Annotated in this window: 51 protein-coding genes and 1 pseudogene (1 of these 52 running past the window's edge); 35 read left to right on the top strand and 17 right to left on the bottom strand. The window is 42.7% G+C overall.

Going from position 1 to position 57,671, the window contains the following annotated elements; translation table 11 throughout:
* The 4 genes from IEX80_RS25525 to metK form a co-directional block, all read right to left on the bottom strand.
* A protein-coding gene (locus IEX80_RS25525) for a hypothetical protein (protein ID WP_188834575.1) crosses the window boundary here: on the bottom strand, positions 1-513 show its start. Its footprint begins 1,182 nt before the window's first position; the window shows 513 of its 1,695 coding nt (coding positions 1-513); its start codon is at positions 511-513; its stop codon lies beyond the left edge, outside the window.
* Positions 514-733: 220 nt separating this feature from the next.
* A complete protein-coding gene (locus IEX80_RS25520; RefSeq protein WP_229701767.1) occupies positions 734-1,774 on the bottom strand; it encodes an AAA family ATPase in 1,041 nt (346 codons plus the stop codon).
* Between the two features lie 761 nt (positions 1,775-2,535).
* A complete protein-coding gene (locus IEX80_RS25515; RefSeq protein WP_188834573.1) occupies positions 2,536-3,054 on the bottom strand; it encodes a hypothetical protein in 519 nt (172 codons plus the stop codon).
* Between the two features lie 454 nt (positions 3,055-3,508).
* Complete coding sequence (gene metK / locus IEX80_RS25510) at positions 3,509-4,759, bottom strand: methionine adenosyltransferase (protein WP_188834572.1); 1,251 nt, start codon at positions 4,757-4,759, stop codon at positions 3,509-3,511.
* Between the two features lie 217 nt (positions 4,760-4,976).
* On the opposite strand from metK, the gene IEX80_RS25505 reads away from it, so the two are divergent.
* The 31 genes from IEX80_RS25505 to IEX80_RS25355 all read left to right on the top strand — a co-directional run bounded on the left by IEX80_RS25505 (position 4,977) and on the right by IEX80_RS25355 (position 35,830).
* Positions 4,977-5,864, top strand: a complete 888-nt coding sequence (locus tag IEX80_RS25505; RefSeq protein ID WP_188834571.1) for a diacylglycerol/lipid kinase family protein — start codon at positions 4,977-4,979, stop codon at positions 5,862-5,864.
* A 5-nt stretch (positions 5,865-5,869) separates the two neighbouring features.
* Complete coding sequence (locus tag IEX80_RS25500) at positions 5,870-6,205, top strand: translation initiation factor (RefSeq protein ID WP_188834570.1); 336 nt, start codon at positions 5,870-5,872, stop codon at positions 6,203-6,205.
* Between the two features lie 432 nt (positions 6,206-6,637).
* Positions 6,638-7,471, top strand: a complete 834-nt coding sequence (locus IEX80_RS25495) for a MotA/TolQ/ExbB proton channel family protein (RefSeq protein WP_090533930.1) — start codon at positions 6,638-6,640, stop codon at positions 7,469-7,471.
* An 87-nt stretch (positions 7,472-7,558) separates the two neighbouring features.
* Positions 7,559-8,182 carry an ExbD/TolR family protein gene (locus tag IEX80_RS25490; RefSeq protein WP_112654858.1) on the top strand — a complete coding sequence of 208 codons (624 nt, stop codon included), beginning with the start codon at positions 7,559-7,561 and terminating at the stop codon, positions 8,180-8,182.
* A gap of 6 nt (positions 8,183-8,188) precedes the next feature.
* Positions 8,189-8,734 carry an ExbD/TolR family protein gene (locus IEX80_RS25485; RefSeq protein WP_188834569.1) on the top strand — a complete coding sequence of 182 codons (546 nt, stop codon included), beginning with the start codon at positions 8,189-8,191 and terminating at the stop codon, positions 8,732-8,734.
* Positions 8,735-8,774: 40 nt separating this feature from the next.
* Positions 8,775-9,605, top strand: coding sequence for an energy transducer TonB (locus IEX80_RS25480; RefSeq protein ID WP_091175774.1), 831 nt, complete (start codon positions 8,775-8,777; stop codon positions 9,603-9,605).
* A gap of 223 nt (positions 9,606-9,828) precedes the next feature.
* The gene (locus tag IEX80_RS25475; protein WP_188834568.1) at positions 9,829-10,749 is read left to right on the top strand and encodes a PstS family phosphate ABC transporter substrate-binding protein; all 921 of its coding nucleotides are present in this window, start codon (positions 9,829-9,831) and stop codon (positions 10,747-10,749) included.
* A gap of 17 nt (positions 10,750-10,766) precedes the next feature.
* Positions 10,767-12,464: a tetratricopeptide repeat protein gene (locus IEX80_RS25470; RefSeq protein ID WP_090533922.1), complete on the top strand. Its 1,698-nt coding sequence runs from the start codon at positions 10,767-10,769 to the stop codon at positions 12,462-12,464.
* A 176-nt stretch (positions 12,465-12,640) separates the two neighbouring features.
* Positions 12,641-13,012, top strand: coding sequence for an NADH-quinone oxidoreductase subunit A (locus IEX80_RS25465; RefSeq protein WP_090533920.1), 372 nt, complete (start codon positions 12,641-12,643; stop codon positions 13,010-13,012).
* 123 nt (positions 13,013-13,135) lie between these two features.
* Positions 13,136-13,678, top strand: coding sequence for an NADH-quinone oxidoreductase subunit B (locus tag IEX80_RS25460; protein WP_090533918.1), 543 nt, complete (start codon positions 13,136-13,138; stop codon positions 13,676-13,678).
* The gene (locus tag IEX80_RS25455; RefSeq protein WP_188834567.1) at positions 13,678-14,181 is read left to right on the top strand and encodes an NADH-quinone oxidoreductase subunit C; all 504 of its coding nucleotides are present in this window, start codon (positions 13,678-13,680) and stop codon (positions 14,179-14,181) included. Before IEX80_RS25460 ends, IEX80_RS25455 begins: the two co-directional genes overlap by 1 nt.
* A gap of 138 nt (positions 14,182-14,319) precedes the next feature.
* Entirely contained in the window at positions 14,320-15,531 is a 1,212-nt protein-coding gene (locus tag IEX80_RS25450; protein ID WP_175490103.1) for an NADH-quinone oxidoreductase subunit D, read from the top strand.
* Positions 15,524-16,048 carry an NADH-quinone oxidoreductase subunit NuoE family protein gene (locus IEX80_RS25445; protein ID WP_090533912.1) on the top strand — a complete coding sequence of 175 codons (525 nt, stop codon included), beginning with the start codon at positions 15,524-15,526 and terminating at the stop codon, positions 16,046-16,048. The genes IEX80_RS25450 and IEX80_RS25445 overlap by 8 nt, the downstream gene beginning before the upstream one ends.
* 3 nt (positions 16,049-16,051) lie before the next feature.
* Positions 16,052-17,410, top strand: a complete 1,359-nt coding sequence (gene nuoF / locus IEX80_RS25440; RefSeq protein ID WP_090533910.1) for an NADH-quinone oxidoreductase subunit NuoF — start codon at positions 16,052-16,054, stop codon at positions 17,408-17,410.
* A gap of 115 nt (positions 17,411-17,525) precedes the next feature.
* Positions 17,526-18,515, top strand: coding sequence for an NADH-quinone oxidoreductase subunit G (locus IEX80_RS25435; protein WP_371328329.1), 990 nt, complete (start codon positions 17,526-17,528; stop codon positions 18,513-18,515).
* Positions 18,515-19,558, top strand: coding sequence for an NADH-quinone oxidoreductase subunit NuoH (gene nuoH, locus IEX80_RS25430; RefSeq protein WP_090533907.1), 1,044 nt, complete (start codon positions 18,515-18,517; stop codon positions 19,556-19,558). Before IEX80_RS25435 ends, nuoH begins: the two co-directional genes overlap by 1 nt.
* Before the next feature lie 4 nt (positions 19,559-19,562).
* Positions 19,563-20,060: a NuoI/complex I 23 kDa subunit family protein gene (locus tag IEX80_RS25425; protein WP_090533905.1), complete on the top strand. Its 498-nt coding sequence runs from the start codon at positions 19,563-19,565 to the stop codon at positions 20,058-20,060.
* Positions 20,061-20,117: 57 nt separating this feature from the next.
* Complete coding sequence (locus IEX80_RS25420; RefSeq protein ID WP_090533903.1) at positions 20,118-20,621, top strand: NADH-quinone oxidoreductase subunit J family protein; 504 nt, start codon at positions 20,118-20,120, stop codon at positions 20,619-20,621.
* Complete coding sequence (gene nuoK, locus IEX80_RS25415) at positions 20,621-20,950, top strand: NADH-quinone oxidoreductase subunit NuoK (protein WP_090533902.1); 330 nt, start codon at positions 20,621-20,623, stop codon at positions 20,948-20,950. Before IEX80_RS25420 ends, nuoK begins: the two co-directional genes overlap by 1 nt.
* Positions 20,951-21,093: 143 nt before the next feature.
* Positions 21,094-23,007 carry an NADH-quinone oxidoreductase subunit L gene (gene nuoL / locus IEX80_RS25410; protein WP_090533900.1) on the top strand — a complete coding sequence of 638 codons (1,914 nt, stop codon included), beginning with the start codon at positions 21,094-21,096 and terminating at the stop codon, positions 23,005-23,007.
* A 25-nt stretch (positions 23,008-23,032) separates the two neighbouring features.
* Positions 23,033-24,508, top strand: a complete 1,476-nt coding sequence (locus IEX80_RS25405) for a complex I subunit 4 family protein (protein WP_188834566.1) — start codon at positions 23,033-23,035, stop codon at positions 24,506-24,508.
* A gap of 22 nt (positions 24,509-24,530) precedes the next feature.
* Positions 24,531-25,913 carry an NADH-quinone oxidoreductase subunit N gene (locus tag IEX80_RS25400; protein ID WP_188834565.1) on the top strand — a complete coding sequence of 461 codons (1,383 nt, stop codon included), beginning with the start codon at positions 24,531-24,533 and terminating at the stop codon, positions 25,911-25,913.
* A gap of 55 nt (positions 25,914-25,968) precedes the next feature.
* The gene (locus tag IEX80_RS25395) at positions 25,969-26,613 is read left to right on the top strand and encodes a DedA family protein (protein ID WP_090533894.1); all 645 of its coding nucleotides are present in this window, start codon (positions 25,969-25,971) and stop codon (positions 26,611-26,613) included.
* 33 nt (positions 26,614-26,646) lie between these two features.
* Positions 26,647-27,195, top strand: coding sequence for an inorganic diphosphatase (locus IEX80_RS25390; RefSeq protein WP_090533892.1), 549 nt, complete (start codon positions 26,647-26,649; stop codon positions 27,193-27,195).
* Between the two features lie 4 nt (positions 27,196-27,199).
* A complete protein-coding gene (locus tag IEX80_RS25385; RefSeq protein WP_090533890.1) occupies positions 27,200-28,540 on the top strand; it encodes a hemolysin family protein in 1,341 nt (446 codons plus the stop codon).
* A gap of 14 nt (positions 28,541-28,554) precedes the next feature.
* Positions 28,555-29,265 (top strand): 16S rRNA (uracil(1498)-N(3))-methyltransferase, encoded by a 711-nt coding sequence (locus IEX80_RS25380; protein ID WP_188834564.1) that lies wholly within the window; start codon positions 28,555-28,557, stop codon positions 29,263-29,265.
* Positions 29,262-29,924, top strand: coding sequence for a DUF4159 domain-containing protein (locus tag IEX80_RS25375; RefSeq protein WP_188834563.1), 663 nt, complete (start codon positions 29,262-29,264; stop codon positions 29,922-29,924). The genes IEX80_RS25380 and IEX80_RS25375 overlap by 4 nt, the downstream gene beginning before the upstream one ends.
* A gap of 242 nt (positions 29,925-30,166) precedes the next feature.
* Positions 30,167-30,667, top strand: a complete 501-nt coding sequence (locus IEX80_RS25370; protein ID WP_188834562.1) for an acyl-CoA carboxylase biotin carboxyl carrier protein subunit — start codon at positions 30,167-30,169, stop codon at positions 30,665-30,667.
* A 152-nt stretch (positions 30,668-30,819) separates the two neighbouring features.
* Positions 30,820-33,888, top strand: coding sequence for a SusC/RagA family TonB-linked outer membrane protein (locus tag IEX80_RS25365; RefSeq protein WP_229701762.1), 3,069 nt, complete (start codon positions 30,820-30,822; stop codon positions 33,886-33,888).
* 18 nt (positions 33,889-33,906) lie between these two features.
* Complete coding sequence (locus IEX80_RS25360) at positions 33,907-35,271, top strand: RagB/SusD family nutrient uptake outer membrane protein (protein WP_188834560.1); 1,365 nt, start codon at positions 33,907-33,909, stop codon at positions 35,269-35,271.
* A 172-nt stretch (positions 35,272-35,443) separates the two neighbouring features.
* Positions 35,444-35,830, top strand: coding sequence for a nuclear transport factor 2-like protein (locus tag IEX80_RS25355; protein WP_188834559.1), 387 nt, complete (start codon positions 35,444-35,446; stop codon positions 35,828-35,830).
* 112 nt (positions 35,831-35,942) lie between these two features.
* Here the strand turns inward: IEX80_RS25355 and IEX80_RS25350 are convergent, their stop codons facing one another.
* Positions 35,943-37,601 (bottom strand): SUMF1/EgtB/PvdO family nonheme iron enzyme, encoded by a 1,659-nt coding sequence (locus tag IEX80_RS25350; protein ID WP_188834558.1) that lies wholly within the window; start codon positions 37,599-37,601, stop codon positions 35,943-35,945.
* A 242-nt stretch (positions 37,602-37,843) separates the two neighbouring features.
* Between IEX80_RS25350 and porV the strand changes: the two genes are divergently transcribed.
* Together porV and ispF are read left to right on the top strand one after the other, a co-directional pair.
* Positions 37,844-39,013, top strand: coding sequence for a type IX secretion system outer membrane channel protein PorV (gene porV / locus IEX80_RS25345; RefSeq protein WP_188834557.1), 1,170 nt, complete (start codon positions 37,844-37,846; stop codon positions 39,011-39,013).
* Positions 39,013-39,495 carry a 2-C-methyl-D-erythritol 2,4-cyclodiphosphate synthase gene (ispF, locus tag IEX80_RS25340; protein WP_188834556.1) on the top strand — a complete coding sequence of 161 codons (483 nt, stop codon included), beginning with the start codon at positions 39,013-39,015 and terminating at the stop codon, positions 39,493-39,495. Before porV ends, ispF begins: the two co-directional genes overlap by 1 nt.
* A 139-nt stretch (positions 39,496-39,634) precedes the next feature.
* On the opposite strand, the gene IEX80_RS25335 is transcribed toward ispF, so the two are convergent.
* The 7 genes from IEX80_RS25335 to IEX80_RS25305 all read right to left on the bottom strand — a co-directional run bounded on the left by IEX80_RS25335 (position 39,635) and on the right by IEX80_RS25305 (position 49,119).
* Positions 39,635-43,090 (bottom strand): trifunctional glycoside hydrolase family 18/polysaccharide deacetylase/glycosyltransferase family 2 protein, encoded by a 3,456-nt coding sequence (locus IEX80_RS25335; protein WP_188834555.1) that lies wholly within the window; start codon positions 43,088-43,090, stop codon positions 39,635-39,637.
* A 66-nt stretch (positions 43,091-43,156) separates the two neighbouring features.
* Positions 43,157-43,336 (bottom strand): FeoB-associated Cys-rich membrane protein, encoded by a 180-nt coding sequence (locus tag IEX80_RS25330; RefSeq protein WP_229701761.1) that lies wholly within the window; start codon positions 43,334-43,336, stop codon positions 43,157-43,159.
* A 41-nt stretch (positions 43,337-43,377) separates the two neighbouring features.
* On the bottom strand, positions 43,378-44,571 hold the full coding sequence (locus tag IEX80_RS25325) for a hypothetical protein (RefSeq protein WP_188834554.1): 1,194 nt from the start codon (positions 44,569-44,571) through the stop codon (positions 43,378-43,380).
* 292 nt (positions 44,572-44,863) lie between these two features.
* A complete protein-coding gene (locus tag IEX80_RS25320) occupies positions 44,864-45,691 on the bottom strand; it encodes a type 1 glutamine amidotransferase (RefSeq protein ID WP_188834553.1) in 828 nt (275 codons plus the stop codon).
* 132 nt (positions 45,692-45,823) lie between these two features.
* Positions 45,824-46,921: a carboxylate-amine ligase gene (locus IEX80_RS25315; RefSeq protein WP_090533867.1), complete on the bottom strand. Its 1,098-nt coding sequence runs from the start codon at positions 46,919-46,921 to the stop codon at positions 45,824-45,826.
* Between the two features lie 125 nt (positions 46,922-47,046).
* A complete protein-coding gene (locus IEX80_RS25310; protein WP_188834552.1) occupies positions 47,047-48,273 on the bottom strand; it encodes an ATP-grasp domain-containing protein in 1,227 nt (408 codons plus the stop codon).
* A gap of 138 nt (positions 48,274-48,411) precedes the next feature.
* The gene (locus tag IEX80_RS25305) at positions 48,412-49,119 is read right to left on the bottom strand and encodes an esterase family protein (RefSeq protein ID WP_090533863.1); all 708 of its coding nucleotides are present in this window, start codon (positions 49,117-49,119) and stop codon (positions 48,412-48,414) included.
* Positions 49,120-49,283: 164 nt separating this feature from the next.
* Between IEX80_RS25305 and IEX80_RS25300 the strand changes: the two genes are divergently transcribed.
* Entirely contained in the window at positions 49,284-50,072 is a 789-nt protein-coding gene (locus IEX80_RS25300) for an alpha/beta hydrolase (protein WP_229701760.1), read from the top strand.
* 115 nt (positions 50,073-50,187) lie between these two features.
* The gene (gene typA, locus IEX80_RS25295; RefSeq protein ID WP_176622498.1) at positions 50,188-51,999 is read left to right on the top strand and encodes a translational GTPase TypA; all 1,812 of its coding nucleotides are present in this window, start codon (positions 50,188-50,190) and stop codon (positions 51,997-51,999) included.
* 32 nt (positions 52,000-52,031) lie between these two features.
* Here the strand turns inward: typA and IEX80_RS25290 are convergent, their stop codons facing one another.
* The 5 genes and pseudogenes from IEX80_RS25290 to IEX80_RS25270 all read right to left on the bottom strand — a co-directional run.
* Complete coding sequence (locus IEX80_RS25290) at positions 52,032-54,842, bottom strand: S8 family peptidase (RefSeq protein WP_188834550.1); 2,811 nt, start codon at positions 54,840-54,842, stop codon at positions 52,032-52,034.
* Between the two features lie 97 nt (positions 54,843-54,939).
* Positions 54,940-55,770: a M57 family metalloprotease gene (locus IEX80_RS25285; RefSeq protein ID WP_090533853.1), complete on the bottom strand. Its 831-nt coding sequence runs from the start codon at positions 55,768-55,770 to the stop codon at positions 54,940-54,942.
* A gap of 259 nt (positions 55,771-56,029) precedes the next feature.
* Positions 56,030-56,503: an aspartyl protease family protein gene (locus IEX80_RS25280; protein ID WP_229701759.1), complete on the bottom strand. Its 474-nt coding sequence runs from the start codon at positions 56,501-56,503 to the stop codon at positions 56,030-56,032.
* 249 nt (positions 56,504-56,752) lie between these two features.
* Positions 56,753-57,382 (bottom strand): response regulator, encoded by a 630-nt coding sequence (locus tag IEX80_RS25275; protein ID WP_176622502.1) that lies wholly within the window; start codon positions 57,380-57,382, stop codon positions 56,753-56,755.
* Between the two features lie 73 nt (positions 57,383-57,455).
* Positions 57,456-57,671: pseudogene (locus IEX80_RS25270) on the bottom strand (hypothetical protein); the annotation flags it as partial.

Here is a 57,671-nt window from a genome sequence, read left to right as displayed (position 1 = left end):
AAAGGCGCTGTCCCGCTTGTTGTATTTGTTGCGATCAAGTTTCCTGAGATCACCTTTGAGATATGACGGGTCGCCGATAATAGTCATAATGTAGGCTTGATAGACGCCAAGCGACTTTATCAAGAGGAATGAGCTTTTACTGTTCGCTGCTTTGTATTCCGTCCCGGTGGTTTGTTCTTTTATGCCAAGGGCAAGCTTTCCCGAGGTCACTGCGTCTATCGGCATTTCGAGCACCTCGTCATCGAAGCGTGTATATGTTGTACCGTTGTTCCAATCAGGCTTTACACCTTGGCTCCAATCTTGGCCGACTGATGCTGCCTGCACAGAGAGTTTGGTGCTGGCAGGATACGATTTTTCGTACCAACTTTTTGCTTCGTTGACAGCGGCAGGATTTGCAGCAGGCGGCGTAGTCACATGGTTATCTTTTTTACAACTGCCGATGATTACGGCGATGAGCGTGATAGGCGCACATAGAAGTAGTAGCTTTTTAAAAGCCGGTTTAGGTTGTTTCATTATTTTAGTAGATTGTCTTTAGGCAAGATAATAACTAAATAATAAATTAAAGAATATTTAATATTTTTATTTATGCACATGGAGCCTATTAGGGAAAGGCATTAAAATGGTATTACCTATGCGCTACCATGATTTTGCTAAAATATTGTAGTTTTATAGTAAGTATTTGCTAATGATATCGATTAACGTGAATACCTTTGCTGCAATATCCCAAACCACTTTATCCCCCCGCCACCCCCAACACCCTGTTTACCGCCGATAAGCTCATTTCCAACCTGCCGGCAATCTGCCTTTGGCTCAAACCCTGCTTATGAAGCGCGAGTACATCTGCGGCCCGGCGTTGCCGTTCTACCTGGCTGTAGCGGCGCAGGTGTTTTACCTCGTTATCGGTATGGGAGAATACAAACTGCAAAAAGCCATTTTGCCTTTCCAGCCGGCCAAGGCATACGTTATGGCTGCCGTACATTTCGGCGGTGCTGCGTTGTTTTACCTGTTTTAGGTAGCGGTAGCCGGGCAGGGTTTGGCTTTCGGCCATGGCGAAAGCGCTGTCGGCAAAGTTGATGAGCATTTTGCTGCCCTGCAGGTCGTTGCGGGTAATGAGCAGTGAAGGGTTGCGCTTGGGGGTGTGGGCCAGCACCAGGATACTGAGGCCATGGCGGGTTTTAAGCAGCTTGAGTTGTTTCATGAGCGAGAGGGCCTGGCTGCTGCGTTCGGTGCCGTTGCGCAGGCAGGTGATATTATCAATAATGAGCACCCTGGCATCGGTACGTTTAATAGCTCGACTAAGCGCGTGGGTTATAAACTCATCAAAAGTTTTAAAATCTTGCGGCAGGCCGGTCATCTGGTCAAACTCGCCGCGGTAAAAATTTTCGTGAAAGGTGTGGGTGGTGCTGCCATCGGTATAGCGCTGTTTAAATTGTTTGCCGGTTAGTTCAAAATCAATGTAGAGGACCGGGCAGGGTTCGGCATCCATTTTAAAAGGCGTAATGGCCTGTCCGCGGGTAATGCTGTCGCCCAGTTGTACGGCCAGCAAACTTTTGCCCATGTTGGTATCGGCAAACAGAATGCACAGCTCACCCTCAAGCCAAAACTCGCCGAACAGCATCCGGGGCGTTTGGCGTTCGCGTTCCATCTCCATCCATGTACTGGCCTGGTGAATAATAAAAGCATCGGGAGGGATAGCGTCAGGGTCATAAACCCTCGGGCGGATCCCTCTTTTAGCGTCTCTTCGCGCCGCCTCGCGCACATCGGCGCGGATCATTTCCACAACCAGTGGTCGTCCATTTTTTTCAACATAGTGTTATGTCGTTGATAAATTAATGCTTGGTGTTTAGGGCAAAGTCGTAAGTCCCGGGTAAAGCGGCATAAGGGTTCAGAAGAAATAAAAAAAGCGAAGGATTGCGCGATTCCCCTCTTGAGAGGGGTGGAGGGGTGTGTTACTCTACGCGCGACTTATCGCTTGTATAACACACCCCTGCTCCCGCTTTTTCCAACGCGCCCCCCCCTCTCGAGAGGGGAGTTTGATGTGTTTAAGCTGAATTAACCTCATAAGGTAACGGCTATGCTCCCAGCGGAGGGAATTAAAAACCTTCCGAACACTTACGGCATAACCCCGACTTATGGCTTCCGGCTCAGAACTATTGACTTAATGCGCCCGGGGAAATTTTCATAACCCCTCTCCAAAGGAGAGGGGTGTGTGAGGGGCAAATTTAGCTGTAGGTTTTTGCAATATTGGTGGCGCTGTTTTGTCAGTACCTTTCGATAAAATGGAGGGTTCAAATAAAAAACTCAAAAAAACAGCAAAAAATACATGAAAAATACAAGGCAAAAAACGCGTTGAACCGCTGCTTTAATGAGCGGTTAAATTTACTGGTGAAAAGCTTTAATTGTTGATAATCAAATATTTAACTATGTTTCACCAAAAATGCTAAATAGTTGATTTTTAAGATGTTTCATTAAACGCTTGTTTCGCGTTTCGGCTCTCAAAAAATGGAACACTTGTGATTTTTAAAAAAAGCAGGATCAGGAAATTTCACTTTTTTTTCGGGAATCAAAAAAATGGGACACCTCATTTGTTACAATTCCGGGGTGCAGGCTAAACACCACTTTAACTTGCAGTACCATACTTATAACAAGGCAAACCAACCATGCCGCAAACCATTTAAGTGATAGCCTGGTGTTTATAACGGCCTTAAAAAAGAATACGGTCATTACCAGCAAGGCTAAAGCTATAGCATACGTAAACTGCTCCCAACTGCTCACCGGTATATACCTGAACACATACACAGAAAACATGGCGCAGCTGCCCGCCAGGCTGGCAAAGCTCACACGCCTGATGAAGACCCATTTATTGGTTTCGAGCAGGATGATAGCCGCTATAACCATGACTACCCATTTACTGCATGCAACAACGTTGGATAACAATATGGCCTCGGGCGTAACCACATAGCCAAACTTTTGTTCAATGAACCATGCGGTTATCATGACTGATGCGGCAAAGTTTATGATGGCGGTTATGGCGTTTCGGGTGTTAGCAGGCATTTAAATTGGGCTCGGGGATTTTGGGTGATAAATGTATGTATTTATAATTTAATTAGGAAAGCGGGAGTTTGGTTCGAATGGTGTTGTTTTTGTCAGCAGGAAAGCTTTGGGCGAAACCGGGCAGAACAATGCGGGGGTTGCGGGTACGGAAGGGCATAGCAAGTTTTTGCAGAAGCAATGGCTGGAGGGAGCGAAGCAGGGCAAAATAATTGCAGCCCGTGGTTCTGGCTGGTTTGCAGGGTAAAGGCCCGTGCGGCAAAAAAGCCTCCCTGCTGACTTGATGTTTGGTTACTTTGCATCTAAGGTAAAGTAACAGCCCCCGCGGCAACTGAGCGGGCCAATGATTTTTGTTATTACTAAAGTACTTTCCTGCCTTATAAACAGGATGGCCCCAAAACAACAATAGCGACAGGTAAGCCCGTCGCTATTGCGTATATTATATAGGTGTAACTCATTACAACCCGAAGGCTGCTTTAACCTGGTCAACATGATCAAGCTTTTCCCAGGTGAACAGTTCAACTTCGCGTTCGAGCTTGCTGCCGTCGTGGCCAACAAAAGTTTTGGTAACTATTTCGTTAGGCCTGCCGAAATGGCCGTAAGCCGCGGTTTCGCTGTAAATAGGGTTACGCAGTTTAAAGCGGGTTTCAATGGCGTATGGGGTCATATTGAAAATGCCTTCTACTTTTTTGGCAATGTCACCGTCGTGCAGGTCGACCTTAGCGGTGCCGTAAGTATTTACGTAAATACCCATTGGCTGTGCAACGCCGATAGCGTATGATACCTGCACAAGCACTTCATCGCACAAACCGGCGGCAACCAGGTTTTTAGCGATGTGTCGGGTAGCGTAAGCGGCCGAGCGGTCGACCTTTGAAGGGTCTTTACCAGAGAAAGCGCCGCCACCATGTGCACCTTTACCACCGTAGGTATCCACAATAATTTTGCGACCGGTTAAGCCGGTGTCGCCATGCGGCCCGCCTATAACAAATTTACCGGTTGGGTTAATGTGGTATTTAATATCATCGTTAAAGAAGTGGGCGTATTTAGGGTATTTAGCTTTAACACGTGGAATCAGGATACTGATGATGTCGGCGCTGATTTTGGCAAGCATGGTTGGCTCGTCGTCAAAGTCATCGTGCTGGGTTGATATAACGATAGCATCAATACGCTGCGGTTTGTTGTCGTCGCTATACTCAAGCGTAACCTGCGATTTTGCATCCGGGCGAAGGTATTTGATCTCATTGTTTTCGCGGCGGATGGCTGCAAGCTCAATTAATAAAGCGTGGGCTATATCAAGGGCAAGCGGCATATAGTTGTCGGTTTCAACAGTGGCATAGCCAAACATCATACCCTGGTCGCCGGCACCTTGTTCTTCTTTGGCGGTGCGGTCGACCCCCTGGTTAATATCGGGCGATTGTTCGTGGATAGCCGATAGCACACCGCATGAACTGCCGTCAAACATATATTCGCCTTTGGTGTACCCGATCCTGTTGATCACCTCGCGGGCAATCTTCTGTACGTCGAGATAGGCTTTTGATTTTACTTCGCCGGCTAAAAAAACCTGGCCTGTGGTTACCAGCGTTTCGCAGGCAACTTTCGATTCGGCATCAAATGCTAAAAAATGATCAATCAGCGCGTCCGAGATCTGATCGGCCACTTTATCCGGGTGACCTTCTGATACAGACTCTGAAGTAAATAAATATGACATAAAATTTAAATAAGTAAAGTAAAAATCGACTGGGAAGGTTTTAAGACGGATCGGGCGGTAAAAAGAAGCATGGTTTTAGCACTTTTTTACGTGGTTGCAATCCGGCTCCGGTGTAAAAAGGAGCATTAAATCAGTCCACATTCGGGCGGTAAAAATAAAACAAATTTCACAAAGCCGAAAATACATTTACTTTTGAAGATTGAAATAATATATATAGTTGAAACGGAAAGCGTTATTTATAATAAACCCAATTTCGGGGGGGAAGAAGAAGGACGGGGTGCCTGAACTGATTAAAGATACTATTGATGCCGGTGTAATGGAGCCGGTTATCGCTTTTAGTGACGGCGTGGCACATGCAAGGGTTATCGCATCCGAAGCCATTGGCAAATTTGATATAGTGGTTGCAGTTGGGGGTGATGGTACAGTTAATGAAGTAGCATCGGCCATTGTGGATACAGATACATCGCTTGGTATAGTTCCATTTGGCTCGGGTAACGGGCTTTCGAGGTTTTTAGGAATCCCAATGGATACAAGGGATGCTATTAAGAACCTTGCCTCGGGCCGTACCGAAATTATTGATTCGGCCAGGATTAACGGGCAACCGTTTTTTAATATGGCAGGCATGGGATTTGACGCTCACATCAGCGAGATCTTTTCGCATGGTAAAAAGCGCGGTTTTATCAGTTATATAAAATCGTCGATAAAGGAAGTAGTTGGCTACCAGCCGCAAAACTATCACCTTGATATCGACGGAAAGAAATATGATTATAAGGCATTTATGCTCAGTATAGCCAATTCTTCGCAATATGGCAATAACGTGCATATATCGCCCAAAGCAAGCCTGCAGGATGGTTTGCTGGATGTTTGCGTGATAAAGCCTTTTCCGTTGTGGAGGTTTCCGGAGATGAGCATGCGCATGCTGATTAAAGCAACCGAAAGCTCAAAATACGTAGAAATTATCCGCGGTAAGCAAATCCTGATAAAAAGGGAGCATACCGGCCCTATTCACCTGGATGGCGAACCCCAGGTGGCGGGTACGGGCATAGATATTACTATATTGCCAAAATCATTAAAAGTTATAGCTGGCCCGTCATTTAAAAATTGATCAATATGGCTAAGAAAAATTTTACAGGCGTAGTTTACTCAACCGACCCCGATTTTCAATACCAGGAAACCAGTGGGGGAGGGGCCGAAACATTGCCGCCACAGCAGCAAAATCTTAAAATATATCTTGACCGTAAAGGAGGCAGCAAACTGGTTACCCGCATTGCCGGGTTTATTGGTGCCGATGCTGACCTGGAAGCTTTGGGAAAAAAGCTAAAATCAAAATGCGGGGTTGGAGGTTCGGTTAAAGATGGCGAAATACTGATCCAGGGCGATTTCAGGGATAAAATAATGGTATTATTACAAACCGACGGGTATAAAGCTAAAAAAGCCGGCGGGTGATCTGAAAAAAATAAACAATTATAAACCGGTAGTTTAACAAACTTATTTGAAAGAAGGATTTTTAAACAAAGTGCACAACTATCTGTTACAAAGCTTGCATCATAGTTAAAAGGTACAGAAACGTTTATAAACTTAAAAAAAACGGGCCATTTTTAGCTTGGTAACACAAATTTTATGTGTTATCACTTGCTATTTTTAAAAAAAATGGTTTTCATTGCATATAATTGTGTTGGTAACACACAATAAAATTGTAATGTTGCGTTTATATTCACCAACAATACACAGAATGATATTCTGTATTAAAAAATTGTAAAGAATAACATAAATGGTTTTTTTAATTCAATAAAATTCTATTTTTGTTATTCCCAACAAACAGCGCATTTTAACTAACTTATAAAATAAACAAAAACAAAAACTAAAAATTCAAAAGTAATGGCAAACGCACCAACAAAACCAACTACTCCTGTTAAGAAAGAAAGCTCAAGTGCATCTGGCATGTTTGCTTCTTTAACCATTCCAATCTGTCTTATTGTTACAACTTGTATCTTTATATTCATTTTAGGTGATCCAAGCCACTTTAAAGGTGGTGATGTTAACGCTTACCCAACAGACATTTTCGGCACAGTTCACAGTGGTGGTGTTATCGTACCGGTGATCATGGGTTTCTTATTAATGGTTATCGTTTTCTCTATCGAGCGTTTCATTGTTATCAGCAAAGCTTCAGGTACTGGTAGTGTTGATAGCTTCGTAAGGAAAATCCAATCTCTTTTAAATGCCGGTAACATTGCAGGTGCTTCTGCAGAGTGCGACAAACAAAAAGGTTCTGTTGCTAACGTTATCAAATCAGCACTGAAAAAATACGGCGAAATGGAAGCTGAACCAAACCTTGACGTTGATCAAAAAACTTTAGCTATCCAAAAAGATATCGAAGAAGCTACTGCTTTAGAAATGCCAATGCTTGAGCAAAACTTAACTATCATCGCTACTTTGGTATCTATCGGTACGTTAACCGGTCTGTTAGGTACGGTTGTGGGTATGATCAAAGCGTTCTCTTCATTAGCAACTGCCGGTGTACCTAACCAGGTTGAACTATCGGCTCACATTTCTGAAGCCTTGATCAACACTGCATTTGGTATCAGTACTTCAGCTATTTCAATTGTTATGTACAACGTATTTACGTCAAAAATTGATAAGTTGACTTACGCTATTGACGAAACAGGATTTAGCATTGTACAAACATTTGCTTCATCTCACAAAAACAAATAAGAATATATTAGTGCTATGCCTCATGCACAATAAGTTAGGGGCAAGATAGTTAATACTGAAACACTATATATTTTTAAGAAATTTAACATGGCAAGGATAAAAGTTCCAAGAAAGAGCACCGCAATTGACATGACCGCTATGTGCGACGTGGCGTTTCTGCTGCTTACTTTCTTCATCATGACCGCAAAAGTAAAAACCGAGGATCCGGTACCTATTGATATACCAAAGTCTTCAATCCAGCAGCCAGTGCCTGAGTCTGATTTTGCTACAGTATCTGTAGGTAATCAAAAAGCTTTCTTTGGTGTTGAAGGTGTTGATATCCGCAAGGAAATGTTGAATCAGATGGGTTCAATATATCATATGACCTTTACACCTGAAGAACAAACAAGGTTTTCTTCTATCAATTCATTTGGCGTGCCAATGAACCAGTTGAAACAGTTTATCGCTTTGTCTGCTGATCAGCAAAAGAAATATGCACAGCCGGGTATCCCGAGAGACTCTGTTTCGGCAGAGCTTACCAACTGGATTCGCCAGGCCCGTATAGCTACCAAAGCCTTACATAACAAGGAACTTCGTTTAGCTATTAAAGGTGATAGCAAAGAGGAATATCCGGTTATAAAGGATGTTATCGGTATTTTGCAAAAGCAAAAAGTTAACAAGTTTAGTTTAATTACGGATTTGGGCAGCGCCGGTGGTGCTCCAAAAAAATAAAAGACCATGGCAGAATTAGATACCTCCGGGGGAGGCAAACATAAAGGCGGTAAGGTTCGCAGTAAGAAGCAATCAACCCGTGTAGATTTAACCGCGATGGTTGACCTGGCTTTCTTGTTGATTACCTTCTTCATCATGACCACTACACTCGCTAAACCAAAAGCGATGGACTTGGCCATGCCTGATAAGGATGAAAAAACAAAAGATCAGATGGATATTGCCGCTTCTCGTTCGATGACTATTTTATTGGGAAGCGACGATAAATTGGAGTGGTACATCGGCGAGCCGGGAAAATCAGCGCCCACAATTGACAATTTTGGCCCTACTGGGTTACGTAAAACGTTAATTGAAAAAAGCAAAGAAGTACAGCAAAAAACAGGCAAATACATGTTTGTTGTGATTAAACCAAGCGATAAATCAAAATATAAAAATATGGTTAGCACGCTTGATGAGATCAATATCGCCAATATCCAGAGCTATGGTATCGTTGATATTTCAGCACCGGAGATTGAGTTGCTTAAAAAAGACGGCTTGTACAACGATAATAAATAGTATTAAATAACGTTATAAACTTCCATTAAAGCCTTAACAGATGTTAGGATCAAAATTAGACATACTAAAGCAGGAATGGATCGACGTTGTTTTTAGTAATCGTAATAAAGCCTATGGCGCTTACGAGTTAAGGAAAGAGAATTCAAAAAACACCAGCAAGTCGTTAATCATTGCTATTGTGGTTTTTGTATTTATAGTTTCTTTGCCAACTATCATCAACAAGATCAAAGGTCTTATCCCAGCGAAAGACGAAAAGGTGAAGATAACAGACGTGGTTCTGTTGCCTCCGCCACCGGTTGACCAAACCAAAAAACCACCTCCGCCGCCACCTGAACCACCAAAACCAAAGGTAGACCAGGTGCGTTTCCCTCCTCCGGTTGTAAAACCAGATAACGAGGTTAAGGAGAAAGATCCACCAACAGTAAAAGAACTTGCTGTTGCTGATCCGGGTCAAAAAGACCAAAAAGGTGATCCTAACGCCGACATTAGAATTGATGAGCCGGTAGGTAACTCAGACGTTAAACAAGTTGTTGAAGCCGATCCTAACCAGATTTTTACTTCAGTTGAGCAGGTTCCTGAATTTGCCGGCGGTTTGGAGAAATTTGGTCAGTACCTGAGCAAAAACATCAGGTATCCGGCTGTAGCACGTGAAAACAATACGCAAGGTCGTGTAATTTGTACATTCGTTGTGGAAAAAGATGGTTCTTTAACTGACATCAAAGTTGTTAGGGGAATCGGCAGCGGTTGCGACGAAGAAGCGGTTCGTGTATTGAAAAATTCACCAAAATGGAAACCAGGTATACAAAACGGTCGTCCGGTTCGTGTACAATACAGTGTTCCAATCAGCTTTACTTTAGCATCTGAAGAATAAGTAATGCCATTTAATTACAATAAAGAGCAAAAATCGCCCAAAAGGCGGTTTTTGCTTATTTTAGGAACTGCTGCATTTATTTGCTTTGTGGTTTTAGGTCTCATGATCATGTTTTGGGACGCGCTCCCGCTACAACTGCAACATTATCAACGTTTACTTTTCGGTGCGTTTATTATAGGATATGCGATTTTGAGGTTTTCGAGATTGTTTAAGAAGGATCAGTATGAAGATTAAATTAGAGGTTGTATATGTATTGGTTTTAATTGTTTTAATAGCCGGTTTACAGGCTTGTAAGCAAAAACAAGTAAAATCCGTACCAACCGACAGCTTCAACGCCGGAAGAGCAACTTTCGTAGCCGATGAATCTTTTTCGCCTATAGTAGCACAGGAAGAATATGTTTACAGAAGCCGGTACCCCAACGCCGACCCGGTATTTATTTATAAAACAGAAAACCAGGCTGTAAATATGTTGTTAAACGACAGTGTTAGGCTTGCGGTGTTATCGCGCAGGCTTGATACCGCGGAGCGTAATATAATAACCCGTCGTACGTTGAGTGTTGAGGAAGTACCTTTTGCGGTTGATGCAATTACATTAATAGTTAATAAGTCGTCAAATGATACCGCTATTACTGTCGCTCAATTAAAAAAGGAGCTTAAAGGCCAGGGGAACGGAAATAAAACTATAGTTTTTGATAATCCGAACTCAAGTTTGGTAAGGTATTTGAAGGACTTCTCTGGTAATAAGGAGTTTAAGCAAAAGAATATATACGCGCTTAAATCAAATATCGAAGTTATTAAGTATGTAAGCGAACATCCTGACGCATTAGGCATTATAGGCTTTAGCTGGATTAATAACCCGGAAAAAGAGTATGCGGATTATGTTGAAAAAGTGAAAGTTGTAGGGGTTAGAGATGAAGGAAACAAACAGTATCCTAATGAATATTTTAAACCTTCGCAAGAATCACTTGTCTTAAAACAGTATCCCTTGAGCAGGAGTTTATATTTGATCAATTGCTCGAGTAAGAATGGTTTGGCAGCGGGATTTGTTACGTTCCTGGCCAGTGATGTGGGGCAACGGATAATACTGAAATCGGGTTTACTGCCTGATTCAATTCCCCCGAGAGAGATAATTTTAAAAAAGTAAACTATAACTAAATAAAGATGAAAATGATCAGTAAAATAGCTAAGGCTTCATTAGGACTGGTATTTTTAGGTTCATCATCAGTTTTTGCGCAAAGTCTTGCCGACGCCAAAAAAGCTATTGACGCCGAACAATATCAGAAAGCAGAGTCGATGCTCAAAACGCTTACTACTACTCAGCCAACCAAAGATGAGAATTTCTTTTATCTGGGTTGGGTGTACATTAAACAGGACTATGCTGATTCGGCGAAAGTCGTTTTCAATAAAGGTATTGCTGCAAATCCAAAATCAGCATTAAATTATGCCGGTTTAGGTGCTGTTGCCCGTTTGGATAAGGATAATTCCGGAGCAACAACCAACTTTAATCAGGCTGTAGCTTTGGCAGGTAAGGACGCAAAACCTTACACGTATGTAGGTTTATCATATTTGCTGCCTACTACAACCGATAAAAAAGTTGCGCCCGCTGATGCAGATGCTGCTATTGCAGTACTGACTAAAGGAAAAGCTATTAATGCGAAAGATGTTGATTTGCTTATCGCTTTAGGTGATGCTTACCGCTCTGTGTTAAAAAGTAACGAAGCGTACTCAAACTATTCTGACGCTTCTACGCTTGATCCTAAAAACCCGGCTGCTAAGGTTGCAACCGGTGTATTGTATAAATTTGCTAATAACTTTGATGGCTCTGAGCAGCAATTTAAAGACGCATTGGCTATCAACGCCAACTATGGCCCTGCTTACCGCGAGTGGGCTGAAACCGACCTGCGCTGGTCATTAACTGACCCCAAAATGGCATCAGCTAAAATTAAAGAAGCTGTTGATCATTACAAACAATACCTGAGCTTAACTGATCAGTCGGTAGAATCTCAAATGCGTTATGCCGACTTCCTGATCCTTGCAGGTGATTATAAAACTTTACAGCAGGTGGCTACTGATCTGTCAAAATCAGCAAGCACTAATGCAAGGGTTTATCGTTATCTGGCATATGCCGCTTACGAAAATAAGGATTACCAAAACGGTTTAACCGCCATCAATACCTGGTTCCAGAAAGCTGATCCGAAACGTATCATCCCTCGCGATTATTTATACCAGGGCCGTTTGCAGGTTGCCCTTAACCAGGATTCGGTAGGTATACTTACTCTTAAGAAAGCTTTAACACTTGATAGCACCCAAACTGATGTGTATGCTGAGATAGCTAAATCATATTTCCGCCAAAAGAAATATGCTCAAGCTGGTGATGCTTACAGGGAAGTTACTCTTAAAGGTGGTCACAGCGTTAAGTTAACCGACTATTTTTACGAAGGTATCAGCTATTATTATGGGTACGATACAAAAGCTCCTAACGATTCACTGCTTACACGTGCCGACAGTGCATTTAGCTATGTAATTGCCAAAACAGCTACCAGTCCGTTTCCGGATGCATTTTTATATCGTGCACGTGTTAACGACCTAAAAGAAAAAGACCGTAATAACATTTCAGGATACGCGAAGCCATACTACGAAAAGTATATCGAAGTAGTTAACGCAAAGGGCGCCCCTGACGAAAAAACCAAGAAAAGTTTAGCGGAAGCCTATGCTTATCTGGGTACTATTTACCAGTATAAAGAGAAAGACGACGCTAAAGCATCCGAAAACTTTGCTAAAGCGCGCGAGCTGGATCCTGCTAACAAAAGTGCCGCAGCTTACTTTCAACACAAAGGTGGCGCTGGAAAAGGCAAATAACATTATAAATTAACAGATATGAAGGGTCTCCTAAAAAGAGGCCCTTTTTTTATTCCGGTTTGAGAAATTGATTAATGACGGCGATTTGTAATCAATATTAATAACGAATTGCAGAAATGATTAACAACCTTATAAATCACACTTTTTTATTATTAAGGCATTAGTATATTTGCAGCATGGAAGCACAAAGTTTACCGGTTAATTATTTACCCATCATATTTCAAATGGTGGTTGCTTTAGGGTTTGTAGTAACAACAATGTTTGTAACGCATAAAATAGGGCCCAAAAGAAAAACAAAAGATAAGCTGACCCCTTTTGAGTCGGGTATTGAGGTGGTGGGTAATGCCCGTACTCCAATCTCCATTAAATATTTCCTGGTAGCCATTTTGTTTGTGCTGTTTGATGTGGAGGTTATTTTTATGTACCCCTGGGCGGTAAATTTCAAGGCTTTAGGTACTACAGGTCTTATTGAAATGTTTATTTTCATGGCGACACTTCTGCTGGGTTTTATCTACGTAATAAAAAAGGGAGCTTTAGACTGGGATTAAGTTTAGATTGATTCTAAATATACCCCCTCTATACCCGTAGTGTACTTTTTACATCGTTATTATTGTAAATTTGCTGCTATTATCCACATTTAGTGGTGATGGTTTTTCTATCAATTTAGTTCAATGAGTGATATTCAATTAGTTGATGCCCCTGCCGGAGTTGAAGGCGCCGGGTTTTTTGCTACCTCGCTTGATAAAGTAATAGGCATAGCACGCTCAAATTCATTATGGCCTTTGCCGTTTGCCACTTCATGTTGCGGTATTGAGTTTATGGCCACCATGGCATCTCATTATGATCTTTCGCGTTTTGGTGCCGAGCGTTTAAGCTTTTCACCCCGCCAGGCCGATTTATTAATGGTTATGGGTACTATAGCCAAGAAAATGGCTCCTGTACTGCGCCAGGTATACCTGCAAATGGCCGAGCCACGTTGGGTAATGGCTGTTGGCGCCTGCGCTTCAAGCGGTGGTATATTTGATACTTACTCCGTTTTGCAAGGTATTGACGAGGTTATCCCGGTTGACGTTTACGTACCTGGTTGCCCGCCGAGGCCAGAGGCTATTATAGATGGTTTTATGAATATTCAGGAGCTGGTAAAAACGGAATCCCTGCGCCGCAGGAGCGAGCCTAAATACCAGGAGTTATTAGCTAAATACGGAATTCAATAATGGCTAAGATACCTAACGAAGAGCTTATTAAAGCTATAGCCGATAAATTTGATACTTCAGTAACGGTTGTTGGTGAGCCGTATGAACTGCTTACCGTTGAAACTGGCCGTGAAACAATCATCGATCTGCTTACTTTCCTGAAAACGGATCCGGCCCTTAAATTCATTTTCCTGACAGATATTACAGGTATTCATTACCCTGAACAGGAAAAGCCGATAGGCGTTATTTATCACCTGCATAGCCTCACTACTAATACCCGTATCAGGATCAAGGTATTTTTGGCTGATGCTGATGTGCATATCCCAACTGCTACGGCGCTTTGGGATGGTGCAAACTGGATGGAACGCGAAACTTATGACCTTTTCGGGGTGCTATTTGACGGTCACCCGGATTTGCGCAGGATTTTGAACGTAGATGATATGACCGCTTTTCCAATGCGTAAGGAGTTTCCGCTGGAAGATCCTAACCGTGTTGACAAGAAGGATTTCTATTTTGGAAGATAATACATAGATGGAAACAAGAAATTGAGACATAAGAAACAAGAAATAGGAAAGTAAGAAAGGGGGAGGAAGTTTCCCGTCTTGACTCTTTATTTCTTGATTCTTGACTCTAAAGATTCCTGACTCTAATTAATAATACTGATGCAAAATCATCCTGTATATACAGATAACGATCCGCAAAGCGAGCTATCAACCCTTAACCTGGGGCCAACTCACCCTGCTACCCACGGGGTGTTTCAAAATGTGCTCCAGCTTGATGGCGAACGCATCGTTAGCGGTGTATCAACCATTGGTTATATACACCGCGCATTTGAAAAAATTGCCGAGCACAGGCCTTTTTACCAGATAACCCCGCTTACCGACCGTTTAAACTATTGCTCATCGCCTATCAATAACATGGGCTGGCATATGACAGTTGAAAAGTTGTTAAATATCCAAACTCCAAAGCGCGTTGATTACCTGCGCGTAATTGTGATGGAGCTTGCCCGTATAGCCGATCATATCATTTGTAACGGTGTATTGGGTGTGGATACCGGCGCGTTTACAGGCTTCCTGTACATGATGGAGCACCGTGAGGCTATTTATGAAATATATGAAGAAGTTTGCGGATCGCGCCTTACAACAAATATTGGCCGTATCGGTGGTTTTGAGCGTAACTTCAACAGCCGTGCGTTCGATAAGCTGCGCGCATTTTTAAAGAACTTCCCTAAAACCCTTAAAGAGTTTGAAAGCCTGTTTAACCGTAACAGGATCTTTGTTGACCGTACCAGGGACGTAGCTGCTGTTAGCGCGGAAACTGCTTTGAGCTACAGCTGGACCGGGCCGCTTTTACGTGCTGCCGGTGTTGATTACGACGTAAGGGCTATGAACCCATATTCATCGTACGAAGACTTTGAATTTGAAGTTCCGGTAGGCGACAATGGTGATGTTTACAGCCGTTTTTTGGTTCGCAACGAAGAAATGTGGCAAAGCTTAAGGATCATTGAACAGGCTTTAGCCAAACTTGATAAAGAACCAAGCGATATTTTCCACGCTGATGTACCTGAATTTTACCTGCCTCCAAAAGAGGAAGTATATAATAACATGGAAGCTTTGATCTATCACTTTAAAATTGTGATGGGCGAAATTCCAACCCCCAAAACTGAAGTTTATCATTCGGTTGAGGGAGCTAACGGCGAGCTGGGATTTTACCTGGTTAATGATGGTGGCCGTTCACCGTACCGTTTGCATTTCCGCAGGCCAAGCTTCATCAATTACCAGATGTATGCGCCAATGAGCCGCGGTATGTTATTATCAGATGCTATTATTAACATGAGTAGTTTAAACGTTATAGCCGGAGAGTTAGATGCTTAGAGTTGACGAAGCTCAGGAACCGGTTGAATTTTCGCCGGCACTGATCAGCAAATTTGATGAAATAGTTAGCCGTTATCCGCAGGGGAAGCAAAAATCGGGCTTACTGCCGATCCTTCACCTGGTACAGGCCGAATTTGGCTGGGTTAGCGCGCCCGCGATGGATAAGGTTGCCGAATATTTAAGCATCCTGCCTATTGAGGTATACGAGGTTGCTACATTTTATACCATGTACTTTTTACGCCCACAAGGCAAGTACGTGCTGGAAGTTTGCCGCACAAGCGGTTGCTGCCTGGTAGGTGCCGAAAAGATCATGGATCATATAGAGGAAACCCTTGGTGTAAAAGAAGGTGAAGTTACTCCCGACGGCTTATTCAGCTGGAGAGGGGTAGAGTGCCTTGCCGCCTGTGGTTTTGGCCCCGTATTGCAAATTGGCCCTGAATATACTTTTTATGAAAACCTGACCAACGAGTCGGTAGATAAATTGATCAGTGATTTAAAAGCGAAAGCTAAGAATTAAGTTATGGGACGGAAATTACTTTTAGAACATATAAACGTACCCGGCATCAACACATTTGATGTTTACCGTTCAAAAGGTGGCTATGCTTCTGTGGAGAAAGCATTGAAAACCATGTCGCCTGAGGCGATTGTTGAAGAGGTTAAAAAATCGGGCTTACGCGGTCGTGGCGGTGCGGGTTTCCCTACCGGTATGAAATGGAGCTTTTTGGCTAAGCCCGAAGGCGTTGCGCGTTACCTGGTTTGTAATGGTGACGAATCGGAACCTGGTACTTTTAAAGACCGCTACCTGATGACTTATATCCCTCACTTGCTGATTGAGGGCATGATTGTATCAAGTTTTGCGCTTGGTGCTAATACATCATACATCTACCTGCGCGGCGAAATGATGCCGCAGGTAAGGATCCTGGAAAGAGCTATCGCTGAAGCAAAAGCAAAAGGTTTCTTAGGAAAAAACATCTTAGGTACCGGTTACGATCTTGAGCTTTACGTTCAGCCAGGCGGTGGCGCTTATATCTGCGGTGAAGAAACCGCTTTATTGGAATCATTGGAAGGTAAACGTGGTAACCCGCGCATCAAACCTCCGTTCCCGGCTATTGCAGGTCTATACGGTTGCCCTACAGTGGTAAACAACGTTGAATCTATAGCGGCAGTTGTACCTATCATTAACGAAGGAGGCGACGAATATGCTAAAATAGGTATCGGTCGTAGTACAGGTACCAAATTGATCTCTGCAGGTGGTAACCTGAAAAAACCAGGGGTTTATGAAATTGAACTCGGTGTACCTGTTGAAGAATTTATTTATTCTGATGAGTATTGCGGTGGTATCGCCAACGGCAAACGCTTGAAAGCAGTTGTTGCAGGTGGTTCATCAGTGCCGATTTTACCGGCTAACCTGATCCTGAAAACTATCAATAACGAAGCCCGTTTGATGAGCTATGAGTCATTGTCAGATGGTGGCTTCGTAAGTGGTACTATGTTGGGTTCGGGTGGTTTCATCGCTTATGATGAGGATGCCTGTATTGTACGTAATACCTGGAACTTTGCCCGTTTTTATCATCACGAAAGCTGCGGACAATGTTCGCCTTGCCGTGAAGGTACCGGCTGGATGGAAAAAGTATTACATCGCCTCGAGTATGGTCATGGCAAAATGAGCGACATGGACCTGCTGGTAGATGTATCTAAAAAAATAGAAGGAAATACCATTTGTCCGCTGGGTGACGCGGCAGCATGGCCTGTGGCCAGTGCTATTCGCCATTTCAGGGATGAGTTTGAATGGCACGTAACTAATGCGAGCGAAGCAACTTCAACAAACTATGGTTTAGCGCATTATGCTGATCCGCTGAAGGTTGTAGAGACTGCGTAACCCCTCTAAATCTCCCCGATGGGGAGACTTAAAAAAGAATGAAACCCTATTAAGCCCTCCCCAAAGGGGAGGGTTGGGTGGGGTGATTTATAAACGACGTTATTATTAAATGTCAATGAAAGTAACAATAGACGGAATAACCGTTGATGTAGAACCCGGAACAAGCATCCTGAACGCCGCAAGGCAAATAGGAGGTGATATTGTTCCGCCTGCAATGTGCTATTACTCTAAGCTACAGGGTAGCGGCGGTAAATGCCGTACCTGTTTGGTTAAGGTTACCAAAGGATCAGAAAAAGATCCGCGCCCTATGCCTAAACTGGTGGCTTCATGCCGTACCGGTGTTATGGATGGGATGGAGGTACAAAATATTACTTCGCCGGAGGTTATTGAAGCCCGTAAAGGCGTGGTAGAAATGCTGCTGATCAATCACCCGCTTGATTGCCCTGTTTGCGACCAGGCCGGCGAATGCCACTTGCAGGATCTGGGCTTTGAGCATGGAGCAGCTAAAACGCGCTATGAATTTGACCGCCGTACATTTGAAAAGATAGACATAGGTGACAAAATTCAGCTGCACATGACCCGTTGCATCCTTTGCTACCGTTGTGTGTTTACTGCCGATCAGATCACCAATACCCGTTTACATGGCATCCTGAACAGGGGCGATCATTCTGAAATTTCCACTTACATCAGCAAGGCTGTTGATAACGATTTTTCGGGTAACATGATTGACGTATGTCCGGTAGGTGCTTTAACTGATAAAACTTTCCGCTTTAAAAACCGTGTTTGGTTTACCAAGCCTGTTGAAGCACACCGCGATTGCGATAAATGCTGCGGTAAAGTAACGCTTTGGTACAAAGGCGAAGATGTGATCAGGGTAACCGGTCGTAAGGACGTTTATGGTGAGGTTGAAGAGTTTATCTGCAATACCTGCCGATTCGATAAAAAGAAAACTGCCGATTGGGTTATTGAAGGCCCACGTAAAGTATCTCACCACTCTGTGATCAGCGCTAACCATTACGAGTTTACACCGCTGCCGGTTGTTAAAACCAACCCGGTACTGATGGAAGCTAATAAAGAACAATTTGAAAGGGAGACCCGCTTATAATGGAAACTACCGATTTAATATTCAGGATCGTACTGATCGTTGTGATTTTCGCTATCAGCCTGGTTGTGGCTATGTATTCAACCTATGCCGAACGTAAAGTTGCTGCATTTTTCCAGGACAGGATAGGCCCTAACCGTGCAGGTCCATGGGGTATTTTACAGCCCCTTGCCGATGGCGGTAAGATGTTTTTGAAAGAAGAGATCATCCCTACCAATGCAACTGGTTTTCTGTTCATTGTTGGCCCTTCGCTGGCTATTTTAACTGCTTGTATTGGTTCGGCTGTTATTCCATGGGGATCAGCTATTCAAATTGGCGGTCGTACTTTTGATTTACAGGTTACCGATATCAACGTAGGTGTACTTTACATTTTTGGCGTAGTATCATTAGGTGTTTATGGCATCATGATTGGTGGCTGGGCATCAAACAATAAATATTCGTTATTAGGTGCCATCCGCGCTGCATCTCAAAATATCAGCTATGAAATTTCAATGGGTTTATCCATCATAGCGTTGCTGATGCTTACCGGTACATTAAGCCTTAAAGAAATTGCCGAACAACAACATGGTTTTGCCTGGAACGTTTGGAGACAACCACTTGGTTTTATCCTTTTCCTGGTTTGTGCTTTTGCCGAAACCAACCGCTCACCATTCGATTTACCTGAGTGCGAAACCGAGCTTGTAGGTGGTTATCATACCGAATACTCATCAATGAAATTAGGTTTTTACCTGTTTGCTGAGTATATCAACATGTTCATATCATCGGCGGTAATGGCTACTTTATATTGGGGTGGTTATAACTATCCAGGTATGGATTGGGTTGCCGCTCATGCCGGCCCTACTATAGCGCCTATTATTGGTGTTGTTGTATTATTTGGTAAGATCTTCTTCTCTATCTTCTTCTTCATGTGGGTACGGTGGACAATCCCGCGTTTCCGTTATGATCAGTTGATGGACCTTGGCTGGAAAATATTAATACCATTGGCTATTGCCAACATTGTGCTTACAGGCGTAGGCAGTACATTACTTACACACTTTGGATATTAATCAAATGGAATCATTAAGCAATAAACGAAAAGTACTGGAAGTTAAGCCACTCAATTTTTTAGAGCGTGCTTATCTGCCGGCCATTGTGGGCGGTTTATCCACTACAATGAAACACTTTTTCAAAAAGCCGGTAACCATCAGCTATCCTGAAGAAAAGCGTGAGTTTTCAGAGAATTTCCGCGGCATGCATTCGCTTAAACGTGATGAGGATGGCAGGGAACGTTGCACAGCCTGCGGCCTTTGCGCATTATCGTGCCCGGCAGAAGCTATTACCATGACAGCAGCCGAACGTCAGAAAGGCGAGGAGCACCTGTACCGCGAAGAGAAATACGCTGCTGTTTATGAAATCAACATGCTGCGCTGCATTTTTTGCGGTTTATGTGAAGAGGCCTGCCCTAAGGAAGCTATTTATCTTGACGGTGATATTGTACCTGCCGACTATTTAAGGAAGGATTTTATTTACGGTAAAGACAAATTAGTAGAAGCACCCTTAAATCAATAAAGAAGTTTTATACCTTTGCCCTGCCTAAAAGGGTAAAGGTATTTTGTAAATAAAAACATGAGTACATTTTACTTCATCGCATTTTTGTCCATATTCTTTTCGATATTGGTAATCTCGGCCAAAAATCCGGTACATAGTATCCTTTATCTGATCCTTACTTTTTTTACTTTCACCATTCACTACATTTTGCTTAACGCTCAATTTTTGGCGATAGTAAACTTCATCGTGTACATGGGCGCTATATTGGTATTGTTCCTGTATACGCTGATGCTCATCAACCTTAACAAGGAGTCGGAACCTGTAAAGCCTTTCATGGTTAAAATAGCCGGTGTTTTTGGCGGCGGCATCTTGGCTGTAGCTGTTGCATCTTCACTTAAACTGATGGGCGCATCAAACCCGGTATTGTTACAAAACCCTGATCTGGGCCTTGTAAAAAACTTAGGTAAAGTATTGTTCAACGAATTTTTATTGCCATTTGAAGTATCATCCGTATTGCTTTTATCAGCGATGGTAGGCGCGGTATTATTGGCCACTAAAGAAAAAGAACCTAAAGCAGCATAATGGAAAGTTTAACAAATACTATGCACGCCGTGCCGCTTAATCATTACATACTGTTAAGCACAATCATTTTTGCTATAGGCGTAATGGGCGTATTGATCCGCCGTAATGCAATCGTGATCTTCATGTCGGTTGAGTTGATGCTTAATTCGGTTAACCTGCTGCTTACCGCGTTTTCGGTATACAGGGGTGATGCAACCGGGCAGGTGTTCGTGTTTTTTATCATGGCGTTGGCCGCTGCCGAAGTTGCAGTTGGTTTGGCTATTATCGTGATGATCTATCGTAACACAAACTCAATTGATATCAACGTACTGAACAGGTTGAAGTGGTAATAGTTATTTCGGATTTCGAAGTTTCGATTTCGGAATTGTAATAGCTGATTAGTAATAAAACAAACGTTGTTGCCTCTTTCCCGCAATAGCGATTAGATAATTAAAAACGTATAACGTAACGCGTAAAACGTACAACATCGAACATGGATAAATATATCTGGCTTATTCCAATACTACCGTTAGCCGGTTTTGTTATAAACGGACTTGGCCGTAATTCATTATCAAAAAGTGTAATTGGCTTTATTGGCAGTTTGCTTGTACTGGTATCATTTGGTTTAAGCATTGCAGCTTTTTTCCAGGTAAAATCAACCGGAGTTCCTATTAATGTCAACTACTTTACCTGGTTTGCGGTTGGGTCATTAAAATTTCCTTTCGCATTCCTTATAGATCAGTTAAGCGCTATCATGCTGCTGATCATTACAGGCGTTGGCTTCCTGATCCACCTGTATTCTATTGGCTACATGCATGACGACGAAGGTTTCGGGAAATTTTTCGCTTATCTCAACCTGTTCGTTTTCTTCATGCTGCTGCTGGTTTTAGGTTCAAACTACCTCATCATGTTTATTGGATGGGAGGGCGTAGGCTTGTGCTCATACCTGCTGATCGGTTTCTGGTTTACCAATCCTGATTATGCAGATGCAGCGAAGAAAGCGTTTGTAATGAACCGTATCGGTGACCTTGGTTTCTTATTAGGCATCTTCACCATTATTTATGTTTTCGGTAGCATCCAGTTTGCAGAGATCTTTCCGAAGGCAGCTGTTATGAAATCAGGCGCTGGTCCACTGTTTATCATTACCATTTTACTATTTATTGGTGCCTGCGGTAAATCTGCGCAGTTGCCGTTGTTTACCTGGTTGCCAGATGCGATGGCCGGCCCAACTCCAGTTTCGGCTTTGATCCACGCTGCTACCATGGTTACAGCCGGTATCTATATGATTGCCCGCTCAAACATATTCTATACTTTATCTCCGGATACAATGGAGATTATTGCTTATGTAGGTTTGGCCACGGCTCTTATTGCAGCACTTATTGCGTTAACGCAAACAGATATTAAAAAGGTATTGGCTTATTCAACAGTATCTCAATTGGGGTATATGTTTTTAGGCCTGGGTGTTGGTGCTTATACAGGTGCTTTCTTCCACGTGTTAACACACGCTTTCTTTAAAGCTTTATTATTCCTTGGTGCAGGGTCAGTGATCCACGCCATGAGTGGTGAGCAGGATATGCGTAAAATGGGCGGCTTGAAAGGCAAGATCAAAACTACGTTCACCACCATGATGATCGGTACTGTAGCTATCGCCGGTATCCCTCCTTTGGCAGGTTTCTTTTCAAAAGATGAGATCCTGGCACATGCTTACGCCTATAGCCCTATATTCTGGGCTGTAGGTGTATTAACTGCTATGCTAACCTCATTCTACATGTTCAGGATGATGTACCTTACATTTTACGGAAAATTCCGTGGTACCCATGAGCAGGAGCATCATTTACATGAATCGCCTCCAACCATGACTATTCCGCTTATTGTGTTGGCTATACTTTCATTTTTTGGTGGTTTTATAGGTGTGCCGGAAGTATTACACGGGCATCACGAACTGGCACATTTCCTTGAACCAGTTTTCAAAAAATCAAATGAGATTTTGGGCGAACATCATTTGTCCGAATCACTTGAGTATGCTTTAATGGGTACTTCGGTAGTATTGGCTTTAGCTGCTATGGCATATGCTTATGTTAAATATGCTAAAAATGGTAGTGTACCTGTTGCCGATACTGAAGAGCGTCCGGCGTTGACCAGCTTATCATACCACAAGTTTTACCTTGATGAACTTTATGACCTGATTGTTCGCAAACCACTCGACTGGCTTTCAACCTTCTTCTATAACATCATAGAGCGTTTAGGTATCGATGGTTTGGTGAACGGGATTGGCAGAGGAACAATTGAAACCAGTAAAGGCTTGCGCCTGCTGCAAACAGGTAATGTAGGTTTCTACATATTTATAATGGTACTGGGAATTATCGCGGTATTACTGTATAGCGTATTTGGATTAACTAAAATATAAACGATAAGCGTTTAGCAACATAAAAATGACCGTTAGTATATTACTTTTTTTGCCAATAGTTGCCGCTGTTATAACTGCCCTGCTTAAAAACGGGATAGCTAAACATGCTGCATTATTTTTCTCTGTTGCCCAACTGGTAATAGCGCTTATATTTTTAAGCAAATTTGTTCCGGATGCATCAACCCAGTTTGTAATTGATGTGCCATGGATCAGCAGTTTTGGAATTTACTTCAGTGCCGGTATTGACGGGATCAGTATGATCCTGGTTTTGTTGACCACCGTGCTTGTACCATTAATTATTTTAACAACCTATCAGCATCAATATAAAAACGAAGGTGCCTTTTATGGTCTTATCCTGTTTATGCAGGCTGGTATGCTGGTTGTATTTACCGCCCTCGACGGATTTTTGTTTTACGTTGGATGGGAAGCGGCATTGATCCCGATCTACTTCATTTGTGCCCTTTGGGGAGGTGAAAACCGCATCCGTATTACCATTAAATTTTTCATCTACACCTTTGCCGGTTCGTTGTTCATGCTGGTAGGCATTATCTACCTGTACCTCCAATCTCCCGACAAAACTTTTGATATCCACAATTTCTATAAAATGACTTTGGATGTTAAACATCAGAGCTGGATCTTCTGGGCGTTTTTTCTGGCCTTTGCCATCAAGATGCCTTTGTTCCCTTTCCATACCTGGCAGCCTGATACTTATACCGAAGCTCCATCTGGCGGGACCATGATGTTATCAGGTATCATGCTTAAAATGGGTATTTACGGTGCTATCCGCTGGATGATCCCTAATGCCCCGCTTGGCTTTTATCATTTCCAGGCGTTGGCCATGATCCTTGGGGTTATAGGTGTAGTTTATGCTTCTATTATCGCCTTTAAACAAAAAGACGGAAAACGCCTGGTGGCTTATTCATCAATAGCACACGTTGGCTTGATTGCTGCGGGTATTTTTGCCTGGAATATTGCCGGTGTTCAGGGCGCCATGATTCAGATGCTTAACCACGGTATTAACGTTGTTGGCATGTTCTTTATCTGGGACATCATCAGCCGCAGGCTAAACACCCGTGAGATAGATCAGCTTGGCGGTATCGCGAAGGTAGCCCCTAAATTTGCAATAGGTTTCCTGATCCTATTATTAGGTACAGTGGGATTACCGCTTACCAATGGTTTTATCGGCGAGTTCCTGTTGCTGAAAGGTGTATTTGATTTTAGCGTACAGCATTATGTAAACCTGGTACTGGCTGCAGTTGCAGGTCTTACCATCATTTTTGGTGCGGTTTACATGTTACGCCTTTATAAAAACGTAATGCAGGGTGAAACCAACCCGCTTACAGCTACTTTTGCTGATGTTAGCGGTACTGAAAAGTTAACGTTGTGTATCATTTGTGCCCTGGTTATTGTATTGGGCATTTATCCTCAGCCTATTCTGCATATATCTGAAGCTGCGGTAACGCAACTGGTAAATCAGATAGGTTCAAAGTTTACAATGTAGGTTTAAGATTTTAAAGAAAAGAATGAATACTATAATCATCATATCTGTTTTACCTATAGTGCTGCTGTATTTAGGGCTATATAAAGCGCAAAAGGCTTTGCTGCCCGTTACTGTTATAGGATTGCTGGCTGCCTTGGGTTTTGCAATTTGCCAATGGACTTCAAAAGATACAGCTGAGCCGCTTTATACCGGCATGCTGTTGTTCAATAATTTCTCGGTTGTATTTTCAAGCGTTACCATTATATCTACTATCCTGATCCTGTTGCTGTCAAAAGGTTACTTTGAGCGTATCAGCAGGCACACGGCGGAATATTATGCTATTATCCTGTTTTCACTGACAGGCATAATCGTAATGGTATCGTTTAATAACCTTGTGATGCTGTTTATCGGCATCGAGATCATGTCGGTGAGCTTATACATCCTGGCGGGTATTAAAAAGAGCGATTTCGCTTCAAATGAAGCAGCTTTGAAATACTTTTTGATGGGTGCTTTTTCAACCGGTTTCCTGCTGTTTGGTATGGCGCTGTTGTACGGATCGTCAGGTTCATTCAATATCGATACTATCAGGGAGTATGTAATTAACCATCCACATATCGATCCTATGTTTTATACAGGCATAGCCCTGATCATTGTAGGTTTATGTTTTAAAGTAGGTGCAGCCCCCTTTCATTTCTGGACACCGGATGTATACGAAGGTGCGCCTACGCTGATCACGGCTTTCATGTCTACAGTAGTTAAAACGGCGGGGTTTGCAGCTTTCCTGCGTTTATTTTCAGCCTGTTTCCAGCCATTGTCTGACTTCTGGACACCAATAATACTTGTAATCACTATTATTACCTTATTTATAGGCAATATCACCGCGTTGTATCAGCAAAGCTTTAAGAGGATGCTTGCATTTTCAAGTATCTCTCACGCCGGCTACCTGTTATTTGCAATCGTGTCATTAGGCGCTGCCTCAGGTAATTCGGTATTTGTATATGCGACAGCATACTCGATAGCTTCAATCATCGCGTTTGGCGGTTTAATATTAGTACAGCAACAAGGTGGAAGTGATAACTTTGAAAGTTTTAATGGTTTGGGTAAGAAGAACCCGTTCCTTGCCTTTGTATTAACTGTAGCCATGCTTTCATTGGCGGGGATTCCGCTTACTGCAGGCTTCATCGGTAAATTCTTCATGTTTTCGGGAGCGGTAGGCCGTTATCATATCGGTTTAGTTATTATAGCTGTGATTAACGCTATCATTAGTATCTTTTACTATTTCAGGGTCATCATCGCCATGTACTTCCGTACCGACGAACGCGCAGAGCTTGCTGTGCCGGTTTATTATAAAGTAGTATTCGCACTTTCAGCTCTCGCTACAATCCTTATTGGTGTTTATCCCGATCTTATAGCCCGTTTCATATAATCGGTATTGATAACTGCAAATTGATATAATATTTGTAGTTTTACAGATATAGTGAATGGAAAGTTTCTGGGAATACCTTCAAAATTTAACTGACGCACAATCCATAATAAGCAGGGGTGGTTTTTATCTCTTGCTTATTGTTGTTTTTGCTGAAACCGGTTTATTCTTTGGTTTCTTTCTGCCCGGCGATTACCTGCTGTTTATGGCTGGTTTATTGTGTGCCGCTGGTAAAGTTGATGTTTCTATAACTACGCTGGTATTGTCATTGATAGGCGCCGGAGTATTAGGCAATTTTACCGGGTATTGGTTTGGTTACCGAACGGGGCCGGTATTATTCAATAAAAACGACTCACTATTTTTTAAGCGGCGCTACGTAGTACTGGCCAGTGAGTTTTACAACAAACATGGAGGGATGGCGCTTATTTTAGGGAGATTTTTCCCTATTGTTAGAACATTTGCTCCTATATTTGCAGGTGTTGTTAAGGTTGATATTAAAAGATTTTCGGTTTATAACCTTATTGGCAGCGTGGCCTGGGTATGTGTATTTACGCTGGGCGGTTTTTTTTTAGGGCGAAGGTTCCCTCAACTGCAGGATTATCTGCAATACATTGTACTGGGATTGATAGTAATTACAACAATTCCGCTGGTTATTGCTTATGTTAAAAAGAAACTTCGTGAAAAAAACGAAAAAATAGATTAGTTAATAATTTTATATACTATATAATAAAGATAAATGAGTACTCTGCATCCATGGCACCAGGTTTCACCAGGTGATAATATCCCTGAAATAGTAAACGCTATTATTGAAATTCCAAAAGGATCAAAAGCGAAATATGAAATTGATAAAGAATCAGGCTTGCTGAAGCTCGATCGTGTGTTATTTTCATCTGTAATGTACCCGGCTAACTACGGCTTTATCCCTCAAACCTATTGCGATGATAAAGATCCTTTGGATATCCTTGTACTTTGCTCAATTGATGTTTTCCCAATGTCTATCATTGAGGCTAAGGTAGTAGGTGTAATGCACATGGTTGATAACGGAGAGCAGGATGATAAGATCATTGCAGTGGCTAAAAATGACATGTCGGTAAATTATATTAACGACTTAAACGAATTGCCTCCACATGCCATGACCGAAATTGTTCGCTTTTTTAAAGACTACAAAAAATTAGAAGGCAAAAACGTAACCATCGAACATTTGTTAGGTGTGCGTTACGCACATAAAGTGATAAACGAGAGTTTGGAGCTGTACAAGTCTACGTTCCCTGTGTATCAATCTTAAATAAATGGACCCCGCACATTACGAGATTAGTTTATTTTACATTTTCGCTACCATATTTTTGGTTTTACTCAATGGCTTTTTCGTAGCTGCGGAGTTTGCCATGGTAAGGGTTCGGGGTTCGCAAATCGAAATTAGGGCTAAAGGCGGCAGCGGCGTAGCCAAAGTTGCCCGGGGCATACTGCATAATTTGGATGGTTACCTGGCTGCTACACAGCTGGGTATTACCATTGCTTCACTGGCCCTTGGTGTTGTGGGCGAGGAGGTTGCGACCAACCTTGTGATCCGCGCTTTCCTGAGCGTAGGCATAACTCTTTCTCCCGGTTATATTACGGCCAGTCATATCCTGGCTTTCAGCTTTATTACCATCATGCACATAGTTTTTGGTGAGCTTGCGCCTAAATCGTTAGCTATCCAGAAATCGGTACGTACAGTGATGGCTGTTTCATTGCCGCTCAGGTTCTTCTTTGTGGTTTTCAGGCCATTTATTTGGGTGCTTAATAATTTCGCAAATTTCATCCTGAAATTGTTGGGTATAAGCACCGTTGAAGGCAGTGAAACCCATCATAGTTCGGAAGAACTGCAATACCTGTTGGAGCAAGGTAAAGAGACTGGTGCACTTGATTCAAATGAGCACGAACTTATCCAGAACGTGTTTGATTTTAACGAGCGGGTGGTAAAAAACATCATGGTACCACGTACCAAAATTTCGGGAGTAGATATTGCTTCAACCAAAGAAGAGCTGCTGGATATGATCATCAACGAAGGTTATTCGCGGATGCCGGTTTATGACGATGTGATAGATAAGATCATAGGTATAGTACACGCAAAGGATATTTTGCCACTACTGGCCCGGAACGAGGAGATTGTACTGAAAGATATTATCCGCAAACCATATTTCATCCCGGAAACCAAAAAGATCAACGATCTGATGGCCGAATTGCAGCAAAAGCGTATCCAGATAGCTATTGTACTTGACGAGTTTGGCGGCACCGCCGGTATGGTTACGCTGGAGGATATTGTAGAAGAATTGGTTGGCGAAATTCAGGATGAGTATGATGAAGAAAAGCCGATTGTCGAAAAAGTAAATGAGCGTGAGTTTATAGTTAATGCCCTTGCATCTATTTACGATGTGAACGAGCATTTACCGCATGATTTACCTGAAGATGGCGACTTTGATACCGTATCGGGCTGGCTTGGAGATATCTTCGGAAAGATCCCCGATGTAGGCGAGCAGAAAGAATCGAACGGGTACAATATCACTGTACTGAAAAAATCCGACCAAAATATTGAATCAGTTAAACTCGAATTACTGATAAATGAAGAAGATGCAGTAGATTTACATTAATCTGCTTTTCCAAAATGCAACTTTTTTATACGCCTGATATTAACGCCTCGCATCCCCAATACTTTCTAAGCGAAGAGGAAAGCAAACATGCTATACGTGTGCTGCGCCTTGAAGCAGGCAACGAGGTACAATTGATTGACGGCAGGGGCGGTTTATACACAGCCCTGATCCATGACGCGCACCCCAAGCGTACCATTCTTAAAATTACATCCGTATCTACCGAATTTGAAAAACGCAACCATTACCTGCACCTCGCGGTAGCTCCGACCAAAAATATCGAACGCCTGGAGTGGTTTTTAGAGAAAGCTACAGAAATAGGTATTGATGAGGTGTCATTAATTATCACACAGCGCTCGGAACGTAAGGAAGCCAAGACAGAGCGTTTAAATAAAATTATTACGGCGGCTATCAAGCAATCCCTTAAGGCTTATCACCCTATATTAAATGAGCCGGTAACGCTAAATCAGCTACTTGATAAACCTTTTGAGGGGCAAAAATTTATTGCGCATTGCGAGCCTGGGGAAAAATTCAATCTGAAAGACGAAATAACCCCGCAAGGCCGTTATTTAATATTGATAGGCCCCGAAGGGGATTTTGCTCCGGCTGAGATTGATAAGGCTTTGCACAACGGGTTTAAACCAATATCTTTAGGTACAAGTCGCCTGCGTACGGAAACTGCCGCGCTGGAGGCTTGTTTTGAGGTGAATTTTTTAAACAGGGGATGAAAAGAATAAGGTTAGCATTGGTTGTTTTATTTGCGGCTATAGCAATGAGCAGCTTTAATGCCCCTGCCTATAAAATTGCCCGCCTTAAATACAGCGGTGGCGGCGATTGGTATGGCGACCGCACAGCGTTACCTAACCTGATCAAATTCTGTAATGAAAACCTCAAAACCAATTTTGATGATGACGATGAAGTAGTTGAGGCAGGTAGTGCTTCTTTATTTAATTATCCTTTCACTTTTATGACAGGGCATGGCAACGTGATCTTTTCCGACCAGGAAGCCCGGAACCTGCGTAAATACCTCACCGGCGGGGGCTTTTTGCATATTGATGATAATTACGGGCTCGACCAATACATTCGTCCGCAAATGAAGAAGGTGTTTCCTGAGCTTGATTTTGTTGAGCTGCCGGTTAATCACCCTATTTACCATCAAAAGTATGACTTCCCGAACGGCTTGCCCAAAATTCATGAGCATGACGGCAAGCGTGCCCAGGGTTTTGGTTTGATATACAAAGGCAGACTGGTTTGCTTTTATACCTATGAGTGCGATTTAGGCAATGGCTGGGAGGATTATGGCACCTATGCCGGCGACACCCAGGAAGCCCGCCAAAAAGCTCTTAAAATGGGCGCGAATTTAATTCAGTATATTTTTACTCAATAGTAGCCACTATTATCCGCAGCTTTTATACGACAATTTTTTTTAGCACTATCGGAGGGATTTACTTATTGCTGCATTGTAAGTGAAATTATATAGTGTTTATTATTGGTTTTATATAAAGCAATTAAATAATTATAAGCTATAAGCTTTTTGCATTTTGCTTTCAGCTTTTATATAATATGTTTAGCTTTATACCAATCCCTAACAAATAATATATAAACCACTTATTCTCAAATCCAAATCCTATGTATAAACTGAGTATTAATGACCGCTACAGTATTGAAGCTGAAAGAACCGTTGCGGCAGGCTTACTTATTAACGGGGTTAAAAGTGAAGCCGATATTAAACAGTTAAGACCGGGAATCTATCATGTTATTGAAAACAACCGTTCATACAATGTCGAGATAGTTAATTTTAACGGTGACGAAAAAACTGCTGAAATAAAAGTTAATAATCATCTATATAGCATTAGCGCTAAGGATCAATTTGATATACTGCTTGATAAGCTTGGATTTAGTGATTTAAACAGTGCCAGGATTAGTGAAATAAAAGCCCCCATGCCGGGTTTGGTTTTGAAAGTATTTGTAAATAAAGGAGATATCATAAAAAAAGGTGATAATCTATTTGTGCTTGAAGCCATGAAAATGGAAAATATTATCAAATCGCCGGCCGATGTTGTTGTAGAAAAGATATTAATAAAATCAGGAGATAAAGTTGAAAAAGGACAAATCTTAATGTCGTTTTAACTAAGCGTTATAGCTTAAATATGCGATAATTACATTTTTGCAATGAACTGAACGTAATTTTAAGGCTTTTGTTGTTTCTGCACATTTTTTTTACGAACTTACTTTCTTAATTAACAATATTAACTTTTATGAAGAAACATCTACTAACAGTCATGTTACTGTTTTCTTGTATGGCTATGGTTTTTGCTCAAAACCGGGTTATTACAGGTAAAGTAACCGACCAGAAAGACGGCTCGCCCTTACCGGGAGTAAGCGTAACCGTAAAAGGCGTAACTGGGTTGGGCACCCAAACCGACATTAATGGCAGTTACAAATTAAGTGTACCTACTACCGCCAAAGTTTTGGCTTTTAACTTTTTGGGATACAAACTTGCCGAACAATCAATTAATGGTAGCATTGTTGATGTTCAGTTAACAAGTGATTCGAAACAGCTGACGGAAGTTGTAGTAGTGGGTTATGGTACGCAGAAGAAGGCCAATATTACAGGTTCAATATCTTCAGTATCTGCAAAGGAAATTGAAGGCACCCCAACCACTTCTATTGAGCAGGCTATACAGGGTAAAACAGCTGGTGTATATATTCAGTCAGGAAATGGTAAACTTGGGCAAGGGATCCAGGTTAGGGTACGCGGCTCATCTTCAATATCTGCCGGTTCGGAGCCATTATATATTTTGGATGGTATGCCAATTACCACCGATAACTTATCAAGCACCGATGCGCCAACCAATCCGCTGGCGGACATTAACTTCAATGATATCGAATCTGTACAGATTTTAAAAGATGCATCGGCAGCTGCAATTTACGGTGCTCGGGCTTCTAATGGTGTAGTTGTAATTACTACCAAAAAAGGCAAGGCAGGTACTCCTAAAGTTAATTTTTCAGCATCATATGGTAAAAGTACACCGTCAAGGCACCGCGAGTTCCTGAACGCCAAACAATTTGTACAGATAATGGAACGTGCAGGTGAGGGTGCAGCCAAGCAGGACTTTGCTGCCGGGGCTTACGATACACTGGACGACGCACTTGCCGATTATAAATCATATGTTGAAGATAATTTTACCTCCCTTTCGGCTGGTACTGATGATTGGAAAACAGGCAAGATCAATACAAACTGGGAAAGGGCTGCATATCAAAGTGCTCCACAACAGCAATATGATTTAAACATATCTGGAGGTAACGACAAAACTACCTATTATATGGGGGGGCAATATCTTGATCAAACGGGTATATTGATTGGTAACAGCTTTAAAAGGTACTCGGGGCGTTTAAATTTGGATAGCAAGGTAGATAAAAACTTGAGTATCGGTATGAACCTAAGTTTTGCTAATACCATTAATAACAGGGTTTCAAACGATAATGCTTTCAGTACACCTTTGCAATCAGTGGCTTTATCGCCAATAACACCATTAATTGACCCTCGCAGCGGTTTAATAAGCGGTACCCCTCCGGGCGAATCAGAAGATTTTCCATTGTATTATAACCCGCTGATCAGCAAGAACAATGCGTTTTATCAAGCGACAGTTTACCGCACTATCGGTAATGTATATGCCAATTGGGAAATTGTAAAAGGCCTAACCTTCCGGTCGGAATTTGGTATTGATCAATTAAACCAGGCTGAAGATAGTTACTATGGAAGTGCTACTTTCCGTAATACAGGTACTAACAATGGTTTTGGTCAAAATACAACCACACAAGTATTGAACTATAATACCAATAACTATTTTAGTTATAAAACTATTTTTGGTCAGGATCATTCACTGGATTTAACGTTGGGAACAACCTATCAAAAATCCCGTACTGTTGGTAACGATGTACAGGGGCAGGAGTTTGCCTCTGATGCTTATAAAAAACTAACCGCGGCAGCAGTAATTGTTTCAGGTGCATCGTATGATAGCCCGTACAGCTTTTTAGCCTATTTCTTCAGGGCGAATTATGCCTATAAAGGAAAATACCTGTTTTCGGGAAGTATCCGTAGAGATGGATCGTCAAGGTTTGGTGTGAACAATCGGTATGGATTTTATCCATCAGGCTCGGTAGGCTGGATACTAACAGAAGAGGACTTTTTGAAAAACAATAATCTGCTAAGTAATTTAAAAGTTAGGGCAAGTTATGGTTTAACGGGTAACGCCAATATTGGAAATTTTTCGTCATTGGGTTTATTTTCCGCAGCAAATTATAATGGTGTAGGCGGTCAGCGCTTTTCACAAATAGTTAATCCAAACTTAAAGTGGGAAACAACCGCAGCACTTGATTTAGCTGTTGATTTTGGTTTCTTTAACAACAGGTTATCGGGTAGTTTTGATTATTATAAGAAAAACACCCGCGATCTGTTATTAAACGTGAACCTTCCTGGCACGTTAGGCATATCAAGGCAATTGCAAAATCTTGGTAAACTATCTAATAAAGGGTTTGAGTTGGAGCTATCATCAGATAATTTTGTGGGTAAGTTCAAATGGTCAACAAGTTTGAATGCCTCATACCAAAAAAATTTAATTACCGATATAAAAGGCCAGGTTATAACTGATAATAATATCAATTATGTAATGGCCGGTCAGCCAATAGGGGTATTCTACATGCCCGAATATGCAGGAGTAGATCCTGCCAATGGAGATGCTTTATATTACAAAAACGCAAAGGGAACCGACGGAAAGATGGATCGTACTAAAACAAACGATCCTACCCAGGCACAAAATGTTGTAGTAGGCTCGCCAACACCTAAATACTACGGAGGTATTACAAATACATTTGGTTATAACGGAATTGAATTGGCGGTAACCTTCCAGGGTGCATTTGGCTACAAAGTGTATAACAATGGAGGCCAATATATGAGCACAAGTGCAGGCAATGGCTTCGATAACCAAACTATCGACCAGTTAAAATACTGGAATAAGCCCGGTGACATAACCGATATACCTGAGCCTCGTTTATTTTATGGAAATGGCATCAGTACTTCAAGCAGGTACCTTTCAGGAGCCAGCTACGTTCGTTGTAAAACAGTAACGTTAGGTTATACATTGCCAAAAGCTGTGGTTAGCAAATTGAGGCTGCAAAAAATAAGGGTATATGCTAGCGCCTATAACCTGTTTTTAATTACCAAGTACAAAGGATGGGATCCTGAAGTAAATTCAGACGAGTTGCCAAGTAATGTTGATCTGAGTAATGACTTTTACTCGGCCCCGCAGCCCCGTACTATAATATTTGGTATTAATATAGGCTTATAATATTAAAAAATTACAAAAATGAAAAAGATAAAGTTTATATATATATCGGCAACAGCATTGACACTTTTCTTAAGTGCATGTAATAAACAACTTAATATAAAGCCGGTTGAATCTGTTGATCAAAACCAGGCTATTAAAACAGCCAAAGATGTTCAGGGCGTTTTGGTAGGCACTTATAACCGGTTGGGGCAGGTTGACCTTTATGGCGGCCGTATATTTATGGAGCCCGATTTGTTAGCTGCACAGGCTGAAATTACCTGGACTGGCACTTATACAGGTTTAACGCAAATTACTGTACAGGCTATAACGAGAGATAATAGTTTTGTTGAAAACACATGGTTGGATGCCTACCAGGTAATAAATCAGGCCAATACTGTGCTTGCCAATTTAGATAAAGCTGATAACGCGGATGATAAAGCAAGATGGGAGGGGGAAGCTAAATTTATAAGGGGGTTGATGTATTTTGACTTAGCCCGCTTGTTTGGAAAGCCATGGAATGATGGCGATCCGTCAACTAACTTAGCAGCCGCTATCGTATCAAGTCCAACTACTTCTGCTGATAGCGAAGGGGCTAAAGTTGGCCGGTCTACAGTAAAGCAGGTTTATGATCAGGCTATCAGCGATTTGACGGCTGCCAAAAGCAAGCTGCCGGAGGATAATGATTTCTATGCCAATAAATATTCCGCCTCGGCAATCCTTGCAAGGCTTTATCTGCAAAAAGGCGATTATACCAATGCCTTAAAGGAGGCCAATACTGTTATTACATCCGGCGCGTTTTCTCTTGTGCCTGATTACACCAAGGAGTTTTTACTGTCAAGCAAACCATCGCATCAGGAAAATACTACTGAAGATATCTTTGCTATACAGGTTACTCAACAGCAAGGTATAAATAGCTTGAATGAATTTTATGCCTCATCTGCAAACGGAGGGCGCGGAGATATTAAAATAACAGATGATTTTTTGGCAGAATTTGAAGCCAACGACGTAAGAGGCCAGTTTTATACTGTTACATCGGTTAACAGAACTAAAAAGTTTGATAATCAATATGGAAACATACATGTCGTGCGCCTTGCAGAGATGTATCTTATCCGTGCCGAAGCTAACCTGCGTGGTGGAACATCCACAGGTGCAACGCCGGCAAATGACGTTAACACCATCAGGCAGAGGGCTGGCCTTGACCCTTTAGTAACTGTAAATCTTGCTACAATATTAGCAGAACGCAGGCATGAGTTATGTTTTGAAGGAGGGTTTTTTCTGCATGATGCGAAAAGGCTTAAACAAAATGCAGGCGGGCTTCCTTACAATTCTCCGAGACTGGTGTATCCAATCCCTCAACGCGAAATTTTGGCTAATTCAAAGTTGGTGCAAAATGAAGGTTATTAATTGTCAATAGCTTTAATAATAGGGATCCCGGATAACAGTATTGTTTTCCGGGATTTTTATTTAGGATATAGATCCTATTTTTACCCGAGTGATGGCCATCCGCTATCTAAATGTGATTAGATTATTATTGATGTATCAATCGATAAATAAAATAACCTAAATTATACAAACCATGAATGATCAACAAATACTTGCCGCCCTGAATGCTCATTGGCAGGCATCGGCAGCCGGTGATATCAACGCGGAACATGACATTTACGATGACGATGTTATTTGTGATTATCCCCAGTCGGGCGAACGAATTTTTGGGCGCATTAATTTGCTGGCCTTGCGCGGGCATCATCCCGGTAAACCATCAGGTTTTCGTGTCAGGAGGATTTTGGGAAAAAGCGATACCTGGGTCACGGAATATACCATTAACTATCAGGAGCAGCTGGCTTACACGGTAAGTATTATGGAGTTTCGTGAGGATAAGGTAATACATGAAACACAGTATTTCGCAGATCCCTTCGAAGCCCCGGCCTGGCGGAGCCAATGGGTTGAGCCGATCGATGGATAACGCATTGTTGAAGAAGATCTATGCTGATTGGTGATAATCTATTTTGATTACTTTAAAACAAATAAGGCCTCTCATTACTGAAAGGCCTCATTTCAAATATCTGTTATAAAAATTATCTTGTTTTAAACGGTTTAGCTTTTTTAACCGGGTAATGTGGTTTGCCATTAGGGTTAATTTCAGGAGCGCCTACTAAGGTCATTGCACAGCGGAAACCAACTTCGGCACTTGCCTCGTCCTGATCCATAAAACGACGGGTAGCAGGGTTTAGCCAAAACGCCATGTCGTTCCATGATCCACCTTTGTAAACTTTAGAGTGATCATTAACCAGGGTGGTTGTTCCGTAAAGAGCTTTATTAACTTCGTCTTTTTCACCCCTCGCATCCGGGTTGTAAGCTTTCCCCGAGTTTTTAGGCAGCAATGAATCAATTGGTAATGAACCTGTTTGAGGAGTTGTAAGCGGCGCGTTTGGATTGGCGCTTTGCGCGACTGTATTCTGTTGCTGTAAAGCTAAAAGTTCACTGTATTTTAGCTTCTTATTAGCATGTGCGGGATCTTTGATTGGCTTGCCATATTTGTCTTTTGCATAAAGTCCTTTGCTTGGATCTGCAAGGCGTTTGTTTGAAAACTCATTACCGCGGAAAGGGTTAAAATCTTCAAACTCCTCAAATGATGTTTGGCGGTAGGTATCAGCAACCCATTCGTTAACATTACCCGCCATGTTATACAAGCCAAAATCATTAGGTGCATATGAACGTACAGGGGCGGTAATGTCTGCCTTATCGTTCAGGTAACCGCCAACACCGGCGTTGTCACCGTTGCCGCGTTTAAAGTTTGCCATGATCAAGCCGCGTGTTTTCTTTTTTGCCGAACGTACACCCATACCGTTCCATGTATATATTTTGCCATCATCGATGTTTTCAAACTGGGTATTTCCTGCAAGGGCTAATGCTGCATATTCCCATTCGGCTTCTGATGGTAAGCGATATGCTTGCTTAAGGATCCCGTCTTCCATACGTACAGGCCTAACGGCTTTGCCGCCTTTTCCTGTACCTGCCTGGGCATTAGGGCTCAGGTTAGGCATCATTTTTTTACCATCGATGCCTGCTCCGGTCATCTGGCCGTTGAGGTAAATATCAGTATTAAAAGGTTGTCCGTTCGCTGCAATGCCAGCATCACCGCCGCCACCTTTTTTGCCCATATCTTTCCATGCTACCATTTTTCCGGTTTCTCGTAAAATGTTTTCGTTGGTACGGTCGGTGCGCCATGAGCAATAATCCTGTGCCTGGTCCCAGGTTACGCCTACAACAGGATAATCCTGAAAAGCAGGGTGACGCAGGTAGTTATCTACGTATGGTTCATTATAAGATAAGGGATGACGCCAAACCAATGTATCAGGCACCGCATTGTAATATAACTCGCGATCCTGCGGGAAAGTAATGTTTATCCAATGCAGGTAATCAAGCCAATCCTGATTTGATACCTCGGTTTCGTCCATGTAAAAAGAGGGTACGGTAACCCTGCGGCGTACATTATTATAATCGTAAGTTATGTCCTGATCGGCGCTGCCTCCCATAACAAAAGTACCACCCTCAATAGGCACCAGTCCGGGCCCTGGAGATGGATGGCTTTGCCTGAAACGCTCATAACCGCCGTTGTTTTTATCGTTATAAGTTATACCCGTTTTTTGCGATTGCTCACGTTTACTGCAGCTACTCATCACGGCACCTAAAGCCAACAATCCCAGAGCAGTTTTAGTAAAAAGTATTTTCATATTTTTACAATTATATTAAGTGGTAAATTTATAAAAAAATGGATACAGTGCTTATGCTAATGAACCATTATTTAGAAATAAATACTACAATTATCAGGGGTTTTAACGAAAATTTAATGAAATTAGTTGCGTTGATTTAAATTTTTGATTTAACTTTCAGCAAAAGCGCGGACTTGAAAATGTGAAGCAAGTCATGGTCCTATGTTTATAAAATACAAATTGTTAAAACCTAACTCCTACAAATGAAGTTTTTTACATTTCGAGGCCTTGCTATCATTACCCCATTTTTATTGCCACTTGCTGCTGCTGCGCAAACAAATCCTAACGGAAGTAATATCAATGCAATTCCCACCGAAGTTCCTTTTTTAAATATTTCACCTGATTCGCGTTCGGGGGCTATGGGGGATGCTGGCGTGGCTTTGTCGCCGGATGTAAATGCGAATTTTTGGAATCCGTCAAAGCTTGCATTTTTAGAAAGTAATGATGCGTTGTCTGTATCATATAGCCCCTGGTTAAGGCATCTTGTGCCTGATATCAGCTTATCATACCTGAGCTATGCCCATAAAATTGATGAGCGGAATACAATAGGTGCTTCGCTCAGGTATTTTAATTATGGTTCCATTCAGCTTACCGACGATAATACAAACGACCAGGGTACTTACACGCCAAACGAGTATTCGTTAGATGTTTCATTTGCCCGTAAGTTTGGCGATAATTTTTCACTGGGCCTTACTGCCCGGTATATTCATTCCAATATATCAAGTATTTCGTTTGCCACCGGCTCAAGCCAGGCGGCAAAAGCCGGCAATGCTTTTGCTGCAGATGTTTCACTATACTACACGGCGCCTTATGGTGATGGCAATACTTTTGCTTTTGGAACCCACATTTCAAACATTGGTACAAAAATCAGCTATAGCGATGTGGGCAACAAGTATTTTTTGCCGGCCAATTTGAAATTAGGGGTGGCTAACACCTGGCAGTTAGATGATGTTAATGAGTTTACAGCAACCTTTGACATCAACAAACTGATGGTACCAACCCCGCCCCTCCGCGACAAAGATGGTAAGATCATTAAAGGTAAGGATGATAATGTATCGGTGCCGGCGGGTCTTTTTCAGTCGTTTGGCGATGCACCGGGTGGTTTCAGTGAAGAGTTGAAAGAGATCAGCTTTTCGCCGGGTGTTGAATATTGGTATAACAAACAGTTTGCTGTACGGGCAGGCTATTTTTATGAAAACCCCAACAAAGGCGACAGGCATTATGTTACCATGGGTATTGGGTTTAAGTACAGTGTTTTTGATTTTGATTTTTCGTACCTGGCAGCCAGCCAGCAAAATAGTGCCCTGGCCAATACTTTGCGCTTCACCTTGTCGGCAAATTTTGGCGGTACAACAAATGCTTCTAAAAGATAATGGGTAAAATTAAGGTAGGTTTTGGGTTTGATGTACACCAGTTAAAAGAAAATCACCCCTTCGTTTTGGGCGGAGTTAAACTTGAGCACCATGCCGGTGCTTATGGCCATTCAGATGCCGATGTATTGTTACACGCAATTTGTGATGCCCTGCTGGGGGCGGCAAACCTGCGCGATATAGGCTTTCACTTTTCAAATAAGGATGACAGATGGAAAGGTATCAGCAGCCTGGTCCTTTTGCAGCATGTAGTTGCCCTGATCAAAGAAAAGGGTTTCACAATCGGCAATATTGATGCTATGGTATGCCTTGAGGCTCCGAAGATCAACCCGCATATCCCGGCAATGAAAACCTACATAGCCGAAGCTGCGGCTATTAGCGAAGAAGATATTTCCATTAAAGCTACTACCAACGAGCAAATGGGTTTTATCGGTAGGGAGGAGGGCGTTGTGGCTTATGCGGTTTGTTTGATTGAAAGGGAGTAAGGAAGCAATCTGTAGTTACAAACTAAGGGCATAGTCGTCCGAAGTCTCCGACTTCGGACAGCGGAATTGAAAAGAAAATGCTATTCGAAGTCTCTGACGTCGAATCTGTTGTAGTTTGTAACTACAGGCTCTTTTAATTCTAACTATAATGTTTATACAACAAATACACAATTGCCGCAACTATCGCCACGCCAATTATCATATATATCGGCTGCGCTTTTTTGCTTCCCGAACCATCAACTTTCACATTACCCGTACGCTTAAGCACTCCCCATCCGCTCAATTCGCCTTTCAATGCTTTTCGTAGCGATTTAAACAGCACGTAATACATTAACTGCCGCCACATAAAACGCTGCGGAATGATATAGATGAGTTTCTTGTAGTCTTCCTTTTCCATCCGGAAAGCGATGATACCTACTATAAAATCAACCACCACAAATGCTACGTAATAAAGCAGCATCTTTTCGGGTTTTTCACCGAACAGGGCGAATAGCATCATCAAATCTGCCAGAGGGGAAAACAGCGGCAATATGATCTGGAAGATAAGGATGTTTGGCATCCCCACCATCCCGAAGAACTTGTACTTTTTGTTAAACAGCGCGTCGCGGTTTTTCCAGAAACTTTGCATCACACCAAAACTCCAACGAAAACGCTGTTTAAGCAACATGTTTATCGTCTCCGGCGCTTCGGTATAAGCAATGGCTTCGGCGCAGTTACGCACTACGTAGCCTTGTTTCAGGATACGCATGGTAAGATCACAATCCTCGGCAAGAGTATCATAGGTAAACCCGCCTGCACGGAAAATAGCCGATTTACGGAACGCACCAATAGCCCCCGGTACAACCGTAATACTATTGATGAGATCAAACGCGCGGCGGTCCATATTTTGCGCAGTAATATACTCTATCGACTGCCAGCGGGTGATGATATTGGTTTCGTTGCCAACTTTAACCGTTCCGGCCACAGCACCTATTTCCTCATCGGTAAAGTAGGTCATGAGCTGATAAACAGCATCAGTTTTGAGTTGGGTATCAGCATCAATACAAACCACAAAATCATTTTGGGCATGGGTGATACCAAAGTTTAATGCTGATGCCTTACCTCCGTTTGGTTTGGTTAGGATCTTGATGAGCGGATTACCTTTGTAAGCAGCCTCTACAACTTCAAATGTTTTATCTTTTGATCCGTCATCAACAAAAATGATCTCGAACGATGGATAATCGGTTTTGAGCAGACTTTGTATAGTCGCTACGGCGTTAACTTCCTCGTTGTAAGCAGGAACTATGATACTCACGGCCGGCATCACATCGGCATCGCGATCAAGCTTTTTGGATTTTTTATCCACGCTTCGCTGCCTTACAGCCAAAATGCCAATAAGTACAATGCGGCCAATCGCCAGGAATATAGCCGATAGGAATATATAGATCAGCGCCCAGTTTATATAGTAATAACCATGAATAAAAACATCATAAGCGGGCCCGAAAATACCTGTGCTTGGATCCGGTTTAATCGGCGGCATCAGATCATCCTTAGTTTTGCCCAGCACATCGGCAATAGTGGTAAACTGGTATCCGTGCGATTTAAAGTAATGAATGATTGCAGGAAGGGCTTTAACTGTTTCTTCGCGGGTATCACCTCCTGCATCGTGCAGTAATATCATCGATCCGTTATCTTTTTGCCTTATGGTGCGGGCAATAATACTATCGGCAGTTACGCCGGGCTGCCAATCCCAGGGATCGATAGATTCGCCGATGGTGATATAACTTTGACGACGGCTTTCTGCAACCGGAATAACCTCGGCAAGGGTTTGCGGCTCGGCATCGGCATTAAATGGTGGGCGGAACAGGATAGTGCTTCGGCCGGTTACCGATTCAATAAGTTTGCGCGTGGAGTTAAGCTCCAGGATCACCCTCTTTAAGCTGATGGTTGAAATATCGGGGTGGAAGAACGTGTGATTGCCTATTTCGTAACCTTCTTCGTATTCGCGCCGTAATAACTGTATGTTTTTTTCGGCCATGGAACCCACAACAAAGAATGCTGCCGGTACCTTTTCGGCTTTAAGGATATCTAAAATACGTGGGGTAAAATCGGGGTCGGGGCCATCATCAAAAGTTAAAACCACTTTCTTAGGGGCATAACCATACCTGCGGATCACATATTTAGTAGGAAGTTTTATATAATGCTGATCGAGGATGGTAAACGTAGATGTATCCATTTTTACATCAATTACTCCGGTGGTAGGAGTAGTAATGAGGTCAAGCACCTCGCCATCACCATCATAGTCAACATTTACACGGTTGTTCAAACCTACAGATGTAAGTCTCCGCATATCCACACCTGTTTTTTTCAATGAGTCTATCGACAGGTTTTTCTGGAAAAATGTCCACAAACGCGGATCTTCGGCACCTAAACGCCATAAAGCCACGCCGCCGGTGGCCCAGTCGTCGGCCATGCGGATTACATTAAAGTTTGTTGCCGCGTCTGTAAAGTATATGGAATGGTCAAGACTGTCCTTGTCCATATAAGTGAAGTGTAAATTTGCCGAATTTGGATCAAAGGTGATCTTGCTTTTTTGCTCTTCGGCGGTACTGATAGCCTGCTGATAACCTATAGTTTTACCTACACTGCCTTCGGGCCAGTCATAGGCGCCGCCCGCGAATGTTAAAATTATTTTTTCTGACGGAACTTTCGAACATACATCATCGAGGATTTGCTCAACCCAGCGCTGATTTGAAAGATCGCCGGCATTAGTTGCTTCATAATGTTCATCAATAGCCATGATGAACAGGAAATCGTTTACATGCTGGAGCTTTGTGATATCAAAGCTTTCATCCTCCGGCACTACGTTTTGAGTAACCAGGAAACCTTTGGCATGCAAGGTTGCATAGAGCTCATTTTGAAAAGCTATGTAATTTTTGCTGTTGCGGTCCCTCACCTCATCAAAATCAACATTGACACCCTTCAACTTGTTTTTGGTAAGCGAGTTAGCTATGCTGTTAATAAAATTACTACGAAGTGTTTTGTTGTTAACAATACGGTCTACATCTTTAGTATCATAGCCGCCATGTGTGTTGTTGTAGTTTACGTAGTTTGACAGCGACACAATAATCGGCTTGTTGTATTTTTTATTGAGGTTCATCAGCCCGGTATCGAGCTTGGTTACAACGGTATCAGTTTTAGGTAATATAGAAAAGCCTTCGCTCACTACCATATCCAGGTGGCCAATATTCACCACCAGCGAGTTATAAGCCTGAGGTTCCCACGCACGATAAAAAGCGGCGTTTATACGGTCTTTATTGTTAGGTTGTTTAAGCTGATGTAATTTCTTAGCTCTCTCAAGTGCTTCTATTTCAGATTTTTGTATTTTGAATGATTTGAACTTCGTTGATTTTTTTAATTGTTCAAGTTCCTCCCTGGTCATTTTTTTGGGAGCAGGGTTAAGGTTGGGAAGCTCGGGGTAATAGGTTGAGCGGATAGTAACAATAACGGCTATTATACCAATAATCAATGCAGCCAGTAGTACACGGCTCAACCATTTAAAACGGTTCCACCTACCGGGATTATCAGCCTGAAAAACTTGCTTGCTTGATGACATTAAGAAAAATTACTTTATTAAAAGTATGGGTTACTTATGAAGATTGTATGAAATAAGAATTGGGCATTATTTGGTGGTTTTTCCGGGTTCGATACCTGAAAAATCAATACCGCATTTGCAATTGCCGCCGCAGCTTTTTTTAGTAGTAAGCGCCCTGTACATCATACGGCCAATGTAAAAAACAGCGCCTGCAAAAAGTATCGCGATAATGATGATCTGCATATTCATAAAGACAAAATTAAGCATTATTTAATATATACGTACAGACAGGGTAATTAGTACAAAGTTTAACGGGGCATAAAAGCAACCGTGCCGCCAACCCAGTTGTAATCTTTATTATAACGTACGCCTATCATTTTTCCACGGCTTAACCGCGCAAGGTTTATGGCAAGTGTGGGTTTTTTATCCCCATCGGGCCAGAGATAAAGCAACCTGATCTCGGCCTTTACGCCGCCTTCCGGCGATTGTACAACAGGTTCGTAATTTACCTTTTCCTGTAAAATCCAGTTTTCAGGATCTGTAATAGTTGTTATGTCTTCCTTACTAATATCGATAATTACACCCTGACCCGCAAAGGAGAACAACGGTTTAAGCACATAGTTTTCCAAATTGGCAGGGATTTGTTCTAACTGGTGCAAAAACTGAGTTTTGGGAATGTAATTGCCTGTTAAAAAAGGCATGGTGAATTTACTGACCCGATAAAACCAGTTGGGATGAGTGATCCATTCAACCTCAAGGGGCTGCCTGATATCGGCCACTTTGGTAAAGATCTCCGGATCGCCCGCTATCTCATCAAATATTAAACGATTATAAATGCGTTTAATTTGTTTCTTTTGGTCGCCCACCATGTAGTAAAGCTTTTTGCCATCCTGGATCAGGTCGGACAATGACACAACCGGCGTGCCGATGTACTTTTGGGTAAGGTAAAAATCAACCGATGTTTTTTGCTCAGGGGCGTTTACATCCATTAGCACAACTTCATCAGGATGGTAAGTACCTACGATTGTCTTTTTGAGCAGATCGAGATAGTTTTCCCTGTCCAACCCTCCGAAAAAGATAGTTTCGTCGGCAGGGATATCATAAATTTCCCGGTAGGTATTGCCCAAATGTACCTGGAAGCCATAAAGTGAAGGAAAGCCCTGTAATTCGATGAGTTTGGGTACGATATTGCCCTGCTCATCCTTACAGATGCCAAAATCCAGGGCGATAAAATGCGGGTGATCATTTTCATTGGCCACCCGCCAAAAATCAGGAATAGCCCGTTCGGTCAGTTCTTTGAAATTGGGCTTGAGGATAGTATCAACAATATCATTACCGGCGGCGATGAGCTTATTACGAAAATCGGCAGTCAAAAACACCGGTGTTTCCGCAACACGGAACGGAACAGGTTTACGTAGCCCTTCATTAAGAAGATTCAGAAATTGACTGTACTTTTCCTCGCTGAATGTGTTGTTAAATGTTTTTCTGGCTGATGGATTCATCGATAATTATTTTTAAATCAAAGTCATATTGAGTTTTAAATCCGTGACCTCTAAAGCTGAAATGACATCTCCACGCCGTCATGCTGAACTTGTTTCAGCACCCCACAAGAAAGGTAGGCGATTTGCTTAGCATGTGGCTTAGCAAGTGGGGTGTTGAAACAAGTTCAACATGACGATAATTTATTAATCGGGTCATGCTGAGCCTGTCGAAGCATAGTGGACAGGGCCTCTGCGCGCGTCCTTCGACAGGCTCAGGATGACAGTCCCGCTACACAAAAAATGAAATTACAGTTTATATCACACCCAACGCACTTTCTACCGCCATATCCAAAAAATTAGGAATAAGCGTATGCTGGGTATGTGTTATTTTATCCGGATCGTCGAGGCGTTCAAGCATCTCGCGGTATTTAACTTCTCCATGCTCGCTGATCACTTCGTCCTTTTTTTCTTCGCGAAGCAACATGCCTTTCATGCCCCCGGCATCGGCCTCGGGGTGAAATTGGGTGGCAAAGAAATAATCGTTATACCTGATGGCCATCATTGCCCTTGGTAAATCAACATGCGGACGTTCTTTTTCTATCGCCACCAGTTGCATACCCAGCTCTTTAAAGCGTTTTTCATCCGGGTTGATCACCTGCCAACTACGCGAATCAACAGCGTAAAATGGTTCGGCTAAACCTTCAAATAATGGCTCATTTAACCCAAGCCCGGTTTTATTTACCGGCAGTACGCCAAACGACGGCGAGCGCCGCATATTAATATCGCCGAGCTTGTAATAACGGCACATTAACTGAAACGAGTGGCACACAAAAAACACATGCTTTTTATTGCTGTTGTTAGATAAGTTGTGATCTTCCAGTTTATTAACCAGGTTAAAGTATTTCTTTTCCCACTCGGTACCCTCGGTTTCCAATGGATTGCCGGGTCCTCCGCTTGATATATAAATATCAAAATTGAGATCGGCCATTTCGCATTTGCGGCGTACATCAAAGATCTGGTAAGTTAAATTCAGATCGTGTTCGGTTCGGTATCGCTTTAAAATATCCTGGAAACCGCGCATACCCTCGTTCGCTATCCCATCATACAGATCAAGTATGGCCACTTTTATTTCCGGTTTCATATGCCCCCTCTAAATCTCCCCTGATAGGGGAGACTTTTTGTTTTAATGTTTAAAAAATAATCTCCCCTTTTATATCCCAAACTGTTTAAAGCCCTCCCTTCCGGGGAGGGTTTGGGTGGGGTGAGTGGGTCACTACAACCCCTTCAAAGTTTGTGAGGTGATATAATCCACCACATCGGCAAAGTTATTGTTTTGCTGGTAAATGGCCAGTTGCCTGTCGGCACCGGTGCCGTGCTCCAGGATATTGTGTACGTATTGCAGGTCATCGCGTGAGCCAAGCTCATCAACTACATCGTCTACAAAATCAAGTAGTTCCAATATTAACGATCGGGTATTTACCTCCATTTCCTTACCAAAATCTATCATTTTGCCGTCGATACCGTACCGGGCTGCACGCCATTTATTTTCGTTAATGAGCGCGCGCGAATAGTTAATAAACTTCATGTTTTGCGCCCTGAGCTTGTACAACTTGGCACATAAAGCCTGGAATAAAGCGGTAAACGCAATGGTTTCATCAACCAGCATAGGGCAGTCGCAAATGCGGAACTCAATAGTCTCAAAGAAAGGATGTACCCGGATATCCCACCAGATTTTTTTGGCGTTATCAATGCAATTGGTTTTTACGAGCAGCTTTATGTAGCGGTCGTACTCCTCAATGCTGCTGAAATAATCGGGGATACCGGTGCGCGGAAACTTATCAAAAACCTTGGTACGGAATGATTTGAAGCCCGTGTTCCGCCCTTCCCAAAACGGCGAATTGGTTGAAAGGGCATACACATGCGGCAAAAAATAGCGCACCTGGTTGGCAATATGAATAGCCATATCGCGCGACTGGATGCCAACATGCACATGCAAACCAAAAATGAGGTTGGAGCGGGCCGCCTCCTGCATCTCATCCACAATTTCAAAATACCTGGGGTTATCGGTAATTAATTGATGCTGCCAGTGCGAAAACGGGTGTGTACCCGCGGCGCCAATCCGCAGACCAATATCACCTGCCAGTTGCGCTACCGTGGTACGAAGCTTACTTACCTCTTTGCGGGCTTCCTGGGTATTGCGGCAAATATGTGTACCCACCTCAACTACAGCCTGGTGCATTTCGGCTTTCACCTGGTCTTCATGGATTTTTTGGGCTGCATCCACAATTTTTTGCTCATGCGATTTTAGCTCCCGCGATACCGGGTCAATCACCATAAATTCTTCTTCAACACCTAAGGTAAATTCGTTCATAATTGGTTAGGGTTATTACTTAAAAAACGGTTGTCATTTCGACCGTAGGGAGAAATCTTATACGAATAGCTTATCGCGCGTACAGGATTTCTCCTCGTTCCTCGTTCGAAATGACAACCTTTTATTTATTTCTTAGCTGCCTTTTTAGGCTTAGGCGCTGCTTTTTCTTTTACGGCTGTAGCTTTGGCAACAGGCTCTTTTACCACAGCGGTTTTTACTGCCGCTTCTTTCACTGCGGCAGCTTTTACCGCCGGTTCTTTTGCTACTGCCGGTTCTTTTGCCACAGCTGCTTTTGCTGCGGGTGCTTTGGTTTTCTTCGGTTTGCCCTCGTCTTCAATAGCATGGTCAACCACAGCCACGGAAACATCTGCTTTAACAGCCTTTTTTTTTGCAACTGCTACCAACGGCATTTTTGCTGCCGAAGTTTTTACAAATTCGCCCCAGGTAAGGTTGTCAAAGCCGTCTTTTTGTTTTTTTGCGCGTTCAATGGCATAATCGGCGGCTGTTTCAACCACCCATTCAAAGTTTTCCTGGCCTACGCTGGTAACTTCGGCGTCGGGGGCGGGGTTACAAAAATCAATAGCGTAAGGTATGCCATCGCGAACGGCAAACTCCACTGTATTAAAATCGTAACCTAAATATTGGTTTAGTTTTATCACATAATCTTTAATGGTGTCCAATAGCTTTTTAGATGCAGGTGCTTTACCATGCTCATAGCGCAGGTGGTGCGGGTTACGCGGCTCATACTGCATAATGCGCACATGCTTGCCGCCAATGCAATAGCAGCGAAAGTAATCGTCAAAAATAACCTCTTCCTGCAGCATCATTACATACTGTTTGGTTTTATCGTATTTGCTGAAAAAATCTTTCTCATTTTCCAGCTTATAAACTTCTTTCCAACCGCCGCCGTCAAAAGGTTTCATATAGGCAGGGAAACCTACATAGTTGAAAATGCCATTCCAATCAAGCGGGTAAGCCAGGTTACGGAATGATTTGCTGGTGGTATCATCCGGCAATTCTTTTGATGGCAGAATTACAGTTTTAGGTACCGGAACTCCGATTTTTACAGCAAGGGCGTTGTTAAAAAACTTTTCGTCAGCACTCCACCAAAAAGGGTTGTTGATTACCGCTGTACCACAAATAGCCGCGTTTTTTAGGGCCGCGCGATAGTAAGGCACATCCTGCGAAATGCGGTCGATGATCACAGCATAGTCAAGCGGTTCGGCCTGCATTACCTTATCAAGGCGTACAAACTCGGCACTGATGCCTTTTTCTGCTTTTTGGTTCACGCGGTCAACAAATGCCTGCGGAAACGAATCTTCCTGTCCGAATAAGATACCGATTTTTTTCATGGTAGTAGGTGTTTTTATGTTTGTTTTTCTTTGGGTTTCAGGTTGATGTAAATCTTGCTCTTTATTTTTTCATTTTTTTCCTGTCTCTTAAACTCTTGCTTTTTATTTTCTTGTTTCTTGAATCCTGATCTCTTGTTTCTATTTAATCGTTGATAAATAATGCGGGAACATTTCGCGCCAGATGGGCCAGTCGTGATTGGCAAAAGGGCGGATATCCAGCCAGTGTTTAATGTTTTTTTGTTTTAAAATATTTGAGAGCTGGATATTATACCCTTTACATATGTCATACTCGGATGTACCAAGTACAATGTTCATTTGCCAAAGGTCATGATGGTTACTGCCCGGCAAAAAATCGACCGGGTTATTATAAAAAATGTTATCATCATAATAACCATCGGTAAACATTTTAATATCAAAGGCCCCGCCCATGGTAAACAAATGCCTCACCTTTTCAGGATGTTTGAACGCGAAATTGGCGGCATGATAGCCCCCAAAACTACAGCCGGCGAGAGCTACCTTGCCAACGCCTGTTTCATGCATGACCCAGGGGATGAGCTCGTTTATCAACATGCGATCGTATCCTGCATAGGTTTTGGCCCTGTCGGCCGGGTGGATGCCTTTATTGTACCAGCTGCGGTCGTCGATAGTATCGGGGCAGTAGATTTTCACCAGTCCATTATCAATAAACCATTTTACACTCTCGATCAGGCCGAAATCTTTGTTTTGATAATAGCGGCCTTTGGTAGTAGGGAAAACGATCACAGGATAACCGCGGTCGCCGAATACCAGCATTTCGAGGTCGGTGTTGGTGTTGGGTGAGTGCCAGCGGTGAAATTTTTCGGTCAAAGCTTGTAGTTTTTATAATGATTGTAAGTTAGGAGGTTTGTTTGAAAAAGGCAACAGCCTGATAATATTAATCCTTAGCCGCCAAAAAGTAAAAAGTATAGCTTATTTTTGCGCCCTTAATTTTAATTTAGAAAGAGATGTACCCGGGCTGGCTTGATACTGAAATGACAATAACCGAACAAGAAATAAATATAACCTCGGCACTGCTGGAGCGGGAAGTGACCTTAACCATCCTGAAGCCGGAAGACAGTGATATCGCCGAACCGCTAAACCTGCTGCTGCTTAATGACGGACAGGAGCTTGAGAACCTCGGATTAAAAACCACGCTCGAAACATTATATAATACCAATCGCCTTAAGCCGCTGCTGATCGTAGCTATCCATGCCGGAGATAGCCGCCTGGATGAATATGGCATTGCTGGTAAACCCGATTTTAAAGGCCGGGGTGCCAAAGCAGGTGTATATACACAATTTATAAAGGAAGAACTATTGCCTCAATTACTACAATTAACCAGCTTTACTGAATTTGATGCAACGGCCTTTGCAGGCTTTTCGCTCGGCGGTTTATCCGCATTTGATATTGTTTGGAATAATCCGGCATTGTTCAATAAAACAGGCGTTTTTTCCGGTTCGTTTTGGTGGCGGGGAAAAGACCTGTCCAAAGGCTATACCGACGCCGACAGGCTGATGCACCAGGTGATCAGGGAAACTAAAACCAAACCGGCTATCAATGCCTGGCTGCAAACCGGCACTAAAGATGAAACCAGCGATCGAAACAAAAACGGCATTATTGATGCCATTGACGATACTATCGACCTGATCAAAGAAATGGAGATGAAGGGCTTTAAACGCCCTGAAGAAATTCAATATGTTGAAATAGTAGGAGGCACCCATAATCCCGCTACATGGGGCAAGGCGATGGCCAAGTTTTTGGTTTGGGCTTTTGGGAGATAAGGTATTAACTGCCTTTTGATACTTTGATTACATTAATTATTACCTATAACTTCTGAACGCTTTATAATCTCATATATTAAGCGTACCTTTGCGCCAAATTTTAGGGAGCATTTTCATGCAAAAAATAAGAAATATCGCGATTATAGCGCACGTTGACCACGGTAAAACTACTTTGGTTGATAAAATTCTGCACAGCTGTGCCATTTTCAGGGACAATGAGCAAACCGGAGAGTTAATCCTTGACAACAATGACCTTGAACGTGAGCGTGGTATCACCATCGTTTCAAAAAACGTATCTGTAAGGTATAAGGATGTTAAGATCAACATTATTGATACCCCTGGTCACGCCGATTTTGGTGGCGAGGTTGAGCGTGTATTGAAAATGGCCGATGGTGTATTATTACTTTGCGACGCTTTTGAAGGCGCTATGCCTCAAACTCGTTTCGTAACTCAAAAAGCTTTGGCTTTAGGCCTTAAGCCAATTGTAGTTGTAAATAAAGTTGATAAAGAGAACTGCCGCCCCGAAGAAGTTTACGAACAAATTTTTGAATTATTCTTCAACCTTGAAGCTACTGAAGAGCAACTGGATTTCCCGGTTATCTACGGTTCATCAAAACAAGGCTGGATGAGCACCGATTATAAAAAACCAACAACGGATATTTTCCCGTTAATGGATGCTATTTTGGAAAACATTCCTCCGGCGCCTATTGCTGAAGGTACTTTACAAATGCAGATCACCTCTTTAGATTATTCATCTTTCGTAGGTCGTATCGCTATCGGTCGTGTGGCACGTGGTACCATTAAGGAAAACCAACCGGTATCTTTGGTAAAACGCGACGGCACCATCCAAAAATCAAGAATAAAAGAGCTTTATACATTTGAAGGCTTGGGTAAAGTACGTGCTACTGAAGTTAGCTCGGGCGATATCTGTGCCGTAGTTGGTATTGAAGGTTTTGATATTGGCGACACCATTGCCGATTTTGAAAACCCGGAACAACTGGAAGTAATTAAAATTGATGAGCCAACAATGAACATGTTGTTCACCATCAATACTTCACCTTTCTTTGGTAAAGAAGGTAAATTTGTTACTTCACGCCACCTGCGCGATCGTTTGTACAAAGAGATGGAAAAAAACCTGGCGCTTAAGGTTGTTGAAACCGAATCGCCTGATTCATACCTGGTTTATGGTCGTGGTATCCTTCACTTATCAGTATTGATCGAAACTATGCGCCGTGAAGGTTATGAATTGCAGGTTGGTCAGCCGCAGGTTATTATTAAAGAGATCAACGGTGTTAAATGTGAGCCGGTTGAAACCCTGATTGTTGACGTACCGGGTGATGTTGCAGGTAAAGTAATTGAACTTGTAACTCAACGTAAAGGCGATTTGTTGATCATGGAGCCTAAAGGCGATTTGCAACACCTTGAATTTGATATCCCTGCACGCGGCATCATCGGTTTACGTAACAACGTGTTAACTGCAACAGGCGGCGAGGCTATCATGGCACACCGTTTCAAAGCATACGAACCATGGAAAGGTCAGATCCCGGGCCGTTTAAATGGTGTATTGGTATCAATGGATACCGGTAAAACTACTGCTTTCGCAATTGATAAATTACAGGATCGTGGCAGGTTTCACGTTGATCCCGGAGTTGATATTTATGAGGGCCAGATTTTAGGTGAACACATTCGCGATAACGATTTGGTTATCAACCTAACCAAAGGCAAGCAGTTAACCAACATGCGTGCATCAGGTAGTGATACCAACGTACGGATTGCTCCGGCTATCAAATTCTCGTTGGAGGAATCAATGGAATATATCCAGGCCGATGAGTATATTGAGGTTACGCCGCAAAGCATCCGCTTGCGTAAGATCTATCTTAACGAAAACGAACGTAAGATCAACGCTAAGAAATTTGTTAGTCAATAATTTTCAATAAACAAGTATATGAAGCCCTTCGGTTAACCGGAGGGCTTTTTTGTTATCAGTTTACCATTGTAAACTACTTTGCCATTTAGTTCGATGGTATAAACATATATGCCTGCCACGAGGTTTACGGGGATGGTGTTTTGTAATTCATTGATGCTTTTAACCAGAGTTAACTTACCATCGATGCTGTATAGTTTAAATTCGTAATTATTGATATCGCCGCTGATGATATTGATCTGTCCGGCAACAGGGTTGGGGTATATAACAAATTGGTGGGGCTGTAAATAAACAGCATCGGCTATGTTGGAGTATATGATATCGCCGTTGATTGTGGTGAGTTTTGCCCGGTAATATTGTTTGCCCCGCCGGGGATTATTGTCGGCGTATATATAATCTACCGCTGTACTAACCGGGATGGTATTTAAAGTATCGTATTGGCCGGCAGCTGTTGTTTTTTCCCAGGTGATGGATTTAAGATTATAAACACTGCCCAACTGCAGGTTGAGCACAACGGTATTGTTAACTACATTTGCCAATAATGTTTTTACATAGCAGCCAACCCCCTGTGTGGTAGCATTAATGGTATAACTTTTTATGCCCTCAAAACCACCGCCTGTAGCGCTCACCGCAAAATAAGTTGAAGTTTGTTGTTGCGCGGGTATGATGATGCTGGTATCAGCAGTTGATACAAGTTTTTGAAGCAGGTTATCTTTAATAGTATAAACGCTGTAGCCTATGCTGCCTGGCTGGGGTTTCCATTGCAGGAGTGTGCCGCTGGCGCAATTATACCCTATATCAAGTGTTAAAGGTTTTGAAATGCTGAATTCCGCACTGGTAAAAGTTTGACCCCCGATATCCATTTTAAGCATGGTTTTGGTAAAAACATCGGGCGTTGTCCAGGTATAATAGCGGTTTTTAAGGGTGGCATTATTAATGGCCTGCCAGGTTTGGCCATGATCATAGCTAACGCTTATTGTACCCGATGCGGTATTGAATGAGCTTTGCCATCTCAGGTAATTATCCTCGGCGGCAAAAAGCTGGTCGCCGGCCGAGGGGTAGATCCATTCGAACCGGTTTGAAATAATCTCCTGGTGGGCAACATGAAATTTTTGAGCACCGGCAGTAACCCTCCTGCCCTTAACATGCACCATATATATGCCAGCCACGGGGTTTTGTAAACTTATTTGTTCTGTATTGTTTAATGTATCCACTCGTCTTTTTGCCGGGGCAGATAACGAATCGGCAGAAGGGAAGCTGCTAAGCACCCATGGTAAAATTTGCTGCCCGGATGGTGTTGTGACGGTAAGATCAAGATCATTTACCAATGCCCATGGTGCGTTAACGGCCGCCGCGGGGTCATTCCAGGCCAACGAAACTTTAAGCTCACTGCAATTCGCGGGGACCGTTATGGAATAGTCTGTTTGTGTAGCATTGCTGACAGAGCCGGTAAAAGTGCGTTTTTCATTGATGGTACGCAATGCTTCCAATGCATTCAATAAACCATAGCCTGTTTTATGGCTGGGACCTGATGAGCCTGTTTCATTGGCCGAGTTAATGAGTACACTTTTTATAAGCGCGGCAGATGGCATCTGTTTATATTGTGTTTTATAAGCTTGCTGCATCAAAGCTACCGTGCCTGATGTCAGGGCTGCCGCGCCAGACGTACCATCTTCACCATCCGCGATTAATTCGGGCTTGATGCGGCCATCATATGCCGGTCCTGCCGAGCTTAAGGGTTCGGGGACACCCGTCCTGCCGGTGCCGCCAACCACCAATACATTTTTAGCCTGCTTAAAGTCGCCCGAGAGGTTGGCTACCCCGCTTATGCCGCTGTAAACCCCGCTTTCGGGTGCAGAAGTGCCGATATTGCCCGATGAAAATACATGCACCAGCGAATCATTTTCAAAGATCTGCTGATCATAAGCGGCACTTTCGGCCCCATAATAATTTTCAATGCCAGTACCATACGAGTGGTTTTGCACCGAAATCCTGAATGATTTAAAAACGGTAGTGCTATCGGGCATTAATTGTACAAAAGATGATGACGTGAAATTTACTTTGGGTGCAACTCCCAGGCCTTTGATATATGAGTTGCCGTTGCCGCCTATGAGGGTTGCCATGGTGGTAGCATGCCCCGATGTGATATCAGAGGTTTTAAAGGATGTGAAGCTGCGGCCTAACAGATCGAGATCATTATCGTAGCGGTCTTCTTTTACCGAAACGTTAACGCCGGATCCGGTTATACCCGGAAAATTAGCCCCTATAGCCGATATGGTATTTAAGCCGAGATCTATATCGCTAATGGCAAGTTCTTCATGAGGTTGGCGCACCTCATTGGCAAATAATATATAGTCCTGCTGAAGTAAGGCAGGTAGGTTTTCTAATTTGATTTTAAGACGTACTAAGTTGCCGGTTTGGCCGGTAATGGCTCCGGATTGTTGAATGTGCTTAATAACGGTGTCATTAACAGCTGTAACTGTAACCTCAATGGCTTGTGTGTGTGCCGGGTGCTGCTTCCAGTTTTTTGCAAGGTTATCCGAAGCTTTCCAGATGGGGGAAGCGGCGCTGTTATTTATAATATTAGCATCGCTTTTGATAGCCGAGGCTGATGATACTACATAATAGTTATAGGAAACCCGTTTGATGATATTGTATTTCCGGTTATCGATATGTGCCGGATCTTTAAATTTTACAAGGTGATACTGGTTGGGATTTTTTTGCGGAGATAAAGATGTTGCCTTATAAAGTGAGACAATTGCCTCGTCGCTCATGTGTTTTTGTGACCATGACACTTTAAAGCTTAAAAAAAGGAGCAATATGGTAACAGGTAGTCTTTTTGTCATAGGCGGTAATGTGATCAAACCAATAAAGGGGAGCTGCAGCATCCCCTTTATTGATAAAGCTATTTAGTTGAAATGTAAAAAACAACTATAGGCGCTATTAGTATAAATAGTTTAACGCTATCTGATCGTTGGCATTAAACGTACGGTCGGTACCGCTTGAGCAGGCTAACATCCAAGAGCCGGCATCTGCCTTGGTTGGTGTGCCCGGAATGTTGATAGCGCCTATGCCTGCCGAACCTTCGTTTACATGTCGGCCGCCGCAGCTGAACGCGCGGTTCATATAGTCGGTATGACGGAAACCGATACAATGGCCCAACTCGTGCTGAATAACTGATGTTACATAACCCAGATCAGGGTTAGTGCCATAAGCCTGTTCGTTGGTGTTCATCTGGATTTGGCTATACGGGTCGCCCGATGAAGTAGGGAAGCCTGATGAACCTAAAGTGATATAACCGCCGCTTGGGCCCTCGTTAAAGCCGATGATATCGATTGTGCCGCCACTGCTAACCATTTGAAATTTAAGCGTGAGGTTTAAAGCATTGTAACGTGCAACCGCCGCGGTAGCCGCGTTAAGGTAAACAGTAGGCAGGTTTGTAACTGATACGGTTACTGTCCTGGGCAGATTTTTAACCAGGTTTGTGGTACGGTACTGCTCAACATCGGCAATTCTTAAGGTAGGGCTGGTGCTTGCTTCGGCTAAATTAGCTTTAGTGAGCAGGATATCTCCTTCAACAAGATAGCCATCGCCCTGCCTGCGCACTTCATCGGTGCTGAAGCCTAAGTTTGTAATACTTTTCAGTACATCATCCGGAATAGCGGTTGGGCTGGTGGTTGTAGTTTTTGCAGCCTTGTCTTTTGAACAGGAGAATAGTACAGAGACTCCGACAAGCACGCTTAGTCCGATCCCTAATAATAGTTTTCTTTTCATTGTTTTCGTTACGTTTTAGATGTAAAAGAAGAATTAATTTCAGCAGCCGGCCAGCGCTATTAACTTATACGCAATATATAAATAAAATGTTATGAATTTATTAATAGAAAATAACAAAAAAATATTCTTTTTAGGAATTATTGTCTTTTTATTCGATTGATATCGAAATTATAATTGTCATTTTGACTATTATGCCAATTATAGCTTTGTTATAACCCAATGGGTATTTTTGGAGCAGACCCTTGTTGATTAATTAAAATTACCTTCGAATATATAAGGCCCCGCGTAAGCTTGACAAAGGCTTTTTTAGTTTCAGTACCCGTTTCCCATAGTCAATAACGGCTTTATATTTCATTAAAATATCTCCGCCCAAAACACCCAATACCTGCGGGTACCCCATTTGGCCGTAGGCGACATTAATAGTGGAAAGATCAAGCACAGCTACTTCAAATTCGGAGATAGGCAAGTCGCCGATGTGCAGGTCGCTGACTGTTGCTGTAAAAGATTCCATGGTATTAGTGCCGAGGCCAGTGGAGAGTTTATCGCTGGCTAAGATGTTCATGGTTTCATTGGCTTCGGAAAGCACCGTTTGATCAAAAGCGGTTTTTGACGCGCCGGTATCCAGCACCATAATAAAAGTTTTTTCAAACAGCATAACTTCAACCAGCGGGTGGAAACCATCGTCATGCAGGTCGATAATACGGAGCGGGACAGATATAATCATTGCAGGCATGCCAATTACAGATGTGCAAATGTGCAGATTAAAGCAGTGATTATTATTGATCCTGTTAGAAAAAAAATCCGGCAGTAGTTTTAGGATTTAATTAGATGGCATCTTTCACGGTGTGATCTTTCAATTGTGATAAGGTTTAGGCTTTAAAGATCACCAACAGGGAGTTAATTTTAACAACGCCTTTTAGTTTCTTTATAACGCTAAATTAGCGTTAACCATTAAGCCCTGCAATACTGAAAAAGTGGTATATCAGAATGCGCGGAATTTATTAATAGCTTCTACTTTATTTTGTACCTGCAGTTTGATGTAGGTATTGCGGATGTGTTTTTTAACGGTTCCGGTAGAGATATCGAGGCGATCGGCGATTTCTTTGTACTGGAGGCCGCGGGCCAGGTGGTTAAGTACTTCAACCTCGCGTTCGGTGAGGCTTTCGGCAGCAGGGGCAGGCAGTTTATCGGTGTCGGCATTGAATGATGCGATGACCCTTCGCGAGATATAGGCGCTCATGGGGGAACCGCCTGCAGCAATTTCGGTAATGGCGTTCCTAATCTCATCGGCCGAAGATTCTTTGAGCATATAGCCGGTTGCGCCGCTTTTTAAAGATTCAAAAATATTGGTGTTGTCATCGTTGATGGTGCACATCAAAAATTCGGCATGCGGGACAAAGGGCTTGGCCCGCCGTATAAATTCAATGCCCGACATGCCTTCGAGGTTTATATCCACGATAAAGATATCCGGTTTAAGCTGGTCAATTTTTTTTAATACGGCTTCGGCATTGGAATAAGAACCAATTAAAGTTACACCGCTCATATCATGAATAATCTGTTCCAGCCCGCGCCGGTAATGTAAATTATCCTCTAACAAAACTATCTGGAGCATGCTTTTCGGTAAATATAAAATGCTAATTTCCTAAATTATCCCGGCTTTCTTTATACCTATTATGGGGTATACGCTAAAGGTTTAGTTTAAGGCCGATGGATGTGCCTTTACCGTGGGCGGTATCAATTTTCAGTTCGGCGTTCAATCTTTTTGCCCGCGTGTGAATATTCCGGATGCCCATGGTTTCGTGCTTGCGCACATCAGGGTCAAATCCGCGCCCGTCATCACGGATGCTGATCTGCAGTCGGTTTTTGTAAAGATTGATTTCCAGAAACGCGTTTTGTGCCTC

This window comes from Mucilaginibacter rubeus (assembly GCF_014643835.1).
In the GTDB taxonomy this organism is placed as follows: Bacteria; Bacteroidota; Bacteroidia; order Sphingobacteriales; family Sphingobacteriaceae; genus Mucilaginibacter; species Mucilaginibacter rubeus.
Note: the sequence above shows the minus strand (reverse complement) of the source record. Positions and strands in the feature narration are given on the sequence as shown.

Excerpts from the sequence above, each read along its gene's own strand:
- IEX80_RS25350 (WP_188834558.1), bottom strand. The coding sequence starts at position 37,601 with ATGAAAATACTTTTTACTAAAACTGCTCTGGGATTGTTGGCTTTAGGT.
- IEX80_RS25380 (WP_188834564.1), top strand. The coding sequence starts at position 28,555 with ATGCAACTTTTTTATACGCCTGATATTAACGCCTCGCATCCCCAATAC.
- IEX80_RS25365 (WP_229701762.1), top strand. The coding sequence starts at position 30,820 with ATGTTACTGTTTTCTTGTATGGCTATGGTTTTTGCTCAAAACCGGGTT.
- nuoF (WP_090533910.1), top strand. The coding sequence starts at position 16,052 with ATGGGACGGAAATTACTTTTAGAACATATAAACGTACCCGGCATCAAC.
- IEX80_RS25355 (WP_188834559.1), top strand. The coding sequence starts at position 35,444 with ATGAATGATCAACAAATACTTGCCGCCCTGAATGCTCATTGGCAGGCA.
- IEX80_RS25515 (WP_188834573.1), bottom strand. The coding sequence starts at position 3,054 with ATGCCTGCTAACACCCGAAACGCCATAACCGCCATCATAAACTTTGCC.
- IEX80_RS25435 (WP_371328329.1), top strand. The coding sequence starts at position 17,526 with ATGAAAGTAACAATAGACGGAATAACCGTTGATGTAGAACCCGGAACA.
- IEX80_RS25495 (WP_090533930.1), top strand. The coding sequence starts at position 6,638 with ATGGCAAACGCACCAACAAAACCAACTACTCCTGTTAAGAAAGAAAGC.
- nuoL (WP_090533900.1), top strand. The coding sequence starts at position 21,094 with ATGGATAAATATATCTGGCTTATTCCAATACTACCGTTAGCCGGTTTT.
- IEX80_RS25290 (WP_188834550.1), bottom strand. The coding sequence starts at position 54,842 with ATGACAAAAAGACTACCTGTTACCATATTGCTCCTTTTTTTAAGCTTT.
- nuoK (WP_090533902.1), top strand. The coding sequence starts at position 20,621 with ATGGAAAGTTTAACAAATACTATGCACGCCGTGCCGCTTAATCATTAC.
- IEX80_RS25455 (WP_188834567.1), top strand. The coding sequence starts at position 13,678 with ATGGCTAAGATACCTAACGAAGAGCTTATTAAAGCTATAGCCGATAAA.
- IEX80_RS25325 (WP_188834554.1), bottom strand. The coding sequence starts at position 44,571 with ATGAATCCATCAGCCAGAAAAACATTTAACAACACATTCAGCGAGGAA.
- IEX80_RS25425 (WP_090533905.1), top strand. The coding sequence starts at position 19,563 with ATGGAATCATTAAGCAATAAACGAAAAGTACTGGAAGTTAAGCCACTC.
- metK (WP_188834572.1), bottom strand. The coding sequence starts at position 4,759 with ATGTCATATTTATTTACTTCAGAGTCTGTATCAGAAGGTCACCCGGAT.
- IEX80_RS25520 (WP_229701767.1), bottom strand. The coding sequence starts at position 1,774 with ATGATCCGCGCCGATGTGCGCGAGGCGGCGCGAAGAGACGCTAAAAGA.
- IEX80_RS25300 (WP_229701760.1), top strand. The coding sequence starts at position 49,284 with ATGACAATAACCGAACAAGAAATAAATATAACCTCGGCACTGCTGGAG.
- IEX80_RS25310 (WP_188834552.1), bottom strand. The coding sequence starts at position 48,273 with ATGAAAAAAATCGGTATCTTATTCGGACAGGAAGATTCGTTTCCGCAG.
- IEX80_RS25445 (WP_090533912.1), top strand. The coding sequence starts at position 15,524 with ATGCTTAGAGTTGACGAAGCTCAGGAACCGGTTGAATTTTCGCCGGCA.
- IEX80_RS25405 (WP_188834566.1), top strand. The coding sequence starts at position 23,033 with ATGACCGTTAGTATATTACTTTTTTTGCCAATAGTTGCCGCTGTTATA.
- IEX80_RS25490 (WP_112654858.1), top strand. The coding sequence starts at position 7,559 with ATGGCAAGGATAAAAGTTCCAAGAAAGAGCACCGCAATTGACATGACC.
- IEX80_RS25330 (WP_229701761.1), bottom strand. The coding sequence starts at position 43,336 with ATGCTTAATTTTGTCTTTATGAATATGCAGATCATCATTATCGCGATA.
- IEX80_RS25485 (WP_188834569.1), top strand. The coding sequence starts at position 8,189 with ATGGCAGAATTAGATACCTCCGGGGGAGGCAAACATAAAGGCGGTAAG.
- IEX80_RS25470 (WP_090533922.1), top strand. The coding sequence starts at position 10,767 with ATGAAAATGATCAGTAAAATAGCTAAGGCTTCATTAGGACTGGTATTT.
- IEX80_RS25385 (WP_090533890.1), top strand. The coding sequence starts at position 27,200 with ATGGACCCCGCACATTACGAGATTAGTTTATTTTACATTTTCGCTACC.
- IEX80_RS25400 (WP_188834565.1), top strand. The coding sequence starts at position 24,531 with ATGAATACTATAATCATCATATCTGTTTTACCTATAGTGCTGCTGTAT.
- IEX80_RS25275 (WP_176622502.1), bottom strand. The coding sequence starts at position 57,382 with ATGCTCCAGATAGTTTTGTTAGAGGATAATTTACATTACCGGCGCGGG.
- IEX80_RS25315 (WP_090533867.1), bottom strand. The coding sequence starts at position 46,921 with ATGAACGAATTTACCTTAGGTGTTGAAGAAGAATTTATGGTGATTGAC.
- IEX80_RS25500 (WP_188834570.1), top strand. The coding sequence starts at position 5,870 with ATGGCTAAGAAAAATTTTACAGGCGTAGTTTACTCAACCGACCCCGAT.
- typA (WP_176622498.1), top strand. The coding sequence starts at position 50,188 with ATGCAAAAAATAAGAAATATCGCGATTATAGCGCACGTTGACCACGGT.
- IEX80_RS25480 (WP_091175774.1), top strand. The coding sequence starts at position 8,775 with ATGTTAGGATCAAAATTAGACATACTAAAGCAGGAATGGATCGACGTT.
- IEX80_RS25395 (WP_090533894.1), top strand. The coding sequence starts at position 25,969 with ATGGAAAGTTTCTGGGAATACCTTCAAAATTTAACTGACGCACAATCC.
- IEX80_RS25285 (WP_090533853.1), bottom strand. The coding sequence starts at position 55,770 with ATGAAAAGAAAACTATTATTAGGGATCGGACTAAGCGTGCTTGTCGGA.
- IEX80_RS25465 (WP_090533920.1), top strand. The coding sequence starts at position 12,641 with ATGGAAGCACAAAGTTTACCGGTTAATTATTTACCCATCATATTTCAA.
- IEX80_RS25320 (WP_188834553.1), bottom strand. The coding sequence starts at position 45,691 with ATGAAACCGGAAATAAAAGTGGCCATACTTGATCTGTATGATGGGATA.
- porV (WP_188834557.1), top strand. The coding sequence starts at position 37,844 with ATGAAGTTTTTTACATTTCGAGGCCTTGCTATCATTACCCCATTTTTA.
- IEX80_RS25420 (WP_090533903.1), top strand. The coding sequence starts at position 20,118 with ATGAGTACATTTTACTTCATCGCATTTTTGTCCATATTCTTTTCGATA.
- IEX80_RS25460 (WP_090533918.1), top strand. The coding sequence starts at position 13,136 with ATGAGTGATATTCAATTAGTTGATGCCCCTGCCGGAGTTGAAGGCGCC.
- IEX80_RS25335 (WP_188834555.1), bottom strand. The coding sequence starts at position 43,090 with ATGTCATCAAGCAAGCAAGTTTTTCAGGCTGATAATCCCGGTAGGTGG.
- IEX80_RS25450 (WP_175490103.1), top strand. The coding sequence starts at position 14,320 with ATGCAAAATCATCCTGTATATACAGATAACGATCCGCAAAGCGAGCTA.
- IEX80_RS25280 (WP_229701759.1), bottom strand. The coding sequence starts at position 56,503 with ATGCCTGCAATGATTATATCTGTCCCGCTCCGTATTATCGACCTGCAT.
- IEX80_RS25390 (WP_090533892.1), top strand. The coding sequence starts at position 26,647 with ATGAGTACTCTGCATCCATGGCACCAGGTTTCACCAGGTGATAATATC.
- ispF (WP_188834556.1), top strand. The coding sequence starts at position 39,013 with ATGGGTAAAATTAAGGTAGGTTTTGGGTTTGATGTACACCAGTTAAAA.
- IEX80_RS25375 (WP_188834563.1), top strand. The coding sequence starts at position 29,262 with ATGAAAAGAATAAGGTTAGCATTGGTTGTTTTATTTGCGGCTATAGCA.
- IEX80_RS25370 (WP_188834562.1), top strand. The coding sequence starts at position 30,167 with ATGTATAAACTGAGTATTAATGACCGCTACAGTATTGAAGCTGAAAGA.
- IEX80_RS25360 (WP_188834560.1), top strand. The coding sequence starts at position 33,907 with ATGAAAAAGATAAAGTTTATATATATATCGGCAACAGCATTGACACTT.
- IEX80_RS25475 (WP_188834568.1), top strand. The coding sequence starts at position 9,829 with ATGAAGATTAAATTAGAGGTTGTATATGTATTGGTTTTAATTGTTTTA.
- nuoH (WP_090533907.1), top strand. The coding sequence starts at position 18,515 with ATGGAAACTACCGATTTAATATTCAGGATCGTACTGATCGTTGTGATT.